A 57,671-nucleotide genomic window follows, 5' to 3' on the forward strand; every position below is an offset into this window, starting at 1 on the left:
GCGCGGCGATGCCGGAGCCGACGGCGCCGGAGCCGGTGAAGCTCAACCCTTGTATGTCGGCCTTGGCGGCAAGCTCGCGGCCGATCGTCGATCCCGATCCCATCACCAGGTTAAAGAGGCCTTTCGGGATCGCCTGCCGGCTGATGATCTCGGTCAATGCCCAGGCGCTGGCCGGGGTGAGGCTGGCCGGCTTCCAGATCACGGCATTGCCGAATGCCAGCGCCGGCGCGATCTTCCAGGACGCGGTGGCGACGGGGAAATTCCATGGCGATATGATCGCAACGACGCCGAGCGGCTCGCGCTCGATCAGCACATCGACGCCGGCCCTGACGGAGTCGGCCGAGCTGCCCAGATTACGCAGCGCCTCGGCGGCGAAATAAGTGAAGAACTGCCCGGCGCGATAGACCTCGCCGACACCTTCGGGAAGGGTCTTGCCCTCCTCGCGCGAGAGCAGTTCGCCAAGTTCCTTCGAACGCGCCATCAACTCGCGCCCGATGGCGTCGAGAACGGCAGCCCGCGCTTCCAGCCCCGCCGCCGCCCATTCCCGCTGCGCGCCTTGCGCCGCCGCCACGGCGTCATGGATGTCGGACAGCCGCGCCTGCGCGAAGCGTCCGACGATGTCGGTCACGTCGGATGGATTGATGTCCTCGACCCAGCCGGCGCCGTCGCGCCATTCGCCCGCAACGAAGTTCTGACCGTTCAGCATCGTGTTCGACCTGCATCAATTCGGTTGACAACGACCTAACCAATGCTGTGAACTTCAATCAAGCTCAATTTTTGGCACAAATGTTCAGGCAAGCTTAACATTGACCAAAACCATCAGCCTGACCGGCATGCGCAGCTTCGTCGCGGTCTGCGAGACCGGTGGCGTGCGCGCCGCCGCCGACCAGATCGGCCGCACGCCCTCGGCCGTGTCGATGACCCTGAAGCAATTGGAAGACGATATCGGCGCGCCGCTGTTCGAGAGCGAGCGCAAGGGCGCGCTTTCGCCGGTCGGCCGTATCGTGCTCGACGAGGCGCGCGCCATGATCGCGCATTACGACCGCGCCTGCCTGGCGATGACCAGCTATGCGGCGGACCGGCAAGGCCGCTGCGACGTGGCCAGCGTGCCTTCGGTCGCCGTGACCCTGCTGCCGCGCGCGATCGCTAAGCTTCGCGCCGAAGGCAGCCGGTTCGACATCCATGTCCGCGACAGCGATTCCAGCGCCATCGTCGAGGYGGTCGAAAACGGCATGGTGGAGGTGGGCCTGTGCGTGCTCGCCAGCAAGCGGCCGCAGCTCAGCTTCGAGCCGCTGTTCCACGAGCCGCTCGATTTCGTCTGCCCGGCCGATCATCCTTTGGCGAAGTCGAAACGTCCGTTGAGATGGGCTGAGCTCGATGGCGAGAGCTTCATCCGCAACGGCGCGGCCGCGGCGCTCGGGCTTGCCGAGACCGAGGCGCTTGCCGCCGGCTCGAAGCTCACCGCGACCAATGTGAGCTCCAATTTGGCGATGGTGGAGGCCGGGCTCGGCGTCACCATCCTGCCCCGGCTCTGCCGCTGGAAATCGAGCCACGACGTGCGCTTCGTTCCGCTTGCCGACCCGCGCTCGAGCCGCACCGTCGGCTGGATCGCCAAGGCGGGCCGCAACCTGCAGCCGGCGTCGCTGCGGTTCATCGAATGCATTCGCCAGCAAGCGCAAGCCGGCGAGAGAGAATTTGGCTATGCGGCGGCATGATTGGCGGATGATCGGATGACACGACTGACCCAAGCCCGAATCGAGACGCTGGCTTCGGCCGCCCTGCTTCGCCACGGCGCCAGCGAGCGCCAAGCCGGTGCGCTCGCCGCGGCCATCGCGGCGGCCGAACGCGACGGCCTGAAATCGCATGGCCTGATGTATCTGCCGACCTATTGCGAGCATCTGACCTGCGGCAAGGTGCTGGGGCAGGCCGAGCCGCGCCTGACGCAGCCGGCTCCGGCGGTCGTCGCCGTCGATGCCGCAAACGGCTTTGCCCATGCGGCCATCGCCCTCGGCCTGCCGGCGCTTATCGAGGCGGCGCGCTCGCAAGGCGTGGCGGCGCTTGCCATCCGCAATTCCTACAATTGCGGCGCGCTGGGCTATCACACCGAAAACATTGCGCGGAACGGGCTTGTYGGTCTGGGATTCACCAACGCGCCGGCCTCGATCGCGCCCTGGGGTGGCCGCAAGGCGGCGCTGGGCACCAATCCATGGTCGCTGGCGGTCCCGGACGGGCGAGGCGGTGCGCGCTTCGTCATCGACCAGAGCGCCAGCGTCGTCGCCAAGAGCGAGGTCATCAAGCGCGCCCGCGCCGGCGAGCCGATCCCTGCCGGCTGGGCCTTCGACGCAAGCGGCGAGACGACCACCGATGCCGGCGAAGCCTTGAAGGGCACGATGGCGCCGGCCGGCGGCTACAAGGGCGTCGGCTCGGCATTGCTGGTGGAGATCTTCGCCGCATGCCTGACCGGAGCCAATCCCGGGCTTGTCGCCAGCCCCTTCTCCGGCACCGCCGGTGGCCCGCCTGGAACCGGCCAGTTCTTCTTGGCGGTCTCGCCCGATACGACGTCGACCGGAGCGTTCGCGGGGAATCTGGAAACCGTTGCCGGCGCTTTTGCCGGCGAAGCAAGGCTGCCGGGCGTGAAGCGTTTTGGCGCGCGAGAGCGGAATGYAACCGAAGGCATCGAGGTGGCGGCGGAGACGCTCGCCACGCTCGAAAAGCTGGCCGGGACCGCCGCATGACGGCGATCGCGCTGCGCCCGCCGGAGGTCGTCATGCGGCTGCAGCGGCTTGGCGCCGCGCATCCGACGCGTCTCAGCTTCCTGCGCCAGCTGATCCGCCGCGCCACCAGGGAAAAATGGCGCGTGCGCAAGCACCTGTTCGACCTGGACGACAATGGGTTCGGGCGCGCGGTCTATGCGGTCGAGACGCCGGCAAGGACCTACAGCCTGGTCGCCTTCTCGACGCCGCTCGACGACGAGGAGCGCTCCGACCGGGTGATCGCGCAGGCCTGGGACACCAGCTACGTGCTTTACGACGGATTGCCGGACGCCGCCGAGATCGCGCGGCTGGAGGCAAATGCGCCGCTGCAGGAGGCGGGCCGCTACACCAATCGCGAGCTCGTGCTGGCGCGCGCCAACAAGAGCGTGCGGCTGTTCGAGGACGTGGTTTCGGCGCTGGCGCGGGGGCGGCAGCCGGACGAGGAGCAGCTGCTCGGCGTCGGCTATCTGCTGCGCACCACGGCCGTCTACGGCAACGGCAAGTTCGGCATCGCCGACCGCGACGAGATCGCCGGGCGCCCGGAACTTGCCGGATCCTTCCAGGCGGAGATGCTCACCGTCTGGCTGATCCGGTCCTTCACGCTCGACCTTGTCGATCACATCGCCTGTCGCCGCAACCCGGCCGGCGCGGCAAGGCTGGCGTCGGACTTGCGCCGGGCGCTCGGGGTCGGCAATGCGACGGGGCTCGGCATGGCGCCCTTCCTCGTGCGCCATCCGCTGTTGACGCATAGCTGGTTCCTGGCCCGTGAAACCGCGCTGGCGCGGGTGCGGGCAGAGCCGCATGCCGGCGCGGCGGAACGGATGATTTTTGCGCAAGCGCTCGCCGATTTGTCGCGACGCGTCGCCCGCTGGCACAGCGACGATGATCGCCAGGCCGCCGCGACCATGTCGCTGGCCGCCGATCTCGATGCGCTGACCGAAAACCTCGACCGGCTCCTGGCGAAACCCCGGCCCTGGGACGCGGTCTATCGCTTCGCGGAAGACAATTTTTCGCTGGAAGGGCAGGAAGCCTGCGTCTCGCTGATCCTCGAGCCGCATGGCGCGCTGGTCGACGAACTCGGCGACACGATGAAGGCCGACGAGACGCCTGGACATGCGATCGACGGCAGCGTCACCTGCGCTTCGCTTCGCCAGGCGCTTCTCGACGCCTATTCCTGGGCGGCTGATGTCGATTTCGCCGACCCGGCTGCCAGTGCGCGCTTCTGGTATGTATCGGCGGAGAAGCTCGAGCCCCGGCTCGGCGAGCGGTTCGAGGAGGACGGCGCCGAGCTCGAACAGCCTTTGGCCACCGCGCGCGATGCGCTCAGCCTGGCGGCCGCGCTGGCGCAGGAACCACAATCGGCCAGTGTCGCCGACTTCCTGCTGCGTCGGCCGGAATGGCGCCATGCGGTGCGGCGCGCCCAGATCGTCGCCAGGTTTCCCTACGCCGAGATCCACGACAATCTGATCGGCGCCGACTTGCGGCCCGTCGACATATTGCGCGCCAAGCTGGCGTTCTTCGGCGCGCGCAGTTTCGATCCGCGCTCCGACCGCTGGCTGCGGATCGCGCTGTTCAGCGGCGAGCCGCTGATCGAGGATGTCGCCGCCATGGCGACCGCAGGAGAGGCCGCGTGATCGAGCTCTCGCTCAACGAAGTGGAGACGCTGGGCGCCAAGGCGGCCCGGGGCGCCGGATTTTCATGGGGACTGGCCGAGGATATCGGTCGCGCGGCGCGCCGGATCGCGGTTGAGGACGACGATTGGGGCGTGGCCATGCTGAGCCTCGCCGAAAACGCGCAATCCCTCGACCCGCCTGATCCTGCCCGCGCGGCGCGCTGGCGAAAGGGCGAGCCCGACAGGCCTGCCGAAAGGCCGCTCTGTCCGATCCGAACAGCGGCCTTGCTGCTCGACGATCCGCTTCCGGCAAGCGCGCTGCCGCTGACAATCATCAATGTCGGCCTGCCAATGTGGCTCGACGCCATGCTGCGCCGCTCGGCCATGCGCGTGGCGCGGCCGGTCGGGCTGGTGGCGCGCGCCGATGTCGTCGTCGAACACCGCGCCGACATCGATCAGTCGGCCACGGGCCGGCGCGGCGCGATCGACGAGCGGACGCTTGCGGCGCTCAATTCCTTCGCCGCCAGAACCTATGTGCCGGAAAGCGAAAGGTCGCGCGTGCGCGGAGCCGGCGGCGGCCGGGTGGACGATGAATAACAAGGGGAGAACCAAATGAGCGCAGCCGACGGCCAGAAGATCGCCATGCGTGGAGCGGGCTATTACTCGGCCAACACGGTCGGCGCCAAATATGTCATCGACAAGGTCGGCGATCTCGTCGTCAAGGCCGTCGCCGGAATGCCCCGGCTGGCCGATGGCCAGCCTTTCGCCGTCGCCGATTTCGGCGCGGCCGACGGCGGCACCTCGATGGACATGATGCGGCGGCTGGTCGGCGCCGTTCGGGAGAGGGAACCGAACCGGGCGATATCGATCACCTATACCGACCTGCCGCACAACGATTTCTCGACCCTATTCCGGTTGAGCCAGGGACTGCTTGGCACCTCGACGGAGGTTCCGCTGGCCGAGACGCCCGGGCTCTACATTTTCGGCAGCGGCACCAGCTTCTACCGCCAGATCCTTCCCGACAATTCGCTATCGTTCGGCTTTTCCGCCACCGCGATGCACTGGATCAGCACGCGGCCCTGCATGATCGCCGACCATGTCCAGGCGGTCGGCGCGACCGAGGCCGAGCGCGCGCAGTTTCGCGCCCAGGGGCTGCGCGACTGGGAGACGATCCTGCTGGCCAGGGCCCGTGAGCTGAGGTCCGGCGGCCGGCTGGCGCTGGCCAATTTCTGCGTCGACGAGGAAGGCCGCTATCTCGGGCACACGACCGGGGTCGACATGTTCGACAGCTTCGCGCGCCATTGGCGCGATTTGCTTGCGGCGGGGCGGATCGGCGAGGCGGAATATGTCAACGCGACGTTCCAGCAGTTCTACAAGACGCCGGACGAGTTCGCGGCGCCCTTCCGCGATCCCGCTTCGCCGGTGTCGCGGTCAGGGCTGAGGCTCGAGAATATCTTCACCATGGTGACGCCATGCCCCTATGCCGAGGCCTTCCGGGTCCATGGCAACGCACAGGCCTTCGCCAAGGCCTATGTGCCGACGCTCCGCTCCTGGTCGGAAACCGTCTTTGCGAACGCGCTCGATCCCTCGCGTCCCTCCGGTGACCGTGCCGCAATCGTCGACAATCTCTACGGCGCCTACGAAGCCGATGTCGCGCGCGCCCCCGAAGGCCACCGGATGGACTACGTCCATTGCGTGACGGAGATCGTCAAAGAGTAGGGATACCGCCATCGCGAACTTCGCGCGGCTCAGTATCAGGTGCTTATCTGAAATCCCGGGTTAAAGGGTTTCAAGCCGCTGGTTCGGCAGTGAGCTCCTGGATTTTCCCGAGAAGATTTTTGACGAGCAGCTGGTAGGTGYGGGTGAGTTCGTCCGGCGACAGTTCAACTCTGATGTCGTACTTGCCGGAATAGTTCACCTGGAGATCRACGGTTCCGAACAGCGTCGTTGCGCCATCGCGAATGTCGGTCGCCACGATCATGTTCGCCAATGGCTGATCCAGCAGAATGACGCCTGGTTCTCCGGGATGATTGTGCGTTGTCGTGCGTATTTTCACAACGTAACCCTCCTGTCAGGTGAGAGCCCGCCTCGCTACATCAGCATCGGGCCCTGTCCAAAATAGAAGCCATCCCCTCGAAACGCGAGGAACAAAAATGGATGGTATCGGCGCGGCCACGAATCTGTGTTATGCACCGCCCGATCAAGCGAAGGACGACACACGTGAACGAACTGACCGTGGCCGAGGCGACCGAAAATATCTATGCCTCACTCCGAGCGGACAATGCCGACCTCGATGCGCATATCGCGACGCTCAAGGCAGCGCTGGCACGGGAGGGGAAGAAACAGGCGGTGTTCGATCCGGCCAAGTTGGCGCAGAACAACCGCGCCGGCCGCAAGTTGATGCAGGCCTATTTTCGGYAGCGCGGCATCAGCGTGAGCTTTTCGGAGTAGATCGGCTCCCGACCTGCGCTTCCGCGCTCGTGCCRTCGCAGCTCAACTGCAATTCCATGTCTCTATGGGCCGATGCGTGCCGTCGGCCTGATCCGCCAGTCAATTGCGGCTGTTGAGATGCCGGACCTGCCGCAGCGCGGGGAACAGATATGCCCACAGGCCGGCGACGGCGACGGCGCCGATGCCGCCGATCACCACGGCGGGAACCGTGCCGATCAGCGCCGCCATGGTGCCGGCGCGGAATTCGCCGACCTCGTTGGAGGCGCCGACGAAGACCTGGTTGACGGCGTTGACGCGGCCGCGCACCTCGTCGGGCGTCCAGAGCTGGATCAGCGTCTCGCGGATATAGACGCTGAACATGTCGGTGGCGCCGAGCAGCGCGAGCGCCGCGATCGACAGCCAGGTGACGGTCGAGACGCCGAACAGCACGGTGAAGGCGCCGAACAGGGCGACGAAGCCCAGCATGATCTTGCCGGCGTGGTCGCGGATCGGGTGGCCGGCTAGCCAGACGGCGACGCAGATGGCGCCGATGCCCGGTGYCGAGCGCAGCAGGCCGAGACCCCAGGGGCCAAGCTCGAGGATGTCGCGCGCATAGACCGGCAGCAGCGCCGAGGCGCCGGACAGGAGCACGGCGAAGAGGTCGAGCGAGATCGCGCCGAGCACGATCTTCTCGCCCCAGATATAGCCGAAGCCGGCAAACAGCGTCTGCATCGTCGGCTTGTCGGTGGCCGTCTGCTGGGCGGGCTTGGGGATGGTGAAGACGAGCAGCGCCGCGACCAGCATCAGTATGGCGGCGGTGGCATAGGCGACTTCAGCCGAAACGCCGTAGAGCAGGCCGCCGGCGACCGGGCCGACGATGGTCGCGGTCTGCCAAGCCGAGGAGTTCCAGGCGATGGCGTTGGCGAAATCCTCCTGCGGCACCAGATTGGCGACCAGCGAGGACGATGCCGGTCCGTAGAAGGCGCGGGCGATACCGAATATGGCGAGCACGACGAAGATTGGCAGCGGGCTGCCAGGGCCGCGCAGCGTCAACACCAGGAGAGCGAGCGCGCAGCCGGCCTCGATGAGCGACGACAAAGTCATGATCAGGCGGCGGCCAAAACGGTCGGCGACGACGCCGGTGACCAGCACCAGGAGCAGCGAAGGCAGGAACTGGACGATGCCGACAATCCCGAGGTCGAAAGGATTGCGCGTCAGATCGTAGATCTGCCAGCCGACGGCGACCGACACGATCTGGGTGGCGAACGTCGTGAGGAAGCGCGCCGTCCAGTAGCTGAGATACGGTCGGTGCCGGAACGCGGCGTAGCGCTGGTCTGGTGACGTTGCTTCGACGGTCATGGTTCGAGGGCCCCGTTGCGACAACGGCCGGCGGGGCACTTCCACGGTGGGCRCTGGTCCGGCCGCAATCCTTTAGCCCAGTTCGCCAAGCCATGCGCGCAAAAAATCCGCGCCGGATCAAAGAAAATCGAATTTTTTGCCCGGATGGCGGCTCAGTCCCGCAACGCGGCGGATATGGCGTCGAGCCCGCCGCGCAATTCCGTTTCCGTCGGCCAGCCGAAACCAAGGCGGAAGAAGCGTTTCGGCATCTCGAACCAGTGGCCGGGACCGACATAGGTGCCGTGCTGCTCCAGCAGCCTCGCGTAGAATTTGTCGAGGTCGAAGCCGGCATCGACGTTGAGCCGCGGAAAGCCGACGACGCCACCCTGCGGCCGCACCCAGTCGACCAGTGTCTCGCCGTCGATCCAGGCTTGCACGATGTCGCGGCGCCTGGCCATGTCCGGCAGCAGCGAGGCCAGGAAGGCGTCACGGCGTTCGAGCGTGGCGCGGGCGATCGCCTCGTCGATGACGCTGCCGCAGATGCCGATCTGCTCCTTGGCGGCGAGGAAGGTTTCCTGCAGTTCCGGATCCCGGGTCACCAGCCAGCCGATGCGGATGCCCGGAATGCCGAAGGCCTTGGACAGCGAGCAGACGCTGATGGCGCTGGGGCTGAGCGACGCCGCCGCGGGCAATCGTGTCCCAAAGGAAAGGTCGCGATAGGTCTCGTCGACCAGCAGCCGGCATTTGCGGCTCTCGGCAAGCGCGACCAGCGCATCGAGATCGGCGCGTGCCATCATCGTGCCGGTCGGGTTGTGCGGGCAGGTTACGCTGATCAGCCTGGTGTTCGGACGGATCTCTGCCTTCACGCGCTCGATGTCGACGGCAAAGCCCTGGTCGAAGTCGACATCGACATAGGAGATGGCGCAGCCGATCGCCTTCGGCGTCTCGATGTTGGTGGCGTAATTCGGCCGCACGACGACGAGATGGTCGTTGGCCGACAGCAGCGACGTGGCGATGATGAACAACGCGCCTGCGGCACCCGCCGTCACCAGCACATCGTCCGGGGAAAGGCCTCTGTCTTGCCCGGCGATCAGCGCGCGCAACTCCCTGTCGCCGCGATGCTCGCCATAGAACAGGGTGAGGTCCGGAAGCGTCAGACCGATGTCGGAGAGCTTCTGGTCGGCGATCGAGCTTTCGGAGAGGTTGTAGCGGATGCGGTCGTAGCCGTATTCCTCCGGCGCTTCCTTCTCGATCACCATCCTGGCGTAGTTCATGGCCGGCTCCCCCATTGGAGCGCCTCGCCGTCTCGCGGAAACGGTAAATCGCTCCATTTCTTGTTTTTACGCAATTCCGGACGGAAAACCGTTTTTGCACTTTTCCTGGAATTGCTCGCCTTATCCAAGCCACAAAAGCACGAAGCCTGCCAAGGCGGATTCCTCGGCAGGCTTGCTTAAACCATTGGTGCAGGCGCGTTATTTCAGGCGGGCGCCTTGGCCTTCCGGCCCTTGGCGGGCTTCGCCGGCTCCGGTTCCGCCTTGCGTCCGAGGCCGATCGACTTGGCGAGCTGCGAGCGCGAGGCCGCATAGTTGGGAGCGACCATCGGGTAGTCGACGGGCAAGCCCCATTTGGTGCGGTAAGCTTCGGGCGTCAGGCCGAAATGCACGCCGATATGGCGCTTCAGCGATTTGAACTTCTTCCCGTCCTCGAGGCAGATGATGTAGTCCGGCGTCACCGAGCGCCTGGGATTGACGGCGGGGACCGGCGGGGGCGCCGCGGGCTCCGCCGGCTGGCTGATCCCGCCGATCGAGGAGGCGACGCTGGCGATCAGTCCGCCCAGGTCCGAAGCGGGCAGGCGGTTCTTCGCGACATAGGCCGATACGATGTGAGCGGTGAGTTCGAGCAGGTCGACTTCCTTGGCTGTGCTGGTGTCCTCGTTCACGTAATCCCTCCATTTCTGCCGCAAGGCCGCGAAACCGATCCGGTTGTCGCGGTGTACAATATCAAGGCGCTGCGAGCGTTGTTGGCGAATTCTGAAAAGCCGCAGGGGCCGCAGGCCGGCGAATTCCTAGTCGGCAAATCTGCGTGGCGCAACGTTTTGTCGCGTCAATACACGCTGTTTTGAACAATTATACTGAAATGTAACAATATCAGACGACCAGCGCCTTGTCGCGCCATAGACGAAATCCACCCTCGAAAGCGCGAGTGTTGTCGCCGCGCCGGGATTTTTCAGGCAATTCATCGAGCTTGTCGACATTGCCGCCGCCGATCACGACATAGTCCGGCTGCAAGGCGGCGCGAAGCCTGCCGACCACGTCGAAAACGTATTTGCGCCATTTCTTCTTCCCGTGTTTCACAAGGCCGCGCTCGCCGACATAATCCTCGAAAGTCGCTCCCTTCTTGTAGGGCAGATGGGCAAGCTCCATGGGCTGGCCGACATTCTTGATGATCATGGCGGCGCCCAGGCCTGTGCCGAGGCCGAGGAACAGCATGCGGCCGCCGTCATAGCTGCCGATCGCCTGCATCAGCGCGTCGTTGACGAGCTTCACCGGCATGCCGAAGGCGGCGGTGAAATCATAGCCGTTCCAGCCCTTGCCGAGATTGAAGGGATCGAGCGAGRGCTTGTTGTCCTGCACGGGGCCGGGATAGCCCATCGAGATGACGTCATAGTCCAGCCCCTCGGCCAGTTTCTTGACCGAAGCGACGACCTGGTCCGGGGTCAGGCTTGGCCCCGAGGGGGTGCGGCGCATCTCGCCACCCACGCTGGTGAGGATCTTCACATGCGAGCCGCCGACGTCGATGGTGAGCACGATCGGATCGCCGCTCGCCGCGGCTTTCTTTGCTGCCTTGGCCATTTTGTCCTCCCCGGAAATTACTTGGTCGGATTGATCCAGCCGTCGGGCGGGCCGAAGCCGTGCATGGCATCGGCCGGCCCCCAGGTCTTGGGCGCATAGATTGCCGGCGCCGTGGTGTCGCCGAGCACCGGCCCGACGATGCGCCAGGCAAGCTCGGCCGCATCCTGGCGCGTGAAGAGCTGGCCGTTGCCGTTCATGGCGTCGCCGATCAGCCGCTCATAGGGCGGCATGTCGCCCTTGGAGTCGTCGAGCGCGGTCAGCTCCACCTGCTCGCCGACCATGTCGTCGCCGRCTCTCTTGCGCTGGGCGCCGATCGAGATCGCCACCTGAGGATCGATGCGGAAGCGGACATAATTGGCGTCGGACGGCTTGATCGGATCGAAGACGTCGAGCGGCGGCCGCTTCAGCCGGACGATCACCTCGGTGGCGTGCACCGGCATGTTCTTGCCGGCACGGATGAAGAAGGGCACGTCCTGCCAGCGCCAGGTGTCGACGAAGAAGCGCACCGCGGCGAAAGTCTCGACCGGCGAGTTTGGCCGCACGCCCGGCTCGGCCAGATAGCCGTCGAACTGGCCGCGCACGACATCGTCCTTGTTGAGCGTGCGGATGGCGCGCAGCACCTGCACCTTCTCGTCGATCAGGTCGTCGGCCGAGCGGCCGACCGGCGGCTCCATGGCCAGAAGCAGCAGGATGTTGAGCAGGTGGTTCTCGATGACGTCGCGGATGCAGCCGACATCGTCATAGAATTTGCCGCGCCCCTCGACGCCGAAATCCTCGGCCATGGTGATCTGCACGCTTTCGACGAAGTTGCGGTTCCAGATCGGCTCGAGGAAGGCGTTGGCGAAACGGAAATAGAGCAGGTTCTGGATCGCTTCCTTACCGAGATAATGGTCGATGCGGAAGATCGACTGCTCGTCGAAGACCAGATGCAGCACCCGGTTCAGCCAGCGCGCCGACTGCAGATCGTGGCCGAAGGGCTTTTCCACCATCAGCCGCGCGCCGCGCGCGGTGCCGGACTGCTCCAGGCCCTGCACGACCGTTTCGAACATGGTCGGCGGCACCGCCATGTAGTGCAGCGGCCGCTGCGCGGAACCCAGCGCCGTCTTCAGCTTCTCGAAGGTCGCCGGGTCACGGTAGTCGCCGCTGACATAGCGCAGCAGCGAGGCGAGCTTGGAAAAGACCTTGTCGTCGACCGCGCCCAGCGCATTGACGATGCCGTCGCGGGCGCGGTCCACCAGCTTGGGGAGTTCCCAAGGCTCGAAGGCGACGCCGATCACCGRCTCGCTCAGCGTCCCCTTGGCGACCATGTGGTAGAGCGCCGGGAAAATCTTCTTATGCGCAAGGTCGCCGGTCGCTCCGAAAAGCACCAGCGTGTCGGACCTCTCCTGGCTCATGCGGACTCTCCCCTCACGCGCCGGTCTTCGGCTTTTCGACATGGCCGCCGAAGGCATAGCGCATGGCGGACAGAAGCTTGTCGGCGAATTGCGATTCGCCCTGCGAGGAGAAGCGGTCGAACAGCGCCGAGGACAGCACGGGCGCCGGAACGCCGGTGTCGATCGCCGCCTTCAGCGTCCAGCGGCCCTCGCCGGAATCGGAGACGCGGCCGCCGTACTGGGCAAGCGTCGGATCGCTCTTCAGCGCGCCGGCGGTGAGATCGAGCAGCCAGGAGCCGATGACGCTGCCATGCCGCCAGACCTCGGCGACCTGCGGCAGGTCGATGTCGAACTGGTAGTATTGCGGGCTCTCAAGCGGGCTGGTCTCGGCGTCGGCGGTGCGCTGCCTTTTGCCGGCATTGGCCGATTTGAGGATGTTCATGCCTTCGGCATAGGCGGCCATGACGCCGTATTCGATGCCGTTATGCACCATCTTGACGAAGTGGCCGGCGCCGCTCGGGCCGCAATGGAGATAGCCGAAGGGCGCCGTGCCGGCATCCTTGGGCGGATTGGCGCCCGCATCGGCGCCCGGCGCCAGCGTGGCGAAGACCGAATCGAGATGTTTCACGGCGTCATCGGGCCCGCCGATCATCAGGCAATAGCCGCGCTCCAGCCCCCAGACGCCGCCGCTGGTGCCGACGTCGACGAAGTTGATGCCTTTCACCGCCAGCTTGGCCGCCTGGTCGACGGCGTCGTGGTAATAGGAATTGCCGCCGTCGATGATGATGTCGCCCGGCTCCATMAGCGCCGCGACCTGGTCGACGATCCTGCCGGTGATCGCGGCCGGCAGCATCAGCCAGGCRCAGCGCGGCTTGGCGAGCTTGCCGACGAACTCCTCCAGCGAGGCCGCACCGATGGCGCCATCCTTGACCATGCCGGCGACGCTTGCCGAATTGATGTCGTAGACGACGCATTCATGGCCGTCGCGCATCAGGCGCCGCACCATGTTGGCGCCCATCCTGCCTAGTCCCATCATTCCGATCTGCATGGTTTCATCCCGATTGCTTGAGGAAAGAAGAAATCTATTGGCCCTGTTGCGTCGATTTATGACGCATCGATGCCGACGCTGAAGTCGACATTCTCCCAACGCATCGCTTCGGGCCAGAAAAAAGTGAAGACGATGGTGGTTCCCGGCCGCAGGCGGTCAACGGGCAAATCCACCAGATGGATGCCGAACGCATTCTCGACCGTCCTGCTGTCCTGCACGGTCAGCCACTTGTCGCTGCTCCAATGGACGACGCCGGGCGCCGACAATTCGACGCGCAGCGTCTTGCCGGCTGGAATGGAGCGAATCTTGTTGTTGAAGCGCCAGATCCGTAACGGCGAGACCGTCTTGTCCCGGATGTAGCGTTCGACGCCCTGCGGCGGCAGGTCGAAGACGGCGCCGTCGCGGAGCGAGCGCAACAGCTTGATGTGCTCGGCATGCGCCCAGACCAGCGGCATGGCGCTGCCGGAAGGGGCGCCCAGCCGCAATTCGCGGTCCGGCATGTCGGGGCGGTCCCAGACCTGCTCGGGCAGAAGGCCGCCCACGCCGGCCGAGCGTTCGAACGTCTCAAGCAGCTGTGCCGACCTGTCCTTGCGGCCGGCGGCCAGCTCGTAATGGGCGCGCTCGCCGGCAAGCAGTGGCCACGGCCGCCCCTGGCCGGTGCCGTCGAAAGGCGCGCCGTCCTCGTGCTCGCCATAGCCGTCGCCACTGTAGCGATACCAGAGCGGCCCCTGCGGCAGGTCGCAGCGCAGCTCGGCGTCGATCGCCTTGACCGTGTTCAGGATGCGCGGGTCGTCCGCGGCTCTGAGGCCGAAGCGGACCAGCGCCAGGGCGTCCGGGCTGATGATCGCTTCCGCCGGCCTGTCGCTGTCGCCCGGCGGCCGGTTCTTGATCGGCACGAAGCCGTCCTTCGGCGAGGCCGCGCCGCCATCGTCGGGCGGGGCTATGCGGACATAATAGCCTTCGATTCCCGCCCGGGCGCAGAGCTCGGTGCCGGTGACATAGGCCCAGCGCTCCACCTGGTCGTTCCAGCAATCGGCGATCTCACGCAGATAGTTTGCCGGCTCATTCTTGCCGCAGGCGTCGAGCATGTCGGCCGCGGCAAGCAGCCCCGCGATCTCCACGGCCAGCGTGAACGGGCTGTAGCCGGCATCTTCTTCCCAGCGGTCCTCGCCGGTCACGGGGYCGTTGCGCACGACATAGGCGGCCGCGTTCTCGATCATGGCCAGGAAGTCGGCGAGCTTCGACTTGGGCAGATGGCCGGCGCGGYGCAGAGCATCGGCAAGCAGCAGCGGAAAGGCGCATTCGTCCATCTGGATACCGGGCCAATAGGCCGTGCCGTCGGACCAGCAGTTCTGCGGCCAGTGGCCGTCCGGCTGTTGGATCGAGCGCAGATAGGCGAGGATCTGCAGCGCCTGCCTGCCATCGCCGGCGGCGAGGAAGCCGCCCGCCGTCTCGACCAGGTCGCGCGGCCAGACGAGGTGATAGCCGCCGAGGTCGTCGTCGCCCTTGTTGAAACCCCAGGGGATCGACAGGCTGGCGACCGCGGCGCCGGGCCTGGCGATCGACAGATGCGTTGCCAGCACCGCCGTGCTGGCGCGGTAGGTGTTCAGACCGGAGCCGGCGCGGCGGTCGAGTTTTTCCAACCCTGCCTGGAATTTCCGCCAGTTCTCGACATAGGTTTTCGCGGCCGGCTCGAAGCCCTGTTTCAGGCTTGCCAGCGCAAGATCGGCGGCTTCCTCCGGCGAAGCGCCAAAGCCGAGCGCCAGCAGAGCAACCGTCTTGCCGGCCGAAAAGCCGATCTCGCCGGTGAGCGCGACATTGCCGTTTTCGGCTGTGTGACAGGAAGGATCGAGCGCGCCGCTGTCGCGCAGTTGCTGCCAGCCGTCGGAGACGCCGACATAGCCTGCCGAACAGGCGCCCCAGGGCAAGGAGGAGGCAAGCGCCAGCGAGACGCCGCGTCCGGTGGCGAAGAGAAGGCGCTGCCCCTTGTGCTCGCCGATCCAGGCCGTGTTGCCCATGCCGGCGTTGACGAGATGCGGTGCAAGCAGCGCGTAGACGCGATAGTCGGCCGCCTGGCCCTTGAGCGCGGTGAAGCTGGTTTCCTGCAGCAGCACGGGTCGTTTCGAATCCGTAACGATACGCTTCTCGACCTGGTAAGCGCCGTCGGAGGCGGTGTTGGTCAGCCTGTAGCCAGGCACCCCATCTTCGAAAGGCTCGACGGTGTGGGCGGCATCGCGCTTCTCTTCGGAAAAATAACCGCCGGGGCCGGTGACGATCAGCCCCAGGTCGCGCGTGCAGGCGCTGTCGAGGCGCGGATAGTAGATCTCGTTCAGGATGCCGTGGCTGGTGGTGAACCAGAGCGGGCTTCTTGCCGAAAGGGCGGTTCCGACGCCGCTCTTGGCGCTCGACGTCCAGCGCGCGGGAATTCCGGGCGCGCCTTTGGCAACGGTCGGCGTCACTGCCATGCATTGGCCTCCTGCCGCGTTCCTAGACCAGGAGTCGCCGTCTTTTCAATCGCCGCACCGCAAGTTGATCGGTGGCCCATCAGGCTTTGCAGTTGATAGCTTGCAGTTCCTCCAAATTTGTCTGACAATAGATAAAAAACAGGCAATTCGCGTTACGACCATCCGTCAAGACCAGCAACCTCGGGAGGAAAGACATGAAGAAAGTGCTCGTATTGGGTRCATTCGCGGCGATGCTCGCCTCGGGCACCGCACTTGCCGACACCAGCGGCAAGAAGATCGCCTTTTCCAACAATTATRCCGGCAATTCGTGGCGCCAGGCGATGCTCGACAGCTACGGCATCGTCACCAAGAAAGCGGTCGACGACAAGATCGTCGCCGCGGCGGATGTCTTCACTACGGCCGACAAGGAAGTGCCGACCCAGGCCGCGCAGGTGCAGAACCTGATCCTGCAGGGCTATGACGCCATCGTCATCAACGCCGCCTCGCCCGATGCGCTGAATGGCGCCATCAAGCAGGCCTGCGATGCCGGCATCACCGTCGTCTCCTTCGACGGCACCGTGACCGAGCCCTGCGCCTATCGCGTCGTCRTCGACTTCAAGGACATGGGCAAGCAGGAAGTCGAGCAGATGGCCAAGTTCCAGCCGAAGGGCGGCAATCTGCTGGAAATCCGCGGTCTCGCCGGCACCTCGATCGACGATGCCATCCATGCCGGCATCCTCGAAGGCGTCGCGGCCCATCCCGAGTTCAAGATCGTCGGTTCGGTGACAGGCGATTGGGATCAGACCACGGCGCAGAAGGCTGTTGCGACCATCCTGCCATCGCTGCCGGACATCGTCGGCATCGTCGACCAGGGCGGYGACGGCTATGGCGCCGCGCAAGCCTTCGCCGCCGCCGGCAAGCCGCGCCCGACCATCATCATGGGCAACCGGCAGGACGAGCTGAAGTGGTGGAAGGAGCAGAAGGAGAAGGACGGCTACAAGACTTGGTCGGCCTCGATCGCGCCCGGCGTCTCGACGCTGGCCTTCTGGGTGGCCCAGCAGGTGCTCGATGGCCGCAAGGACATACCTCACGACCTGCTGGTGCCGTATCTCGCCTTCACCCAGGACGATTTTGAGGCCGCATTGCCGAAGATCAAGGAAGGCGGCGTCGCCACGCACGAATACACGCAGGAAGACGCCATCGCTGCCATCAAGVCCAACATCAAGCAATAGCGGCATTTGYCAGCCGCATCRCCAACCGGATAAAGTTGAGGATGCTCCAGGCTATTGCGGATATCGTCAGGCTCAACGGCGCCGAAAAGCATTTCGGCGCCGTTCGGGCGCTTAACGGCGTCGACTTCCATGTCGGCGCCGGCGAATGCGTCGGGTTGGTCGGGCATAACGGCGCCGGCAAGTCGACGCTCATGCATATGGTGGCCGRCACGCTGCGGCCGGATGGCGGGCAGATCGCGGTGCGCGGCAATCAGGAGGCGAGCTATTCGGTGGCGCGCGCGCTCGAGCTCGGCATACGCTGCGTGTTCCAGGAGCTGTCGCTCTGCCCCAATCTCAGCGTCGCCGAGAACACCCGCATCAACCATCCCTCGCTCGCCGGCATCGGCTGGCGGCGCAGGGCCGCCGACCTCATCCGCGCCAAGCTCGACGAGATCTTCCCGGACCACGGCATTTCGGCCGACGACATCGCCGGCGACCTTTCGATCGGAAGGCGGCAGATGGTCGAGGTGGCGCGCGCCTTCACRCTGACCCGCGAGCCGCTGCATCTGGTCATCCTCGACGAGCCGACCTCCTCGCTCGACGCGCACACGGCGGGGCAGTTGCTGTCCTTCGTGCGCCGCTTCGTGGCGGCCGGCGGCAGCTGCATCCTGATCTCGCATGTGCTGGGCGAGGTGCTGCAGAACGCCGATCGCATCGTGGTGATGCGCGACGGCAAGGTGGTCGCGGCGGATGCCGCGAGCGCTTTCGACCGCGACAAGCTTGTCGCGGCCATGGGCGGCGCCGAAGGACATCAGAAGGCCGCCGCCGAAGCCCGGAAAATCGAGGCCGGCGCGCTCAGGGTTCGCGCACGTCCGGCCAGGCAGCAGGACGACAAGGAGCTTGTCGCCCGCGCCGGCGAGATCATAGGCCTCGCAGGCCTTGCCGGGCATGGCCAAACCGACCTTTTGCTGGCGATCTTCTCGGCCGCCTCCCGCGCCAAAGCCGGCGTCGAGGTCACCGCGCCGGTGGCGCTGGTCGCCGGCGACCGCCAGTCGGACGGCATCTTTTCGCAATGGTCGATCGCGCAGAATATCGGCATCCGCTCGCTGGCCCGGCTGCGCAGCGGGCTGCTGATCTCGCCGCAGCGTGAGGCCGAGCTTGCCGAATTCTGGAAGAAGAAGATCGGCATCCGCACGCCGGACATGAACAACAACATCTATTCGCYGTCGGGCGGCAATCAGCAGAAGGCGCTGTTTGCCCGCGCGCTCGGCTCCGACGCCGAGATCGTGCTGATGGACGATCCGATGCGCGGCGTCGACATCGGCACCAAGCTGGAAGTCTACGACCTCGTGCGCGAGGAGGCCGCCAAGGGCCGAACCTTCCTCTGGTACACCACCGAGACCGAGGAGCTCGATAATTGCGACCATGTCTATGTCTTCAAGAACGGCCGCATCGTCGCCAATCTTGGGCGTGACGAGCTGACGGAGGAAAAGATCATCCAGTCCTCGTTCGGTGATGCGGCCTGACATGACGGCGATCGCTCCCGGCACGCTTCCGAAATCCTCGCCGCGCGGCAGCGCCGCCCGGGCGCGCCTGCTGCGCGGTCTCTTGCCGGCGCTGTCGCTGGCGCTGGTGCTGATCGCGATCGCCTGGCTCAACCCGCGCGCCATCAGCTATTTCGGCTTCAACCTGATGCTCAACCTGGCGATCCCGATCGCGCTGGCGACGATCGCGCAGATGTTCGTCATCGCCGGCAACGAGCTCGACCTGTCGATCGGCACCTTCGTCGGCTTCGTCGGCTGCGTCACCGCGACCTGGCTGAGGGACGCGCCGCTGCTGGGCATTCTCGTGCTCATCGGCTCGATCGGCGTCTACGCGCTGCTCGGCGCGCTGATCCACCTGCGCAACCTGCCGTCCATCGTGGTGACGCTCGGCATGAGCTTCGTCTGGCAAGGGCTTGCCATCCTCGTCCTGCCGAAGCCCGGCGGCAAGGCGCCGGACTGGCTGCTGGCGATCATGTCCTTCAAGCCGCCCTATATCCCGTTCCCGATCCTTGCCGCGTTGCTGATTGCCGCCGTTGTGCATTTCGGCCTGATGCGCACCTCCTACGGCGTCATCCTGCGCGGTTCCGGCGGCAACGCCGCGGCGCTCAGGCGCGCCGGCTGGTCGCTGCTTCGCACCAAGATCGTGCTGTTCGCGCTGACCGGCCTGTTCGGCGTTCTGTCGGGCATGGCGCTGATCGGCATCACCACGTCGGCCGACGCCAATATCGGTAACGGCTACACGCTCTTGTCGATCGCCGGCGTCATCCTCGGCGGAGGCGAGTTCGTGGGCGGGCGCGTGTCGCCGATCGGCGCGGTGCTCGGCGCGCTGACGCTGGCTCTGGCCGCCTCGCCGCTCTTGACCTTCATGCACATCCCGCCCGACTGGCAGGTCGCCGCCAATGGCGCGATCCTGATCATCGTGCTGGCGGCGCGCGTGCTCATCAGCCGCAGGGAGCGATAAGCCATGGCCTCGCTGCGTATGGTGCTCGAAAAGCCCTGGATCTGGTCTTTCGCCGGTGCGCTCGTCGTCTGGCTGGCAACCGTTGCCTTCACGGGCGGTTACGGCGCCGGCGGCATGGTCACGGCGGCGCTTTCGCTTGCTGTCTTCACGGTCATCGTCGGCATCGGCCAGATGTTCGTCATCACGCTGGGGCCTGGCAATGTCGATTTGTCGCTGCCGGCCAATATCGGGCTCGCCAGCGCGGTCGCCATGAAGGTGATGGGCGGCAGCGATTCCATGATCCTCGTCGGCCTGCTCGCAGCACTCGCCTGCGGCGCGGCGATCGGCGCCGTCAACTATCTCTTGATCTGGGCGCTGCGCATCCCGCCGATCATCGCCACGCTGTCGGCGAGCTTCATCATCCAGTCGGTCGATATCAGCTACGGCCGCGGCCTGCAGATCAAGCCGCCGCCGGGCTTCGCCGACTTCACCAACTGGCAGGTGCTGGGCATCCCCGTGCTGGCGATGCTGACGGTGATCTTCACCATCGGCGCGGCGCTTGCGCTGCAGCGCATGATCTATGGCCGCTCGGTGCTGGCGATCGGCCAGAACATCCGCGCCGCCTGGCTTGCCGGCGTCCATGTCGGCCGCATCCGCTTCCTCACCTACACCCTGTGCGGGGCGCTCGGCGGCATCGACGGAGCGCTGCTTGCCGGCTATTTCCGCGGCGCCAATGTCGATATCGGCAACGAATATCTGCTCGCCTCGATCGCGGTCGTGGTCATCGGCGGCACCTCGGTCGCCGGCGGCAAGGCCAACGTGCCCGGCGTCTGGGGCGCCGGCCTGTTCCTGGTGCTGTTGCTCACCATGCTCAACACCTTCGGCGTCAGCGCTGGCGTGCGGCTGGTGCTGACCGGCCTGATCATCGTCGGGGTGATCACGGCAGCCGGCGGCGAGAAGGCGGTGCGGTAGGGGCCTCCGCCTACTTAGCCGCCTTGGCCCGCGCGATCGCGTCGACGATCATCTTCTTGGCGTATTTGGAATCGTGCCAGCCTTCGATCTTGACCCATTTGCCGGGCTCGAGATCCTTGTAGTGCTCGAAGAAGTGCTGCACCTGCTGACGGGTGATCTCCGGCAGATGCGTGTATTCGGTGACGTTCTCATAGCGTAGCGTCAGCTTGGGCGAGGGGACGGCGATCACCTTCTCGTCCTGGYCGGCATTGTCTTCCATGATCAGGACGCCAATCGGCCGCACATTGATGACGCAGCCCGGCACCAGCGCGCGCGTGTTGCAGACCAGGACGTCGATAGGGTCGCCGTCGCCCGACAGCGTGTGCGGCACGAAGCCGTAATTGCCGGGATAGCGCATGGAAGTGTGCAGGAAGCGGTCGACGAACAGCGTGCCGGCCTCCTTGTCCATCTCGTATTTGATCGGCTCGCCGCCGATCGGCACCTCGATGATGACGTTAACGTCCTCAGGCGGGTTCTTCCCGGTGGCAATCGCTTCGATACGCATGGCTAAAATCCCTCTCTCGATTGCAAGACCGATAGCGGGCGAAGCGTCATGGTGCAATGCGGCGAATAGCACTGAGYGCTAATGGAAGCGCACAGTTTGTGATGGATTGTAACCTAAAGCGCGTCGCGATCTTTCAGATTCGCTCCCTGCGCTTTAGGCTTTTAATTTTGCGCATGTCTTTGCCCCTAAACCGGTTCCCACTTTCGGGAGACATGCTTTTGGCGAGGTTAGTCATTCCAGACGAAAGCCACTTTCTTCAGCGCCTTCTGCTCGAAGACCTCGACGCCTTCTGCGATATCGCGGCCGCCATTGCCGGCATAGAAGGCCAAGGCGTTGTGATTGTCTTCCAGCGCCCAGACCACAAGACCGCGCAGGCCGTGGTCGGCGAGACGGGCCTTGGCCGCCTTGAACAGCCGGCTGCCGAGCCCGATGCCCTGATATTCCGGACGCAGATAAAGCTCGTAGATCTCACCCTGCTGGCGGAGCTCGCGGGCGCGGTTCTTGCCGATCGTGGCGTAGCCGGCCACCGTTCCGCCGATCTCGATCACCAGCACGGTGGCGGCGCGGCGAATCGCGTTGGCCCACCAGTCGACGCCGCGGCGGTTGATCATCGAGGTCAGCGTGCGGTGCGGGATGATGCCCGAATAGGCGCCGCGCCAGGCCTGCTGATGCACCTCGGCGATGGCGCTCGCGTCGCGCGGTTCTGCCTTCCGGATGTCGATCGTCAGCGTGTTCATGATTGGTTAACCATAAACCCGCCTCGCCCGATTGCAAAGAGTCCCCCAACACGCCTCGACGCTTTCGCACAGGCGAAAGGCGGCGACGGAGAAGGCGCCTTGTCAGATTTCGACGAGATGATCGTCGAGCTCGTTGGTGTCGCCTTCGGTGACCGGGAAATGCTCGGCGAGCACCGCGCCGACCGATTCGATCGCCGTCACGAAACCGTGGGCCAACCGGTCGTCGCCGGYATGTTTCGTCAGGTCGCGCACCACGCCGTCCCAGACATGCTGGCCGACCTTGGCATCGATGCCGGAGTCGGCGACGACCTCGGCATAGCGCTCGGCGATGGAGACGAAGATGAGCACGCCGGTGCGCGCGCTGGTGCGGTGGACGTTGCGGGCCAGGAACTGCTTCATCRCATTGGCGTGCGCCGCCTGATAGCGCAGCCTTCGCGGCACGAAATGAATGCGCAAGGTGGGCAGGAACCAGAGCAGGGCGAACACCGAAGCCAACGCCAGCAGCTGCGCCAGCACGAAATGGGGGAGCCGGATGGTCAGCCACAAGCCTTCCAGCCCGTAGGCGACGGCGAGGCTGGCGATGAACAGGCCGATCGTGGCGGTGAAGGCGGCCGGAAAGAAGTAGCCGTCGCTCGCTCTCGCAACGACGCAATAGATTTCGCCGTCGGTCTTCAGCTCGGCCGTCCGGATCGCCTCGGCAATGCGGTTATGGTCCTCGGCGCTGATCGGTCGCGTTGCCATGGTGCCTCACCAGCTTCCCGAAGAGCCGCCGCCGCCCGACGAGCCRCCGCCGCCGGAAAAACCGCCACCGCCCGAGGACCAGCCTCCACCACCCGACGACCAGCCGCCGCCCCCGGACGACCATCCGCCCGAGGAAGAGCGCCGGTTCTGATCGAAAGTCATGCCCAGCCAGCGGTAGCGGCCCGGTCCGATCTTCTGGYCGAAGATCGGCGGCAGGATCGTCATCGCGATGCCGCCGAAGAAGATCAGCGCCCAGATGGTGATGAAGATGGCGAAGAACAGGTCGTCGGAGTTGAACGGCGCCTGCTCGTTGCGTTTGCCGCGCGCCTCCAACTCCTCCGGATTGCCTTCCAGCACCATGATCATGTCGTCGACGGCCTTGGTGATGCCGCCGGAGAAGTCGCCGGCGCGGAAGGCCGGCACCATGTCGTTCTCGATGATCAGCTTGGTGTGCAGGTCGGTCAGCGTGCCTTCCAATCCGTAGCCGACCTCGATGCGCATCTTGCGGTCGTTCGGCGCGACCAAGAGCAGCACGCCGTTGTTTTCCTTGGCCTGGCCGAGCTTCCAGAAGCGGAACAGCCGGTTGGCATAAGGCTCGATCTCCTCGCCGCCGAGGCTGGGTATCGTGGCGACAACGATTTGGTCGGAGCCTTTTGTCTCGAAATCGGCGAGCTTCTGGGTCAGCGCCGCGCGCGTGCCCGCATCGATGATGCCGGCATTGTCGACGACGCGGCCGGTCAGCGCGGGGAGGTCGGCGGCGAGGGCGGCGATGGGGAGGAGGAGGCAAAAAAGCAGGCCAAGAAAGGCGATGCCGGTGTTCTGTCGCGCCCCCCTCTGTCCTGCCGGACATCTCCCCCACGAGGGGGGAGATTGGCGGTTCGGCCGCCGGCTCTCCCTTTCAAACGTTGGAGATTGGCGAAAGCCAATGTGACGTCCAATCTCCCCCCTTGTGGGGGAGATGGCCGGCAGGCCAGAGGGGGGCGCGAAGGAACGCAAAGCTGACAGGCTCGATTAAATCGCCGCTCACCCGCCCTGCTTGTTCGTGCTCGTGCCGAAATCGACCTTCGGCACCTGCATCTTGTCCTCCTCGACGGTGAAGTTGGCGAAGGGCTGGTTGCCGCGGAACCAGAAGGTCGCCCACAGCACGGACGGGAAGGTCTTCAGCGTCAGATTATARTCCCTGACCGCCTGGATGTAGTCGCGCCGCGCCACCGCGATGCGGTTCTCGGTGCCTTCGAGCTGCGCCTGCAGCGCGAGGAAATTCTGGTTCGCCTTGAGGTCGGGGTAGGCTTCCGACACGGCGATCAGCCGCGACAGCGCGCTGGTCAGCCCGGCCTGGGCATCCTGGAACTTCTTCAGCGCTTCGGGATCCTTCAGCGTGTCCGGCGTCACCGTGATCTGCGTCGCCTTGGCGCGCGCCTCGACCACCGCGTCGAGCGTGTCCTTTTCATGCGAGGCATAGCCCTTCACCGTCTCGAYCAGGTTGGGAATCAGGTCGGAACGGCGCTGATACTGGTTGAGCACCTCGCTCCAGGCCGCATGGGCATTCTCCTCGGCCGTCGGAATGGTGTTGTAGCCGCAGCCGGCAAGCAGYGGCAGCACGAAAGCCATCATCAGGAAGGCGGGCAGGCTGYGGAAGCGGGAAGGTGGTGAGAGGCGCTCGGTGATCATGATTGGTCCCTCGTCAGAAGTTGCATGCGAAGCATTACCACAATCCACGCGTAAGAAAATGTCCGGCGCATGGCGTCAATCCGGCTCGWCCGGAAGCCACTGTGAATAGCAATGCGAACAAGCTAAGGTCCGGGCCGGAAAGGACAATTGCCATGGCAGAGCRCCGGGACGACGAGGCCGAGTCGCGCCGCATCCTCGAACGCGTGCAACAGGAGACGTCGCCAGGCGGCGCGTCGTTCGTAACCCGCATGGCGAAGGACGCGCGCGACCGTGTAACCGCGGCTGACGCCAACCGCGCCGATCCTATCGAATATTGGGGAACCCGCATTGGCCGAACGCTCGGCTTCGTCATCGCCATTGGGCTATTGGTCTGGTTGGTGTATGCCGCCACACGTGGCGGCTAGGATTCAGATTCCATGAATGCAGAAAAAACCGACGCGCCGCGCGCGGTCATCGTCATCTCCAGCCATGTCGCCCGCGGCTCGGTCGGCAACCGCGCGGCGGTGTTCGCGCTGGAGACGCTGGGTTTCCCGGTCTGGGCGGTGCCGACCGTCATCCTGCCCTGGCATCCGGGTCACAGCCGCGCGACCCGCATCGTGCCGCCGCTCGACCAGTTCAAGGCGCTGATGGCCGATCTCGAGCGGGCGCCCTGGCTGGGCGAGGTGCGGGCCGTGCTGTCGGGCTATCTCGGCGAGGCGGGCCAGGCCGAGGCGGTCGCTTCGCTGGTCGCCGCCGTCAAGGAAAGGACGCCGAACGCGCTTTACATCTGCGATCMGGTGATGGGCGATTCCGGCGGGCTCTACGTGCCCGAGCCGACGGCCGCCGCGATGCGCGACAAATTGATGCCGATCGCGGATATCGCGACGCCGAACCGCTATGAGCTGGCATGGATGGCGGGCGCGCCGCTGCCCGACATCAAGGCGGTGACCGCCGCCGCGCTTCATGCCGGGCCTTCGACCATGCTGGTGACCTCGGCGCCGGCGATGATGGCGGGCGGCACCGGCAATTTCCTGCTCGACGGCAGCCAGGCGTTGCTTGCCRAGCACCGCGTGATTGAGAAGCCGCCGAACGGGCTTGGCGACCTGACGGCCGCCGTCTATCTGGCGCGCGTTCTCTCCGGCCAGGCGCCGGTCAAGGCGCTGYAATCGACGACCGCGGCCGTCTACGAGATCCTCGCCCGCACAGCCAAGCGCGGCGGCGACGAGCTGCAGCTCGAAACCGACGCGCAGAGCCTGGCGCATCCGATGGCCATGGTGCAGCTGCGCCATCTGCTCCATCCTGGGCGGGACAAGCGGGCGTGAAGCCGGCCGGCCATCCGTTGGCCGGCGTCGACGGCTGCAAGGCCGGCTGGATCGCCGTCCATCGCGAAGCGGACGCCGCGCCATCGGTCTCGGTCTTTCCGAGCTTCCAGGCGCTGCTCGACGCGCTGCCCGATGCCACCATCGCCGTCGACATGCCGATCGGCCTGCCGGATTTTTCGGGCAAGGGCGGGCGCGGACCGGAAGCGCTGGTGCGGCCGCTGCTCGGGGCAAGGCAATCCAGCGTCTTTGCCATCCCCTCGCGCGCTGYGCTTTATGCCGACACCAGCGACTTCACCACCGTCGAGGCCTGGTATGCCGCGCACCGGCGGGCAAGCGCGGTGGCGATGAGGACCTCCGACCCGCCGCGCGGTGTTTCCATCCAGGCCTTCGGCATCTTTTCGAAAATCCGCGAGATCGACGCTTTGCTGATCGCAAAGCCGGATTTGCGCGGCCGTGTCTTCGAATCGCACCCGGAAGTGGCGTTCTGCCGGCTGAACGGCGGCGCGGCGATGGCGCTGCCGAAGAAGATCAAGGGCGCGGTCAACCCGGCCGGCATGGAGGAGCGCAAGGCGCTGCTTTGCCGGCATGGCTACGAGAAGCGCTTCCTCGACCGGGCGCCGCCACGGGGTGCTGCGAACGACGATTTCCTCGACGCGGCGGCGATGATGCTGGTTGCCGGGCGTATCGCCGGCGGCGAGGCGCGGCCTTCGCCCGATCCGCCACTGGTGGACCGTTTCGGCATCCCGGTCGCCATCTGGGCTTGAGGCAAAATCGGCTCGCTGCTTTTGGCCGCATGCGATTGCGACGCTGCCATCCGCAATTCGGCATTGCCCACGACCTGCATTTGCCGCTAGAGGCTTTTTCGATCGCAACGAGCTGCCGCCTCCAAACCCCGGAAAGGCTCTAGCCGCCCATGCCTCATCTCCCCGAGCACCTCCTCGCCGGCTACCGCAACTTCATGAGTGGCCGCTATCCGACGGAAAGCGACCGCTATCGCTCGTTGGCGCGCGACGGCCAGGCGCCCGAGACGATGATCGTCGCCTGCTGCGATTCGCGCTCGGCGCCGGAAGCGATCTTCGATGCCGGCCCCGGCGAGCTCTTCGTGCTGCGCAATGTCGCCAATCTGGTGCCGCCCTACGAGCCGGATGGCGAGTATCACTCGACCTCGGCCGCGCTCGAATTCGCCGTGCAGAGCTTGAAGGTGAAGAACATCGTGGTGATGGGCCACGGCCGCTGCGGTGGCATCCGCGCCGCGCTCGACACCAATTCGGCGCCGCTGTCGCCCGGCGATTTCATCGGCAAATGGATGAGCCTGATCGCGCCGGCCGCCGAAACGGTCGCCTCAAGCACGATGATGACGACAACCGAGCGCCAGACGGCGCTGGAGCGTATTTCCGTCCGCTACTCAATCGCCAATCTCAGGACCTTTCCCTGCGTTTCGATCCTCGAGGGCAAGGGCAAGCTCTCGCTTTACGGCGCGTGGTTCGACATCTCGACCGGGGAGCTGTGGGTGATGAACAAGGAAACCGGCGATTTCGAGCGGCCCGAGCTGTAAGGGGGACGTGATGCGGCAGAGCTGGTGGCGGATATTTCTTGCGGCGGGGCTGCTCCTGTCTTCGCTCGCCCGCGCCAGCGCCGACGACGGCGCCATCATCGACCGCTGGTACTCGGCGCTGCTGGTCGCCGACCGCACCGAATTGTCCGACCTGCTTGCCGACGACGTGCGCATGAAGCTCGACGACATCGGCGTCGTCCAGTCCAAAGAGGATTTCATCGCCTCGATCGACGAATGGCAGGGCGCGGTCGCGGGCGCGGCGATCCGCCATCGCATCGAAAAGAGCGAGAACGGCCGGACCACGGTGCTCGCCTGCTATGATTTTCCCAGCAATGACACGCTGATGCGCGAGACCTTCACCGTCGCCGGCGGTCGCATCGTCGCCAGCACCCAGACGGCGGTGGCACAGGACTGCAGCGGCTACTGAAACGTATTCGGGGGGGCGACCCGAGTTGCGCGATCTGTGGCATCGCCCTACATCCGGGATTGCCCGCCCGCTCTCCATTCACCGAACTCCCCAGTTGGATCCGCTCATGTCAAAAGCCGTCGACCTCGCCGCCCATCCGCTGACCCTTTGGCAAGGTCCGCTCGGCCTGCCGGATTTCTCGCGCATCGGCGACGATGATTTCGGGCCTGTTTTCGACGCGGCGCTGGCGGCGCACCAGGCCGAGATCGACGCGATCGCCGGCAACAGCGAGACGCCGACGATCGAGAACACGCTTGCCGCGCTGGAGCTTGCCGGCGAGCCGCTCGACCATGTCTCCTCGATCTTCTGGTGCCGGGCCGGCGCCCATACCAACGACGCGATCCAGGCGATGGAGCGCGAGGTTTCGCCGAAGATGTCCAGGCATTTCTCGGCGATCTCGATGAACGAGAAGCTGTTTGCCCGCATCGACGACCTCTACCAGCGGCGCGACAGCCTGAAGCTCGATCCCGAGACGCTGCGCGTCCTGGAAAAGACCTGGAAAGGCTTTGTCCGGTCGGGCGCCAAGCTCGATGCCGAGGGCAAGAAGCGGCTCGCCGCAATCAACGAGGAGCTCTCCTCGCTCGGCACCAACTTCGGCCAGAATGTGCTCGCCGACGAGCGCGACTGGGCGCTGTTCCTCGACGAAGCCGATCTCGCCGGCCTGCCCGACTTCTTGAAGAGCGCCATGGCCGAAGCGGCCGAGATGCGCGGCCAGAAAGGCCGCTATGCGGTGACGCTGTCGCGCTCGATCTACGAGCCGTTCTCGACCTTCTCGGAGCGCCGCGACCTGCGCGAGATCGCGTTCAAAGCCTTCATCATGCGCGGCCAGAACGGCGGCGCCTCCGACAACACTGATGTCGTGCGCGACATGCTGAAGCTGCGCGCCGAGAAGGCGAAGCTTCTGGGCTACGGCTCCTTCGCGGCGCTGAAGCTCGACGACACGATGGCGAAGACGCCGAAGGCCGTGCACGAGCTGCTCGATCCGGTCTGGGAGAAAGCCCTGGAAAAGGCCGCCGCCGACCAGAAGGAACTGGAGCGGCTTGCGGCGGAAGCCGGCAGCAACGAGAAATTCGCGGCCTGGGACTGGCGCTTTTATCAGGAAAAACTGCGCGCCGAGAAATTCGCCTTCGACGAGGCGGAGCTGAAGCCATACCTGCAGCTCGAACGCGTCATCGAAGCCTGCTTCGATGTGGCGACACGCCTGTTCGGCATCAGTTTCGAGGAGAAGAAGGGCATCACGGTTTGGCATCCCGACGCTCGCGTCTTCGTGGTGAAGAATGCCAACGGCAGCGAGCGCGGCCTGTTCCTGGCGGACTATTTCGCTCGGCCCTCCAAGCGCTCGGGTGCCTGGATGAGCGCGCTGCAATCGGGCTACAGGCTCGGCCATGGTGCCAAGCCGGTGATCTACAATGTCATGAACTTCGCCAAGCCGCCGGCCGGCGAAGCAGCACTTCTTTCCGTCGACGAGGCGAAGACGTTGTTCCACGAGTTCGGCCATGCGCTGCACGGCATGCTGACCGACGTGACCTGGCCGTCGGTTTCGGGCACCTCGGTCAGCCGCGACTTCGTCGAGTTGCCCTCGCAGCTCTACGAGCATTGGCTGACGGTGCCGGCGGTGYTGGAAAAGCATGCGCTGCACGTCAAGACCGGCAAGCCGATGCCGAAGGACCTGCTCGACAAGATRCTCGCCGCCCGCACCTTCGGCGCCGGCTTCGCGACGGTCGAGTTCACCGCCTCGGCGCTGATCGACATGGCCTATCACGCGCGACCGGRCGCGCCGGCCGAGCCGCTTCGCTACGAGGCCGAAACGCTCGAAAAGCTGCATATGCCCGACACGATCGCGATGCGGCATCGCACCCCGCATTTCGGCCACGTCTTCGCCGGCGACGGATATTCAGCCGGCTATTATTCCTACATGTGGTCGGAAGTGCTCGACGCCGACGCCTTCTCGGCCTTCGAGGAGACGGGCGACGCCTTCAATCCCGAATTGGCCGAGCGGCTGCGCAAGAACATCTATGCCGCGGGCGGGTCGAAGGATCCCGAAGAATTGTACACGGCGTTCCGGGGGAAAATGCCTTCGCCCGAGGCGATGATGGTGAAGCGAGGGCTGGTGTGATTGGCTAATCTCCCCCCTTGTGGGGGAGATGGCCGGCAGGCCAGAGGGGGGCGCTGTCCCGCCGACGTTGCAGTCCATCATAGTGGCCGCCGACATTCCGCTTGGGGTCTTGTTACCCAAGCTAAGCGAGGTCGCGATCCTTCGCGCCCCCCTCTGCCCTGCCGGGCATCTCCCCCACAAGGGGGGAGATTGGCTGTTTCCACGGATCCGCCACCCGCGGCCATATCGCCCGGTTGAGCTTCCTGTAATCCGTCTTCGCCGGATTGCTGGGGTAAGAACTCGGCGCCGCGACATAGATGATCTCGGCGGCGATCGGCGCGAAGCCGGCGTAGAAATGGTTGGTCGACTTGATCAGCAGGACGTCCTTCGCCAGCGGATCGATGCCGATGTTGGAGAAGACATCCGGCTCGAAGGTCTGGGTGCGGTTGGTGTTCAATATGACGTCGACCTCGGTACCCTCGATGCGCACCACCGCCGATGGCCCCAATGTCACCCGACTCGGGCCGAAACTTTGCCAACCCTCGTTGGTCGTCTTCAGCACCGTGACGCGCGCGTCGATCGGCTCGCCGGCCTGAGGGCCGGCCTTGCCGCCGAAGCGCAGGTCGATGACCGCGCCTTCGCCGGCCGCGTGGCAGAAGGTCACCGCGATCGGGTCCCAGATCGTCGCCACGCCCACCTTGGTCACGCCGCGCGCCAAGAGCTCGCGCAGCACGATGGTGCCGTCGCCCGGCACGCCGCCGCCGGGATTGTCCCAGATGTCGGCGATCACCACCGGCTTGTCCTGGCGCGTCGCGCGGACGCCAAGCGCCTGATCGATGCCCGCCTGGGCGGAAAGCATCGTCATCGCCGTCTGTTCGCGCAGCCCATAGAGCTCTCGCCCGAGCTTTTCCGCCAGCGCATCGCCCTTTGCCTTGTCGTTGTCGGTGACGACCAGGATGCGCGTGCCCATCTCCGGTACATCGGCGGCCATGAAGCCGTGGATGACCGAGACCGACAGCACGCCGTCCTTGCCGTGCAGCGCCTTGATCCTGTCGACGAAGGAGCGCATCGGCTCGCGGCTGGTCGGCAGCACCTGGATCATGCGGCAGTCGAAGGTCGAGATCACCGGCTTGATCTCGCCGCGCGCCGCGGCAAGGCCGAGCTCGACGACATGCTCGCCGCGCTCGTAGAAATCGGTGTGCGGGAATTCGAGGAAATAGGCCATGATATCGCAAGCCGTGACGCGCTTCGGCGTCAGATGGCTGTGCGGATCGAATTCGGAGGCGATCACCACGTTCGGGCCGACGATCGCGCGGACACGCTCGAGCAGATCGCCTTCGCAATCGTCATAGCCTTGCGCCACCATGGCGCCGTGCAGGCCGAGGATCACCGCATCGACCGGCAACGCTTCTCCTAGCTGTCCAAGAATCTCGTCGCGGAGCGCCTCATAGGTCTGGCGCTGCACCAGGCCGCCGGGCTCGGCCCAGGTGGCGGTGCCTTCGATGACGGTGAGCCCTTCCTTCGCGGCGCGCTTGCGCAACGCCACGATCGGCGAGGAGCACAGCGTCGGCGTCTCCGGATGTTTTCCCGGGGCGGCGTAAAACGCCATCTCGAACGAGGCCCGGTCGGTCGGGACCGGCGAGAAGGTGTTGGTTTCCGTCGCCAGCGAGGCGGTGAAGATGCGCATGAATTTTTCCTAGGTGGATGCTATTTGACCGCCCCGAGCGCGAGGCCCCGGACGAGGTAGCGCTGCAGCCAGATGAAGAGGATCGCCACCGGCAGCGTCGCCAGGAGCGTGGCCGCCATGACATGGTGCCATTCGATCGTATAGCGGCCGGCGACCAGCGAGAAAACCTGGATCGGCAGCGTGTAGCTTTCCTGGCTGCGCAGCATGGTGAGCGCCACCACGAACTCGTTCCAGGCGTTGATGAAGGTGAAGATCGCCGTCACGGCGATCRCCGGCAGGCAGAGCGRCAGGAAGACCTTGCGCAGCGTCAGCCAGCGGCCGGCGCCTTCCATCCAGGCCGCCTCCTCGAGGTCGCGCGGGATGGTGTCGAAATAGCTCTGCAGCATCCACACCGTGAAGGCGACGTTGAAGGCCATGTAGATGAAGCCGAGCGCAGTGGTCGATTCGACCAGGCCCCAGGYGGCCATCAGCCTGAACAGGCCGAGCACCAGCACGATCGGCGATATCATTTGCGAGATCAGAAGGAACTGGCGGAACGCRCCATAGCCGGCAAAGCGGAAGCGCGACATCGCATAGGCCGYCGGCACCGAAATGAGGATGGCGCCGATCGTCGCCAGCGCCGAGACATAGAGCGAATTCAGCAGCGCCTGGCCGAAGYCGGTCGCGACCCACATGTCGGCGAAATTCGACCAGCGGAATTCGCTCGGCCACCAGGTCGGCGTCAGCACCTCTGTCCGCGGCTTGACGGCGGTGAGGAACATCACGGCGAAGGGGAAGATCGTCACCACGATCAAAGGGGCCAGCAGCAGCCAGGCGATGACGGTGCGTCTCAGTTTCGGCGTCATGCGCGCTGCTCCCGCATGGCGAGCCGCACATAGATCATGGTGAAGACGAGCAGGATCGCGAACATCACCAGCGACACGGCGGAAGCCTCGCCCAGCTTGCCGATGCGGAAGGCGAGCTTGTAGAGATGCGTGACCAGAATGTCGGTCGAGTTCGCCGGCCCGCCTTGCGTCATCACCCAGATGATCGGGAAGGAGTTGAAGACATAGATGGTGTTCAGCACGATCGCGATGTTGATGAAAGGCTTCAAAAGCGGAAAGGTGATCTCGCGGAACTGCTGGAACGGCGTCGCGCCCTCGAGCGCTGCCGCCTCATAGAGATCGTCGGGGATCGAGGACAGGCCGCCGAGGAAGATCGTGGTGGTGAAGGGTACCGTCACCAATATGCCGATCAGCACCTGCATCGGGAAGGCGGTCTCGGCGCTCGCCAGCCACTGGATGTTCTGACTGATCAGGCCGAGCTTCATCAGCGCCGAATTCAGCATGCCGCTTTCGCCGTTGAGCGCCCAGCGCCAGACCACCGCGGTCATGGTCAGCGACACCRCCCAGGGCAGCATGATGATGACGCGGGCCAGCCCGCGGCCATAAAAATCCATGTTGAGGATCATAGCCACCGGGATCGATAGCAGCAGCGCGCCCGCCACCACCAGCACGGTCCACAGCCCGGTGCGCCAGAGTGCTGCGACGAAATCCGGATCGGCGAACAGTTCGGTGAAGTTGGCAAGGCCACTGAACTCGCGCAACTGGCCGAAGCGGTTGACATCATGCGTCGAGATCTGGATCAGGTCCCAGACCGGCCAGAAGATCACCACCGCCGCGAGCAGCAGGCTGGGCAGCGTCAGCAGGTAAGGCAGGAAACGATTTTGCATCGGCTGGTTTGTACCGCGTTGCGAGCCATCCGGGCGCTGGCTTGCCAGTTAGCCTAATCTCGACCTGTTCGTTCAGGGGCTCAGTTTAAATTCTTTCCCGGCGTCTGCGCTGCCCCTCACCTGCCTGCCGGCATCCTCTCCCCGTATAGTGACGGGGAGAGGGGCGCCGTCGCGGCCGCTTTCGCCAATCACCGACGTTGCAGGTATGGGGCCGAGGTTGCGGCCAGCTTCTTTCTCCCCGTCACTATACGGGGAGAAATGCCCGGCACGGCAATGAGGGGCAGCGCCAACTTTGATAATTTATCCTCTGGTCCGAGGGTGAATGACCGTCGGTTCAGCTATTTCCGCGGCCGTTGCAGCCTCTTCTAAGAGATGTGGCGCGCCCCGCGGGGGTAGGGCGCGCCACGGGCGCAGGGAGATACGCCCTTATTTCTTCTTCAGCACGGCGTCGGCCTTGGCCGCCGCATCCTTCAAACCAGCCTCGGGGTCGCCGCCAAGATAGATTTTCTGCATGGCGTCCGACGTGATCTGGGCGATCTCTTCCCAGCCGGGGATGACCGGCGCGAAGCGGGCATCGGGCAGAAGCGCGGTGAAGGCGGCCAGATCGGCGTTGTTGACGTAATAGTCCATCTTCGCCTCTTCCTTGTTCACCGGCAGGAAGCCTTCGCCCTGCGTGAACTTGGCGCGCTGCTCCTTGGTGAAGAGGAAGTCGAGCAGCTTCCAGGCCTCGTCCTTGTTCTTGGAGTTCTTGAACATGATGATGGAATCGGTGACGCCATAGGTGCCGCGCGCGCCGGTCGGGCCGGCGGGGATGGCGGCGACGCCGTATTTCAGGTTCGGCGCCTCTTCCTTGATCTGGTTGGACAGGAAGGGCGCGGTGATCATCATRCCGACCTTGCCCTGCTTGAACAGGTTCTGCACGTCCTCGCGGTTGTTRGAGGTGACGCCAGGCTCCGTGAGKCCTTCATCGATCATMGATTTGTAGAGCTTGGCGGCTTCGAGCGCGCCCGGCGTGCTCAGGCCGGACGTGCCGTCCTTGTTGAGGATCTCGGTGCCCTGCGACCACATCGCATAGTAGTAATAGACGTCGGTCTCGATCTCCTTGCCCTGTAAGCCGAAGCCGAAGGCGCCGATCGCCTTGATCTTGCGGGCGTCTTCCTGCAGCTCGGTCCAGGTCGCCGGCGGCTTGGCGATGCCGGCCTTCTCGAACAGCTCCTTGTTGTAATACATGGCGCGCGCGGAAGCCGCGATCGGCAGGCCGTAAGTGTGGCCGTCCATGATCGAGGGCTTCAGGAAGGTTTCGATGAAGCGGTCCTTGAACTCGGGCGTGATGTAGCTGTCGAGCGGCTCGGCGACATCCTGCTGGACGAAGTCGATCAGCCAGCGGGTGCCGATGATCGAGAGATCGGCATTGGTGCCGGCGGTGATGTCGGTGGTGAGCTTCTGCAGGAGCACGTCCCACGGCACCACTTCATACTTGATGGTGATGCCGGGATTGGCCGCCTCGAATTCCTTCTTCACTTCCTCGAAATAAGGGCCGGTCTTGGCGCTGTATTCGGCGACGGTGACGCGCACCTCGCCGGCATCGGCCGGCGCGGCCAAAGCCAGCATGCTCATTCCGGCCAACAGGCCGACAGTCCATTTCGCAAGGCTCATCTGATCTCTCCCATTGATGYGCATTGGCGCCTGGCCCTTATGGACGCAGGATTTATGTGACTTTCCTACATTATCCATCATTCCACGCCATGCAAGCGGATTATCATGTTGCTTAATTACATTTGCTTGGCTAGCCTGCCGGCTTAAAATGAGGGATGGAGGAGCGGGCAAGGTGGGTTGGAAAGCCGAGTTCGAAGGCAAGACAATTGTCGTCACCGGCGCCGGCGGCGGCCTCGGCTCGGCGATCGTGGAGCTCATGGCCGGGCGCGGCGCGCGTATCGTCGGCTGCGACCAGTCGATGGAGGCGCTGGCCAGCCCGCATATCGCCTCGCGCCACGTCTTCAACCTGCTGGATCGGGTCTCGATCGAAGCGGCGATCCCCGCGCTGCTCGACAAAGACGGCGTTCCCGACATCCTGATCAACAATGCCGGCTGGACGCGCGCCGAAACGATCGATGCGCTGACGGCGGACAGAATAGAGCAGGAGCTCGACCTCAATCTGACCGGCGTCATGACGTTCGCCGATCCGCTGATCAAGGCGATGTCCAAGCGCGGCTCGGGCAGCGTCGTCTTCATCTCMTCGGTCAACGYCATCGCRCATTTCGGCAACCCGGCCTATGCCGCCGCCAAGGCCGGCATCAACGCCTATGCCAAATCGGTCGCCGTCGAGCTCGGCCGCAGCGGGCTGCGCGCCAATGTCGTGTGCCCAGGGTCGATCCGCACCGCCGCCTGGGATCATCGCCTGGCCAAGGATCCGGAAATCCTCGGCCGGCTGAAGCGGCTCTATCCGCTCGGCCGCATCGTCAATGCTTCCGAAGTGGCCGAGGCAATAGCCTTCCTTGCCTCCGACCGGGCTTCCGGCATAACTGGCGCGGTGGTGCCGGTGGACGCCGGCCTGACGGCCGGCTACCTGCCTTTCATCGACGACATATTGGGAGCRTGACCATGACCGACGTCCAGTTCCGCAACCTGTCGAAATCCTTCGGCCARCACAAAATCCTCGAGGACATAAACCTCGACATCAAAACCGGCGAGTTCGTGGTGCTGGTCGGTCCGTCCGGCTGCGGCAAGTCCACGCTTTTGCGCATGCTGGCCGGTCTGGAGACGATCACCTCCGGCGATCTCGTCATCGGCGGTACGCGCGCCAACGACCTGCCGCCGCAGAAGCGCAACATCGCCATGGTGTTCCAGTCCTATGCGCTGTTCCCGCATCTGAGGGCGTCGGAGAACATCGGCTTCGGCCCGAAGATCCGCGGCGAGGCGCGCGCCGCGATCGACGACAAGGTGAAGAAGGCGTCGGGCGTGCTCAACCTCTTCTCCTATCTCGACCGTTATCCGCGGCAGCTTTCGGGCGGCCAGCGCCAGCGCGTCGCCATGGGCCGCGCCATCGTGCGCCAGCCTTCGGTGTTCCTGTTCGACGAGCCGCTGTCCAATCTCGACGCGCAGCTGCGCGTGCAGATGCGCACCGAGATCAAGGCGCTGCATCAGCGGCTGAAATCGACCATCGTCTATGTCACCCATGACCAGATCGAGGCGATGACCATGGCCGACCGCATCGTGGTGATGGATCGCGGCCGCATCCAGCAGGTCGGGCAGCCGCTGGAGCTCTACGACCGGCCGGCCAACAAATTCGTCGCCGGCTTCATCGGCTCGCCGTCGATGAGTTTCGTGTCKGGCGCGCTGAAGACGGCCGGAGCCAAGTCCTGGTTCGAGACCACGGGCGGCGGCCGGCTGGCGCTTTCCGGCGGCGCGGCTTCCGGCAGCGACACCGTCGAGGCCGGCATCAGGCCAGAGCATTTCGTGGTTGGCGCCGGCGACGATGCCATCGCCATCAAGGTGGATGTCGTCGAGCCGACGGGCTCGGAAACCCATGTCTACGGCTCGGTCGGCGACGACACGGTGCGCGCCGTGTTCCGCGACCGGCTGCAGGTGAAGCCGGGCGACCGGCTGCCGGTAAGCGTCGATCCGCGCCACATCCACCTCTTCGACAAGGCGACCGGCCTGCCGCTGTGAGATGACGATGAAGAGCCCGGCCGACATCATCACCCGCCTGCAACTAATGTCGCAGGACGGCACCAAATCGGACCGTCGGCTGGCCGGGCTCGTCCTTTCCGATCTCGATTTCGCCTCCAAGGCGGCGATCTCGGAGATCGCCGCGCGTGTCGGCGTCAGCGAGCCGACCGTCACCCGCTTCTGCCGCAATCTCGGCTGCGAGGGCCTTCGCGACTTCAAGTTCTACCTCGCCCAGGCGATCGCCATCGGCGGCCAGTATCTGTCGCCCGAGCCGCTCAGCCGAGACGCGCGCGAGCAGCGCATCGCTTCCGCCATCACCGAAGCGGCGATCGCCRCCATCCAGCGCGCCAGCGAAAACCTCGACATGACGACGCTGATGGATGTCGCCGCGCGCATCGCCGCTTCCGGCAATGTGCTCTGCCTCGGCTCCGGCGGCATCTCCTCGATGATGGCGACCGAGATGCAGAACCGGTTGTTCCGGCTGGGTCTCTCGGCGCTTGCCCAGACCGACGGGCAGCTGCAGCGAATGTATGCCGCCGTCGCGACGCCGGAGACGACGCTGCTTGCCTTCTCCGTCTCGGGCTATGCGCGCTCGGTGATCGAGGCGGTCGAGGTCGCGCAGCAGTATGGCGCCGCCACCGTCGCCATCACCGCGCCGGATTCGGCCCTTGCCAAGGTCGCCGACACGGTGATCTTCTTGCAGCCCGTCGAGGACGGCAACATCTACAAGCCGACCTCGTCGCGCTACGCGCTTTTGGCCATCGTCGACATGATCGCCACCACGGTGGCGGAATCGCGCGGGCCGAAGGTGCTGGAGAATTTGCGCCGCATCAAGCAGAGCGTGAACACGCTGAAGGTCGACGATCCGAAGCTGCCGCTGGGGGATTGAGTGATTGCAGCGGCTTGCGCCGTCGAGGTTGGCGATCCTTCGCGCCCCCCTCTGGCCTACCGGCCATCTCCCCCACAAGGGGGGAGATCGATGCCACGCCGGCTTTCGCCAATCACGACCGTTGAAGGATGAGTGCCGGCGCCCGAGCTGCCAATCTCCACCCTTGTGGGGGAGATGTCCGGCAGGACAGAGGGGGGGGCGCTGTCCCGCCTGCGTCTCGAATTTGGATTACCCGATCATAGCCTCGACGCTTTTCGCTAACTCAGCCGCATCCCCCACCACCCGCAGCGTCTTCAGCCGCGCCGTCCCTCCGGCAATCACCGAAACCGCCGACCCCGGCACGCCAAGCGCCTTGGCCATCATCCGCTCCAGCGCGGCGTTGGCCGCCCCGTTCTCCGGCACGGCGCGCACGCGCGCCTTGCGATGGCTGCGTCCGTCGGCGGCGGTCTCGATACCATCGATCCGGTCGAGCGCGGCTTTCGGCGTCAGCCGCACGAAGAGGTCGATGCCGTTGTCGCGCTGYCGAAACGGCGAGCTCATCAGCCGCCGGCCACCACCCAGGACCAGACGGTGGTGACCAGGAATTGCCGGATGAAGAAGATGATCAGAAGCAGGATGATCGGCGAAATGTCGATGCCGCCGAGATCGGGCATGAAGCGGCGAATCGGACGCAAGGCGGGCTCCGTCAGCCGATAGAGCATGTTGCCGACGGAACTGACGAACTGGTTGCGCGAGTTGACGACATTGAAGGCATAGAGCCAGGAAAAGATCGCCGAGGCGATGATGATCCACCAGTAGATATCAAGCGCCATGACGATGGTCTGAATAAGGGCGATCATGCCGGTCTCCAAATTGTCGCCGACATGTAGCCATTGCTTGGCGTGCGGGCAAGGCCCGCGGGCTTGGCGTGCGGGCAAGGCCCGCGGGCTTGGCGTGCGGGCAAGGCCCGCGGGCTTGGCGTGCGGGCAAGGCGCGCGGGCTTGGCGAGTGGGCGAGGCCCGCGGGCTTAGCGAGTGGGCGAGGCCCGCCCGACCAGTGCTTGTGGCCGGCCCGGTCTTTCACCTTGACATGAAACGGCCGCGACCGATACAAGCCCATCCGCTGGAACGGGGCTGTAGCTCAGCTGGGAGAGCGCATCGTTCGCAATGATGAGGTCAGGGGTTCGATCCCCCTCAGCTCCACCAGCCAGCACAAGCATATGCTTGACATCGCTTTGCCTTCCCCGCTCGCCATTTTGTGACCACCGGATTTCGGCCCTCGCCCTTGGAACCAATGGCGGGGCAAGACGGTTCAGCTATAGTTTTGAAGCTGATATGCCCCGGCCGGCTGGGTAAGCGGCGATGCTCGAGGAGGTCACCATCATGCTGCAGATTTCGTCCAGATTCCGTTCCGTCGCGGTTGCGGCAATCGCCGCCGCAGGCGTGAGCATGGCCAGCGCCGCGCATGCCGACAGCGGCACGATCCGCTTTTCGGTCTACAAGGCAGCCTTCTTCATCGGCGGCTCCGGCGGCGAGGGCACGCTGACCTTCCACGGCAAACGCTATCCGATCTCGGTTGGCGGCGTCTCGGGCGGCTTCGCCTTCGGCGCGTCCAAGACCTATTTCCAGGGCAGGGTGCGCCATATCCGCCGCGCCAGCGATGTGACGGGCGTCTATGGCGCTGCCGGCGGCGGCGGCGCGCTGGGCAGAGGCGCACAGGTGATCGTTATGACCAACGACAAGGGCGCCCAGCTCGAGCTCACCGGCCGGCAGGTCGGCCTGCAGGTCAACGCCGATCTCAGCGGAATGAGCATCGCGCTGAAGCGGTAGAAGGCGCGCAGCTCCCCGCTCTTCGTGGATGGGCCGGCAAAGGCGCTGCCTGGGCGCCGAATGCCGGCCACCGTCGGCCAGGAGGCGTGCAAGCAGGCCTTAGCCCGCGAAGGGCTTCCGGCCTCGGGACGCCTCAATCGTCCCAATCATCCCAATTGTCTTCGTCCCGCGGGTAGTCTGGAACGACCCGGATAATCGGGCGTGGGCGCTGATAGCGCCAATAATACTCGTCCGGCGGCTGCGGCTCGTAGGCGCGGTAGGCAGGCCGGTAGTAGTGGTGGCGCTTCCAGTATTTGTGCTTCTTGTGCGGCCGCACGCAGTAGCCGTCCTCGGTCAGATAAGCGCATGTGACATGCGCCTCCCGCACCAGGCCATTTCTGGCCGGCACGCCAATCATCGGCGCCGCCTGGACCGCGGGCACCACCGCCAGCATGGTCCCGGCAAGGGCAAGAACAGACAATTTCATCAGCCTCTCCAATCTGTGCAGATCAAGGCCGGAAGAACGTCCTGATTGGGGGCTATTTGCGGCGGTCGAAATCACTTTGATTTTCGGCCGCACATATGAGCGTTAGATGATGTATCGAGCCGGCATGCCCGAAGCCTGCCATCACCCCCATGACGCTAGTTGGCCAGCTGATCGAGAAGCGTGTCTATTTCGCCTTTCTTCGGCGTTTCGGGCGAAGCAGGGGCCGCCTGCGCATCGACCGGGGCGGGCTGCTCCGCCGGCGCGGCAGTCTCGGCTTCGGCCTCGCCGGCCGTGTTCGAACTTGGCGTCGGCGCCGCGTTTTCGGTATTGCCGGTGTCCGGCGTCACGGCTGGCTCCGGAGCCGCGGGCGGCGCCTTGGGCCGGGGCGCGGCGTTGCGCAGAAGATCGCCGATCAGATCCGCCGCTCCCTTAGCGGATCCGTTCGAGCCCGTTTGGCCCGGGATCAGCTTGTCGAGCTTCAGTTTTCCGGTTGGCAGCCCAAATCTGCTTAACATGTCCAGCGCGCCCTGCGGATCCTTGGCCAATGCGCTCAGGTCCGGATAGGCGCGGGGCGCGAACAGCGGGCCCTGGACCACGACCGGCACTCCGATGCCGTTCACGGCGACGTCGCCTCCCTGGCCTGAAAGCGAAGCGACGACGCGAGGGTTGAGGCGGATGTCGAGCGTCTGGTCGGCGAGGTCTATCCTGCCCGAGCCGTCCATCCGCACCAGCGGGCCCAGCAGGCTGATGTCCGTCGTCTGCGCGACGCCGTTCGCGATTGCAAACGAGGCGCCGAGTTCGGTGAACGTCGTCTTCTTGGCCTGATCCTGCTTGAAGCCGCCGGCGAGCAGCCCGACCAGGTTGTTGTAGACCTCTGCTATGTCGATGCCGCTGAAGGCGCCGTCGCTGAATTTTGYCGCCGCCTTGCCACCGAGGGAACGGGCAAGCGATTTCGTGGTCTTCCCCGCGCCTGAAACCGCGACCGTGGCATTGAGCGTGCCTTCGATGCGGTCAAAATCAGCCGCATCACGGAGCAACGGCGCGGCGGCCGCGCCGGCGATCGCCGTGTTCAGGTCCAGGGAAGCGGCGTCGTGGGAGCCGTCGGCCGTCATATCAGCGGCAATCGTGCCGCCGTAGAAGGGGCTTTGCGGCACGCTGAGGTGAGCCTTCCCATCCGCCACCGTCAGGCTGGTCGCCACCGGCCCGGCAAAGACCTTTCCATAGCCGAGCTTGTCGGCCTGGATATCCACCTTGGCATCAAGTCCCTTGAGGAAGGAGAGATCGATCGGCGCGTCGGTTGCCGCGCCCGGTTTCTGTTTGCCGGTGGCCGTCGCTCCGCCGCTGCCGGCGAGCGCCGCAAAATCAAGCTTCGCGAAATTGAGCGACGTCCGGATCGTGAGGGGCTGTCCCAGTTTCACCGAGCCTTGCCCGGACGCCTTGACGCCGTTCAAGGCAATGGCGGCCTTCTGGAAGGAGAATTGCTTCGGCCCGGCATCGAGATCGCCCTTGAAGGCAAAATCCTGCAGACTGGGGGAAGCGCTCTGCCCCAGCCATTGCATCAGCTTGTCTACCGAGGGTGACGTGGCCGAGACTTGGCCCTTGAACGTGCCGCCACCTCCGACAGTGCCGCTTATGCTGCCTTCGAGGTATTTGGAGGAAACCGAAAGGTTGATCGGCCCGGACGCGTCGGCAACGGAGCCGCCGGCCAGAAAGGATGCAGGCGCGACCTGGGACTTGAACGTCACGGCCTGTCCCCGCCAGGCGAGCTTGCCCGTCAAATCGAAAGGCTTGCCGATATCGCGAACCTTCGCGTCAAGAGTGAGCCCGGTGATGTCGTTGGCCGTTCGGTCCTGCGCATCGRCAAGCACTGCAAGCGGGAGCTTGCCCTCTCGAATCCCGACCGTTCCCTGCAGATTTGCGCTGCTCAGTATGCGGTCCGCGGTCAGTCCGCGAAAGGCGAACCCCATATCGGCGGTGAGCTTGCCGGACAACGGCACGGACTGTCCGGCCAGCTTCGCCACCGAGCCGATATCCAGCCCCGAACTCGCAATATTGCCGCGTATGGTCGGGGGTGTTTCGCCGACATCCGTCGAGGCTTTCGCGGTGAGGTTTCCTGCGTCGAGGCCGAAATGCTCCAGCTTTGCCTCGAGATGTCCGTCGCGCAGCGTCGCGGCGAGCTGGACATCGGAAGCCCGTATCTTGCCGCTGACCAGTTCATCGATCGCAACGCTGATGTCTGCGTCGAAGGCGGACAGCATGGCAAGGTCGGGCTCACCGGAACCGGCCGGTTTGCCGCCGCTGGAGCCACCCTTGCCAATATCGCTCAAGGCGTCGATATCGACGCGCTTGGCTGCCAGGTCGGCGAAGAAGCGGTGCCGAGCGCCAGGCTGAAAGAGCGCGTCCATCTGGAAGGCCTGGTCGCCGATCTCGAACTTTCCACCCCTGATCTGGTAACTGCCGTTGCCGTTGAGCTGGATCTCGCCGCTTGCCTGCAAGGAAGAGAGCTTCGGAACCGGCGCCGGGTCCAGCCGCGCCTCGACGGCGATCTGGGCCGGCTGCCGCTTCAGGATCGGCCTCAAGGCGGAAAGGCTGCCGCTCATTTCGACGCGGCGGCCGCCGCTGGTGCCGGCCAATGAAAACGAGACCTCCCGGTCAAGGTCTGGAACCCTCAGATCGGCGTCGATCGCCGTCACCTTAGCGGCGCCGCCGGGCGACGCGCTCGAGGTAAAGGTGCCATTCGTTATCGTCAGCTGGTTGATCGCCAGCCGCTCGAGCGTATCGACAATCGCCGCGAACGGATCAGCCTGGACATCCTTCGGTTCCGGGGGCGACGCCGCATTCGCCGAAGCCTTGAGCGCAATTGTCGGATCCGCCAGCGCGACGGACTGGATTTCGAGCTTTTTCGACCATAGCGACGACAGCGTTACCGACGTCGAGAACCGCGGCGYGGATATCGCGATGTCGCCCGTGCTGGTCAAGAGCGAGATATGGTCAGCGACCACCGCCAGCTTGGGCAGCAGCGACAGCCTGACAGGTCCGTCCAGCCGGATGGTCATTCCGGTCGCGGATGACAGTTGCCGGCTCAGTTCGGCACGAACCCAGTCGGTTGAAACAAGAGCGGGCACAAGGAAGAGCAGCCCGACGACAAGAACAACAGCGACGGTGAGTGCAGCGACGATTTTTCTCACATCGACCAGCCAAAACGATCGGAAGAATCAGTATCGTCAAACATACATGCTTCGGGCGTCCGACTGAATCCTGCCGAAGCACGGGCTTCGCGCCGGACGAATTTCGGACTGCTCCCCGGAGCTCTTTCGCCGAGGGCCATCGCGATCGAGGCCATATGCGCGCAAATGTTTCCAGAACCCATGGGTTTGGAAACGATCAGCCGTTTTCCGAGCCATTCCCGTGAAACAGACCAAGAGCACTGTCCGGCGCCCGCCACCGACATATCAGCAATCCAATGGAGGACGTGCCAATGTCAGTGCTCGGGATTTTACTTCATTTCGGTCGCGCGGTGATCCAGGCTCACAACAATGCCAAGGTCAAAAACCTGATGGATGTCCCGCCGCCCGAAACAAGCAGAAACCGGGCCCGGCGCGTTTCGCCCGACGCCTCCGAAAAGGAGCCCGGCGCCATTCACCCCGGAGGTCGCTGAGCCTCGGCCTGGTCCCGTTCACCTCGAGACCGCCRTCGTTTGTGATTGCGTTGCCGCGCATAGGCCACGCAGGCGTCCACCGTGCTGACGCAGAGCGCATCGATGCTGTTCGGCAGATTGTTGTCACCGGCATAGGCAACCTCGGCGACATGGCCGCCGACCATGCGGATCTGCGTGTTGCAATAGCCGCCGGGAGCGACGTTGACCGACCCTCCAACCGCGGGGATCGCGCCCACGGCCATGGTCGGCACAGCAATACTGAGGTTGCCGCGTTGGACGGTGCGTTGATAGGTCCAAATCTGGCCGGATGATCCCACATCGGCCGTCGCKGTCGGAAAGCCGGCGCACATGCGGACATCGGCCTCGCTGAGACCGACCATCTCCTTGCGGGCAGCGGCCGTAGTGGCGTCGACCTTGGCGATGCCCGACGTGTCGTCAGGGATGACGCAGGACGACAGGATGGAGATGCCTGCCGCAACGAAGGCAAGTTTTCGAATATGCAAGGATGTCATGCCGTCGGTCGGAGTTGCGTGCCRCCCCAGCGCCCTCCTGCCTACCTAGGCAATCGGCCAAACGCGTCAACCCGAGATAGACGCGGAATGCCGCACGTTAGAGCGGTTCATYGTTTCACGGAAACGGTGAACCGCTCTATCTCTTTGGTTTTGCGCAATTCCGGACGGAAAACCGCTCACACTTTTCCTGGAATTGCTCTAGCGCGCCGATGCGCTCACACCACCCGCAGATAGCTCGTCATGCCGGTTTTCTGGTGCTCGATGATGTGGCAATGCAGCAGCCAGTCGCCGGGATTGTCGGCGACGAAGCCTAGCTGCACCTTCTCGTCGGGCTGGATCAGATAGGTGTCGGAGACGAGCGGCTGGACCGCCCTGGTCGATGACGACAGCACCTTGAAGCTCATGCCGTGCAGATGGATCGGGTGCGCGTGCGGGGTGAGGTTCTCCATATCGATGACGTAGCTCTGGCCGAGCTTCAGCTCGGCGAGCGGCGCGGTCGGGTCCGGCGTGTCGCCCGGCCACGGCACCTTGTTGATCGCCCAGAAACTGTAGCCGAGCGAGCCGCAAATGCTGTCGACCGCGACGTTTTCCGCCGTAGCGCTCAACGCCAGCGGAATGCGTTTGGCGCTGGTCAGGTCCACCTCCRCCACGGGATTGGCTTCGAGCGGGCCGAGATCGCGCAGGTCATGCTTCAGCGATTTGCCGACCGAGCGCAGCGTCGCCAGGATTTTCGGCTTGGTGCCCCTGACATCGCGCAGGCTGACGATCGCGCCCTCCTCGTCGGGCATGCGGATGGCAAGCTCCAGCCGCTGGCCGRGTCCCAGTTGCAAGGCGTCCGGCGCAAAACGCTGCGGCACCGGGTTGSCGTCGAGCGCGATGACCGTCGCCTCGGCGCCGTCGACACGGAAGGCATAGATGCGGGTGACGTCGGTGATGGCGGCGCRAAGCCGCACCAGCCCGCCAGCCGGCGCGTCGAATTGCGGCTGCTCGAGCCAATTGGCGGTGCGTACCGTGCCGAAAGTGCCGGCCCTGGCCGCGTCGCGCGGCCTGAACGGCTCGATGAACTGGCCGTCGTCGCCGAGCCGCCAGTCGCGCAGGTTGACAACCATCTCGACATCGAAGACCGGATCGTTCGGGTTCTCGACGACGATCACACCGGTCAGCCCGTGACCCATCTGGATCAGCGTGTTGCAATGCGGATGATACCAGAAGGTGCCGGCGTCTGGCGGCGAGAACGCATAGTCGAAATGGTCGCCCTGATAGACATAGGGCTGCACCATGAACGGCACGCCGTCCATCTTGTTGGGAACGCGGACGCCATGCCAGTGGATGGTCGTCGGATCGTCGATGCCGTTGATCAAACGGGCGGCGAAAGGCTCGCCCTTCCTCATCCTGACGACCGGCGGCGGGCCTGCGTCACCATAGGTCAGCACGTTCTTCGTCGGCGCGCCCTCCATCAGTTGCGCCTGAACGCTTGCGGTCTTCAGAATCAGCGATTCGGGCTTCTGCGCCRCCCAGCCGGCAAATTTGCCGGCGGCGGAGAGGCCGATACCGGCCGCGCCGGCCGCCGCGGCGCCTTGCAGGAGTTTGCGGCGCGTGAGGGCCGACATTCGAATCCCTAAATAGGTGAGTGGCTGCGTCAGCTTTACCACCATTCGCGCGGTTCCCAAAACGGACAGATCGCCGCTCCGGATGCCTGTCAATCCGTGACCGCGGCGAGGTGTCCTCCGCCGAAATCCTTGAGCAGCAGTTTCGGCACGGTTTCGCCGATCCGCCGGGTCGCGCTTGGAATTTCGCGGTCGAGACGGGCAAAGCGTGTGYGGCGCCGTGACGGATCGGGAACCGGCACCGCCTCGATGAGCCGCCGCGTGTAGGGATGGYGGGGGTTGGAAAAGACCTGGTCGCGGCTGCCGATCTCGACGATCTGGCCAAGGTACATGACCGCGACGCGGTCGGAGATGTTCTCGACCACCGCCATGTCATGCGAGATGAAGAGATAGGCGACGCCGAACTCGCGCTGCAGCTCCTTCAAAAGATCGAGCACGCGCGCCTGCACCGAGACATCGAGCGCCGACACGCTCTCGTCGGCGATGATCAGCTTCGGCCTGAGCGCCAGCGCGCGGGCGATGCAGATGCGCTGGCGCTGGCCGCCCGAGAATTCATGCGGATAAAGCTCCATCTGCGCTGCGGACAGGCCGACCCGCTCGAACAAGGCGGCCACGCGTTCGCGGCGTTCCTGCCTTGAGCCGATGCCGTGGATGAGCAGCGGCTCGGCCACCAGGTCACCGACGCGCATGCGTGGGTCGAGCGAGGCGTAAGGATCCTGGAACACCATCTGCACGTCGCGGCGCACGGCCTTGCGCGCGTCGCCGCCAAGTCCGGAGAGCTCTCGACCGCCGATCGTGACGCCACCCGTATATGGCACGAGGCCGGCGAGAGCCTTGGCGGTGGTGGATTTGCCGCAGCCGGATTCGCCGACCAGCRCCAGCGTTTCGTTCGGCGCGATCGAAAAGGAGACGCCCTCGACGGCGTGCACCCGCCGGGTGACGCGGCCGAAGAAACCACCATGCAGGTCAAAGCGGACATGGAGGTCGTTCACAACCGCCACCTTGTCCTTCCCGGCCATCTCGTCCGGCTCGCCGGAAGCGCGGCGCCCTGCTCCCGAGCCGATGCGCGGAACGGCGGCGAGGAGCTCCTGCGTGTAGGCGGCCCGCGGCCTGGCGAAAATATCGGCGGTGGCGCCCTCCTCGACCATGCGGCCATTGCGCATGACGATAACGCGGTCGGCCATTTCGGCGACGACGCCCATGTCGTGGGTGATCAGGATGACGCTGGTGCCGTGCTGGCGCTGCAGGTCGCGCAGCAGCTCCAGCACTTCGCCCTGGACCGTCACGTCCAGCGCCGTCGTCGGCTCGTCGGCGATCAGCACGTCGGGCTCGAGCGCCAGCGCCATGGCGATCATCACCCGCTGGCGCATGCCACCCGACAATTCGTGCGGAAACTGCTTCAGCCGGCTTTCGGCTTCGGAAATTCGAACCGCCTTCAGCGCCTCGACGGCGCGCCGTTGCGCCTCGGCATGGGAGAGGCCGGTATGCGCCTCGATCGATTCGGTGAGCTGCCGGCCGATCGACAGCACCGGATTGAGCGAGGTCATCGGCTCCTGGAAGATCATGGCGATGCGGTCGCCGCGAATGTCGCGCATGCGGCGTTCGTCGAGCGCCGTCAGTTCGACGGCACTGCCGTCCTTGTCGAAGAGCCGGATCGTGCCTGCGGCGATGCGGCCGGCGGGCTGCGGCAGGAGCCGCATGATCGCCAGCGCCGTCATCGACTTGCCGGAACCGGACTCGCCGGCGATGCACAGCGTCTCGCCGCGTCTGAGCGACAGCGACAGGCCGGACACCACTTCACGCTCGCCATCCTCGCCGCGCACGCCGATGGAGAGGCCGGTGATTTCGAGCACCGGCCCCGCGGCCGCCCCTGCGGCGGCGTCAGCGTGTTCGTCGACCACGCCTGCGCTCATTCGAACACGCAGCGCGGGAAGTAGAACGACACCACCCAGTTCGGCATGTCGACGATCTCGCTGATCCGGAGATCGCCGCAGACCGAGACCAGCATATAGGCATCGACCGGGTCGAGCTTGTAGCGGGCGGACAGCAAGTCGACCATCTGGCTGACGGCCTCCCTGGCCCCGGTCATCAGGTCGGGTCCGATGCCCGTCGTCACCTCATAGCCCTTGGCGTCGAGGTGGCGCGTCACCGGGCCGGGCGTGGTGAAGCGCGGCGTCTTCAGCCGCGCGTCCTTCACGAGGTCGAGCTTGAGCACGACGTCCATCGGGCTCTCGATCGCCGTGCCGCACACCTCGCCGTCGCCCTGCGCGGCATGCGTGTCGCCGACCGAGAACAGCGCGCCCGCCACTTCCACCGGCAGATAGAGCGTGGTGCCGGCGGCAAGGTCGCGGATGTCGAGATTGCCGCCGACACGCCGCGGCGGCACCACCGAGTGGAGACCCTTTTCGGCCAGTGCATTGCCGATGGTGCCGGCGAACGGCTTCAGCGGCACACGTGCATTCTTGCCGAACAGCGCCGGCTCGAGCGAGGCGGCGTCGTATTTCCAGATGTTGAGCGCCGGTTCCTTGAAGTCGTCGGCGAGCAGGCCGAAGCCCGGGATGTTCGCCGTCCAGCCGAAGCCGGACGGTTTGAACATCTCGATCGTCACCTTCAGCGCATCGCCGGGCTCGGCGCCGTCGACGAAGATCGGCCCAGTTACCGGATTGACCTTGGCGAAGTCGAGCTTGGCAGCGTCGGCGACCGTGCTGTCCGCCTTGARCTGCCCGCCGGACGAATCCAGGCACTGGAACTCGATCGTCGAGCCGGGCGCCACCCGCTCGACCGGAGCAAAGGAATTGTCCCAGCCGAAATGGTGATGGCGCCCGTGGATGGTGTAGTCGCAGTTACTGCACATCTTTCACATACACATTGTCGTAGTTGATCGGGATATGGACCGGGTCGACATAGAGATTGTCGGCGCCGCCCATGCGGGCTGACTTCAGCGTGAAGCGCTGCTCGTTGAAGACCGGCGCCCAGGGGGCGTCCTCCATGATCTTGTCGTAGATCGCGCTCCACATCTTCTCGCGATCGGCTGACTTGGCCGGGTCGACGACAGAATCGGCCTCGGCCGCCTTGGCGTCGAGATCCTTGTTGCAATACCACGACCAGTTCCAGCCGCCGGGCACGGCGCCGGCGCAGCCGAGGATCGGGCCGTAGAAATTCGAGGGATCCGGGAAGTCGGCGATCCAGGCCATGCCGCCCGACCAGATCATCGGCGCGCCGGCCTTGTCGCCGCCGGCGGCGATCACATTGGCCTGGGCGAGCGACTGGATGCTGGCCTTGATGCCGATTGCCGCCAGGTCCTGCTGGATCGCCTGGGCGATGCGCGGATTGGGATCGGTGTTCATGGCGAAGAGCTGCGTCTCGAAGCCATCCGGGTGGCCGGCCTCGGCCAGCAGCGCCTTGGCCTTGGCGACGTCATAGGCGTAGCCCTTGAAGGCCTTGTCGTAGCCGGGCATCGAGGGCGGCAGCGGCTGGTTGGCCGRCACCGCGCGGTTGTTGATCATCTGGACGATGCGGTCCTTGTTGATCGCCATGTTGACGGCCTGGCGCACCTTGACGTTGTCGAAGGGCGCCATGGTGGTGTTCATGGTGATGTAGCCGGTGTGCAGCTGCCCGCCCACGACGACGCGCGCCTTCTGTTCGGGGTCGCTCATCACCTCCTGGAACTTGGCCGGCGGGATGCCGTCGCCGGGCACGTCGATCTCGCCCTTCTGCAGGCGCAGCAGCGCCACGATCGGCTCCTGGCCGATCTCGAAGGTGATCTTGTCGAGATGCGGCAGGCCCTTGTGCCAGTAGTCGGGATTGCGCTCGAAGACGATGCGCTGGCCGAGCGTCCATTCGGCGAGCTTGAAGGCGCCGGTGCCGACCGGATGCTTGCCGAAGTCGGCGCCGTATTTCTCGACCTCCTCCTTCGGCACGACATGCGAGAAGTTGATCGCCATGACATGCAGGAAGGTGGCGTCCGGCCGGACAAGCTCGAACTTGATCGTGTAGGGATCGACCACGGTGACGCCGGAGAGGCTGTCGGCCTTGCCGGCGGCGACATCGTCATAGCCCTTGATCGAGCCGAAGAAGCCGGCGCCCGGGCTCTGCGTCTTCGGATTGGTGACGCGGTCGAGCGAGTATTTGACGTCTTCGGCGGTCATCTCGCGACCGTTGTGGAATTTCACGCCGTGGCGCAGCTTGAAGGTGAAGGTCTTGCCGTCCGGCGAGATCTCGTAGCTCTCGGCGAGGTCGGGCTTGAGCTTGGTGGTGCCCGGCTCATAGTCCATCAATCCGTCGAACAGGCTCTTGATCATCGACCAGTTCTGCCAGTCGTAGCCGATCGCCGGATCGAGCGTGGCGACGTCGTCCTTGTAGGTGATGGTGATGGCGCCGCCCTGCTTGATGTTGGGGTCGACGGCGTCGTCGGCGCGCGCGCTTGCCATGCCGAGCATCAGCGCGAGCGCCGACGCCGCCACGGTGGATGCCAGAAATCGTCTCATGTCACTGTTCCCTTTCTCTGGTTGTTGTCGTTGTCATCTCAATTTGATGCTCATCTCAGTTTGATTCTGGGGTCGATGAAGGGCGCGATGATGTCGGCGAGAAGGTTGCCGAGCACGATGGCGAAGGCCGAGACCAGGGTGACGCCCATGATGATCGGGATGTCGACGCGCTGGATGGCCTGYCAGGCAAGCTGGCCGATGCCGGGCCAGCCGAACACGCTTTCGACCACGACGATGCCGCCCATGAAGACGCCGATGTCGATGCCGATCATGGCCACGACCGRCAGGATGGCGTTAGGCAGGGCATGGCGAAACAGGATGGCGCCGCGCGCCAGGCCCTTGGCGCGGGCGGTGCGCATATAGTCTTGGCGCAGCACGTCGATCATCGACGAGCGCATCATGCGCGCGTACCAGCCGGCGCCGAGTATGCCCATGGTCAGCGAGGGCAGCACGAGGTGGCGCCAGGAGCCGTAACCGCCGATCGGGAACCAGCCGAGCCTGACGGCGAAGACGTAGAGCAGGAGCAGGCCAACGACGAATTGCGGCGCCGAGACGCCGACGAAGGAGGCGACCATCAAGGTCTGGTCGGTGGCGGTGCCGCGCTTGACGGCGGCGACCAGTCCCATGGTGAGGCCGATCGCGAGCTCGCACAGGATGGCGCCGACCATCAGAAGCAGGCTCGCCGGCAGCCGCGAGACGATCAGCTCGGTGACTTCGGAGCGCTGGATGTAGGAGCGGCCGAGATCGCCGCCGATAAGCCTGGTGAGATAATGCCAGTACTGGACGACGAAGGGCTGGTCGAGGCCGAGCTGGCGGCGGATGTTCTCCACCGTTTCGGGCGTGGCGCTGCGCCCGGCGATCTGGCGCACCGGGTCGGCCGGCAAAAGATAGAGCAGCGCGAAGGTGATCAGCGAGACGCCGAGCAGGATGAGCAGCGACTGGATGAGCCGGCGGCCGAGATAGGCGATCATGACCGGCCTCTCATTATTCCCGCCCTCTCTGCGTTGGGTCGAGGATGTCGCGCAGCGCGTCGCCGATCAGGTTGAAGGCCAGCGCCAGCGCCAGGATGGCGGCGCCGGGGAAGAACACCAGCCAGGGCGCCGCCTGGAAATAGGTCTGGTTCTCGAAGATGATGTTGCCCCAGGAGGCCGTCGGCGGCTGCACGCCGATGCCGAGATAGCTGAGCGTGGCTTCGAGCAGCACCGTGGTCGAGATGCCGAGCGTGCCCCAGACGATGATGGTCGGCAGGAGATGCGGCAGGATGTGGCGGATGAGAATCCGCGGCGCGCTCGCCCCGATCGTGCGCTCGGCATCGATGAACTCGCGCTCGGAGAGCGAGGAGGTTTCGGTGTAGACGACGCGCGCGGTCTGCACCCAGTTGACCAGCGCGATCACCATGGCGACGATCCAGAGGCTCGGCTCGAACACCGCGGCCAGGCAGATCGCTAAGAGYAGCGCCGGGAAGGCCATCATTAGGTCGGTGAAGCGCATCAGCGCGCTGCCGATCCAGCCGCGGAAATAACCCGCCGAGACGCCGACCAGCGTGCCGATCAGAAGCGCCACGCCATTGGCGACGATGCCGATGATCAGCGACGTGCGGGCGCCGAACAGGATGCGGGTCAAGAGGTCGCGGCCGAGCAGGTCTGTGCCCAGCCAGAACTTGGCGTTCGGCGGCAGGGGCGAGCCTTCGAGCGTCAGGCCGTCGAACATCTGCTCGTTGGGATCGTAGCCGGTCAGCCATGGCGCGAGGATGGCGCCGGCGACGACGATAGCGACGATGAGGAGCCCGAGCAGCGCCAGCGGCCGCTTGACCAGCCGGCGCCAGACGCCGGCGCGCGGCTTTGCCGGCATGTGGCCAGCCGACGGCAGGTCAGGCGCGATGGGATTGGTCATCGCCGTCCTCTTCTTCCGTCATCGCCACGATGCGCCGCGCCGCTTCCTCGACGCTGATCTGCCAGCTCATCGCCAGCGACCTGAGTTGCGCGTAGGCGCGGTCGTCGTCGCCGCCTTTCGACAGGGCCGCGACCGCGCGCACGATGGTCTGGCGCTCGCCAACCCGCTGGCGCAGCGACGCGATCTCGCCGGCGAGCCGTTTTCGCGCCTCGAAACTCTGCCGGGCGATGAGCAGCGCGCTGTAGACGCCGGCGGTGCCCACCGGTTTCAGCAATTGCGCATCGGCGTTGTGCGACAGCGCCCATTCGATGCGGCCCGGCRCCTCCGAGCCGATCAGCGCCACAAGCGGCATCGGCGCCTCGCCGGGCTTCCACGGGAACTGCTCGTCGAAGCCGAGATCGGCGTCGAAGAAGACGAAATCCGCGGCAAGCGCCTCCGCCGGCAGCTGCGGCCAGCACTCGATCGCTTCGAGGCCGATCGCCGACAATTGCCTGGTGATCGCCTGCACCGTCGTGTGCGGACGATGCAGCACGAAGGCCTTGGCTCCGCCGAGATTGGGGATGCGCGCGGCGCGGCTCACGACACCACCCTGAGACGCGGACGGCCGAAGACCTTGGCCGGATCGTAGCGCGACAGATAGGGATCGGGCGCCACCTCTTCCTCGCGGCTCACCACCTCGAAGAAGCCGTCGGCAATGCGCCCGATGAGCACCGGCAAGGTTGCATGCTGAGTGTTCGGATCGATGGCGATCGGCCCCAGCCGCGTCGCGAAGCGGCGTTCGGCGAAGGCTTTCGAGAATTCCGCCGGGCCGGCGTCGGGATTGCCGGAAAGCACGTCCGCCATCGCCTGCACCGAGRCATAGGCGGAGGCCTCGAAGGACGAGGCGAAGGCAGCCGGGCGCGGCGCGAAATAGGGCCCGGCCGACAGATGGCCCTTGCCGGTCTCGCCGATYGCCGGCAGTTCGGCCTCGGTGAGATTGCACGAGACCACCGGGCAGGCGTCAGGCTTGAAGGCGGCATCGTCGCGTCCCAGCTCGCGATAGGCGGCGAGGAAAGCGTAGGACGAGGTGCCGATCAGGTTGTTCAGGATGAAGTTCGGCCGCGTGACGCGGATCTCCTCGATCAGGCGCGAAACATCGGTCTCGCCGATGCGCAGATAGCGTTCGCCGAGCACCTTGCCGCCGGCGTCGGCGATCAGGTCGCGGGCGACGCGGTTCATCTCCCAGCCCCAGATGTAGTTGGAGCCGAGCAGGAAGCCGTTGGCGCCGAAGCGCGGCGCGACATGGGCCATCAGCGGCACCAGATGCTGGTTGGGGCAGGCATGCATGTAGACGACATGCTCGTTGGCCTCGAAGCCTTCATACGGGCAGGCATACCAGAGCATGCCGCCCGCCTTCTCCAGCACGGGTATCGTCTCCTTGCGGCTCCAGGAGGTGATGCAGCCGACGACATGGCGGGCGCTGCTGGTGCGGAAAATGTCCTCGCAGAGCGTCGCGTAGCGGTCGGCATTGCTTTGCGGATCGCGCTCGACCGGAACGAGCTCGATCGTCTGCGCGCGATCGGCGTTGATGTCGGCGATCGCCCGCATCGCGCCCAGCCGGCAGGCATCGGAGACGAGCTGATAGCTGCCTGACCGGGAATAAAGGACGCCGATCTCGATACGTCGCTTCAAGCGAGGCTCCAAAAATGAAAAAGCCCCGCAGCCAGCGCCGGATGGGCGAGGCATACGAGGCATTCTTGCCGCCCGGCGACCAAGGCCGGTATTTTCGCGGGCTACCCTATTCCGTACCGTCCATCAGTCAAGCCTGAAAGTTTGAGTGGCCTGCGGGGCCATTCAGCAAAATTCTCACTGCTCATTTCGGTGAAATCAGCGCAACGCTGGCGATTGGCTGGAGCCTCCCCAACCTCGTCATTCCAGGGCGGAGCAGCCGCGAAGCGGCGTCGCGGAGACCCTGGAATCCATTCCGTGACCCTGATCGTAGAACGCAGCGGAGCAGAAATCTGCACCGCCGCGGGGCTCATACGTCACGGAATGGATCCTCGGGTCTGCGCGCGTCGCTTCGCTCCTTGCTCCGCCCGTGGATGACGATCGCGATGGGGTGTTTCGGCCAATCTCCAACGCATGCCACCTCCCAATGCAAACAGAGCCGACGGTCAAAATCCCAATGCGGGAACTAGTCCCGCACACTGAAGGCGAAGGGGGCTGTGCGGCTCGGGCGCGAACCCAGTTCCGGCGGTGGAGCAGGCAGAGTTGCTCCTTGAAGAATAGCAAGCGCCGCTCGGTCCAGATCGGCATCACCGGACGACTGGGCTAGCCTTGCAGAAAGGACTCGCCCGGAAGCATCGACAGTGAAGGTCACCAAGACATTCCCTTCCGCCCGGCGCGCCCTTGCTGCGCTTGGGTATCGCTTATGCCGATTGAGCCAGGCTCTGAGCTTTGCGTCCCAATTCCTGGAATTACCAGATCCCCCCTGTGTTGCAGACGATTTGGGCGCCGCTGCCTTCGCCGCTGCCTTGGCATCGATGCTGGCGGTGGTCGTCGCCCTGGGCGGTGGCGCCTTTTCCTTCCTGACCCGTTCCTTCGGCTTTTCGACCGGCTTCTTCTCGGCCTTCTTCCCGGGTTCGGCCGGCTTCTGCGTCTTCGCCTTGGTTTCCACCGGTTTCGGTTCCGGCAGCGGAATGACGACATCGGGCGCGATCGCCTCGACAGGGTCGGGCACGACCTCATCCAGCTGTGGCTGCTCGCTCAGCGCGGCAACCGCCGCTGGAGGGGCCTGCTCAGCCTCTTGCATGTCGTTGGCATCGGATGGCCGTTCGGTGACGGGCTCCGCCTGTTCCACTGCCGGCGCCGGATCGATCACCGGTTTTGCCTCGACGGGCTTTTCCGCCTCCTCCGCCGCATCGGGTGGCTCCGGTGTCACCGTGTCCAGCATCGCCGTCTCTTGCGGCGCGGCGGGCGCGACGACCAGCGGCGCCATCTCGACCGCCAGCGCCGGCGGCGGACCACCGTCGGGCATGTCGGCGAAACTCAAATTCTGCACCGCATAGGCGACGGCCACATGCGCGGCCAGGATGATCGCGGCCGCGCTCGTCCACAGGCCGGCCTCACGCGCGCCGAAGCGCGGCTGGGAAACGCGGGAAAGAGCGGCGACCGTCATGGCGCCGCGCTTCCGCCCAGCGCGGAGGAGGGGTTGGCGCCGGCGGCGGGCGTTCCAGGCACGGCCTGCCCGCCGCGGCCGGTGGTTTCGAGGCCGACGAGCGCGACCTTGAGGTAGCCGGCGGCGCGCAAAAGGTTCATCACCTCCATCAGGTCGCCATAGCCGACCGTCTTGTCGGCGCGCAGGAAGATGCGCGTCTGCCTGTCGCCCTTGGTGCGGTTGTCGAGCACGCCGGCGAAGGCCGGACGCGGCACGCTGTCATTGCCGATCGCCAGCGAGAGGTCGCTTTTCAGCGTCAGGAACAAAGGCGTCTCGGGTCGCGGCGCCGGCGTCGCCGTCGATCCGGGCAGGTCGACATTGACATCGACGGTCGCGAGCGGCGCCGCGACCATGAAGATGATCAGAAGCACCAGAATGACGTCGATGAACGGCGTGACATTGATGTCGTGGCTTACCTCGAGATCGTCGCCGGAGGTCTCGCGAATGCGCGCCGCCATGACCGCTACTCCGCCGCCATCGCCGTCGCCGGCGGCACCGTGCGGAAATCGAGGTCGCGGCTGACCAGCCGCTCGACGCCGGCGGAAGCGTCGGCGAGGATCTGCCGATAGCCGGCTATCGAGCGCGCGAAGACGTTGTAAATGACGACCGCCGGAATGGCCGCGACCAGGCCCATCGCGGTCGCAAGCAGCGCCTCGGCGATGCCGGGCGCCACGACGGCGAGGTTGGTGGTCTGCGCCTGCGAGATGCCGATGAAGGCGTTCATGATGCCCCAAACGGTCCCGAACAGGCCGACGAAGGGCGCCGTCGAGCCGATGGTGGCGAGCAGGCCGGTGCCGCGCGACATGCGCCGGGAAGCGGCCGCCTCGATGCGCGAAAGCCTGGAGGCGACGCGCTCCTTCAGTCCGTCGCCGGAGGCGTGATCGAGCGCGCCGGCCGAAAGCGCCCGTTCTTCTTCCGCCGCCCGCACCAGCAGCGCGCCCGGGCCGCCGCTGTGGCCGAGTTCCCGGCGAGCCTGCATCAGCGTCGCGGCATTGCCGATCGCATCGGCGGCGCGGCGCGCCCTCAGCTTGCCGCCGAAGACTTCCAGCGATTTGGCGAGCCAGATCGTCCAGGTGACGAGGGACGCGAAGGCCAGCCCGACCATCACCGCCTTCACGACGATATCGGCATTCATGAACATGCCCCAGGGCGACAGGTCATGCGGCAGCGCCAGCGCGATGGAAGGCTCCTCGCTCGTGGCGGCGGGCGCTTGCGCCGCTGGCGTTTGCGGGGCTGGGACGGCCGGTACCTGCGGTGCCGGGGCCTGCTCGACCGGAGCCTGCATGGCGGGTGCCACCGGCTGCCGCGCTGGCTGCTCCTGCGCCTTGGCGATGCCGGCCGAAAGAATGAGGGACGCGGCCAGCGCCGCGAAAAGATCGTTCCGGGACAAGGCTCGTCCTCGCTTCATCATCGCAATGCGGTGGCCGCCGTGCATACCATACAGACGCCAAGCGGCCATGCCGGTTGACTATGAAACATGACATTACGAGTCAACTATAAAGATGACTATGGGTCTCAACAATTCACGATGCGCCGATGCCCGCCTGGCTACGCTGCGGRCCTGGACCGCAGGTCGGTTGCCGGGCACGATGCGCATGGAGCAACCAATTTTGGTTTGTGCGCCATCGCGGACGGAAAAACCGCTATGCACTTTTCCTGGAATTGCTTGAAAGCAGGCGGCCGATGATCAAGGCGATACCCTTCGACTTTCCCTATTACGGCAGGCTGGAACCGCAGCATACGGCGCTGCTGGCGATCGACCTACAGGAGGATTTCCTGTCGCCGACCGGGTACTTCGCCAGGAAAGGCTACGATCCTTCGCCGCTGCGAGCCATCCTGCCGGCGGTCAACCGGCTGATCGGCGCGGCGCGAGCCGCCGGGCTCACCATCATCCACACCAGGCAGGGCTACCGCGCYGACATGGCCGACATGACGCCTTACGAAAAATGGCGCCGCAAGCGGGCCGGCCTCGACGGCACCGATGTCCTGTTGCGCTCCGGCCCGGGCTTCCAGATCTCCGCCGACATCGACGTGGCGCCGCAGGACATCATCATCGACAAGACCTGCAACAGCGCCTTCACCTATACGGATCTGGAGCTCGTTCTGCGGGCCAGGGGCATCACGCATCTGATGTTCACCGGCTGCACGACGGATGTGTGCGTGCACACCACGTTGCGCGAGGCCTGCGACCGCAACTTCCAGTGCCTGACGATTTCGGACGCCTGCGCCAGCGGCGACCGATATGCGCATGAAGCCGCGCTGCATATGGTCACGGTCGAGGACGGCGTCTTCGGCGCGCTGGCGGACTCGGAGGCGGTCATCGCCGCGTTGCGGCAGCTCGCGGGTGCGGCGCGCTGAAGATATCGGCGTCACCCGGGTCACCGAGTTCCGGCCAGCCGATATCCTTGCGGATGTCGAGCGGCAGTAGATAAAGCGTCCGTGCCGCCCGGTAGCGGGCACG

58 protein-coding genes, 1 tRNA gene and 1 pseudogene (1 of these 60 running past the window's edge) are annotated in these 57,671 nt (G+C 65.3%); 24 read left to right on the top strand and 36 right to left on the bottom strand.

Features of this window, described 5'->3' with window-relative positions; translation table 11 throughout:
• On the bottom strand, positions 1–706 hold a 706-nt coding region (locus LCM4576_RS06125), incomplete at its 3' end, for an aldehyde dehydrogenase family protein (RefSeq protein ID WP_116397889.1).
• A 100-nt stretch (positions 707–806) separates the two neighbouring features.
• Here LCM4576_RS06125 and LCM4576_RS06130 point away from each other — a divergent pair.
• Genes LCM4576_RS06130 through LCM4576_RS06150 form a run of 5 tightly spaced genes read left to right on the top strand, consistent with a single transcriptional unit; the run spans position 807 to position 6,084 of the window.
• The gene (locus LCM4576_RS06130) at positions 807–1,715 is read left to right on the top strand and encodes a LysR family transcriptional regulator (protein ID WP_071031027.1); all 909 of its coding nucleotides are present in this window, start codon (positions 807–809) and stop codon (positions 1,713–1,715) included.
• Between the two features lie 15 nt (positions 1,716–1,730).
• Positions 1,731–2,735 (top strand): Ldh family oxidoreductase, encoded by a 1,005-nt coding sequence (locus LCM4576_RS06135; protein WP_071031028.1) that lies wholly within the window; start codon positions 1,731–1,733, stop codon positions 2,733–2,735.
• A complete protein-coding gene (locus LCM4576_RS35615; protein ID WP_116390044.1) occupies positions 2,732–4,387 on the top strand; it encodes a hypothetical protein in 1,656 nt (551 codons plus the stop codon). The genes LCM4576_RS06135 and LCM4576_RS35615 overlap by 4 nt, the downstream gene beginning before the upstream one ends.
• The gene (locus LCM4576_RS06145; RefSeq protein WP_071031029.1) at positions 4,384–4,962 is read left to right on the top strand and encodes a DUF3726 domain-containing protein; all 579 of its coding nucleotides are present in this window, start codon (positions 4,384–4,386) and stop codon (positions 4,960–4,962) included. Before LCM4576_RS35615 ends, LCM4576_RS06145 begins: the two co-directional genes overlap by 4 nt.
• A gap of 15 nt (positions 4,963–4,977) precedes the next feature.
• Positions 4,978–6,084: a hypothetical protein gene (locus tag LCM4576_RS06150; RefSeq protein WP_071031030.1), complete on the top strand. Its 1,107-nt coding sequence runs from the start codon at positions 4,978–4,980 to the stop codon at positions 6,082–6,084.
• 70 nt (positions 6,085–6,154) lie between these two features.
• On the opposite strand, the gene LCM4576_RS06155 is transcribed toward LCM4576_RS06150, so the two are convergent.
• A complete protein-coding gene (locus LCM4576_RS06155; protein ID WP_131803224.1) occupies positions 6,155–6,421 on the bottom strand; it encodes a hypothetical protein in 267 nt (88 codons plus the stop codon).
• Positions 6,422–6,552: 131 nt separating this feature from the next.
• On the opposite strand from LCM4576_RS06155, the gene LCM4576_RS06160 reads away from it, so the two are divergent.
• Positions 6,553–6,816 (top strand): hypothetical protein, encoded by a 264-nt coding sequence (locus tag LCM4576_RS06160; RefSeq protein ID WP_071031032.1) that lies wholly within the window; start codon positions 6,553–6,555, stop codon positions 6,814–6,816.
• A gap of 99 nt (positions 6,817–6,915) precedes the next feature.
• Here LCM4576_RS06160 and LCM4576_RS06165 read toward each other — a convergent pair whose 3' ends face one another.
• The 7 genes from LCM4576_RS06165 to LCM4576_RS06195 all read right to left on the bottom strand — a co-directional run bounded on the left by LCM4576_RS06165 (position 6,916) and on the right by LCM4576_RS06195 (position 15,871).
• Complete coding sequence (locus LCM4576_RS06165) at positions 6,916–8,154, bottom strand: MFS transporter (protein ID WP_071031033.1); 1,239 nt, start codon at positions 8,152–8,154, stop codon at positions 6,916–6,918.
• A 152-nt stretch (positions 8,155–8,306) separates the two neighbouring features.
• Positions 8,307–9,407 (bottom strand): aminotransferase class I/II-fold pyridoxal phosphate-dependent enzyme, encoded by a 1,101-nt coding sequence (locus LCM4576_RS06170; protein ID WP_071031124.1) that lies wholly within the window; start codon positions 9,405–9,407, stop codon positions 8,307–8,309.
• A gap of 203 nt (positions 9,408–9,610) precedes the next feature.
• Positions 9,611–10,072: a MucR family transcriptional regulator gene (locus tag LCM4576_RS06175; RefSeq protein ID WP_071031034.1), complete on the bottom strand. Its 462-nt coding sequence runs from the start codon at positions 10,070–10,072 to the stop codon at positions 9,611–9,613.
• Between the two features lie 208 nt (positions 10,073–10,280).
• Complete coding sequence (locus tag LCM4576_RS06180; RefSeq protein ID WP_071031035.1) at positions 10,281–10,985, bottom strand: ROK family protein; 705 nt, start codon at positions 10,983–10,985, stop codon at positions 10,281–10,283.
• A 17-nt stretch (positions 10,986–11,002) separates the two neighbouring features.
• Positions 11,003–12,379 carry a glucose-6-phosphate dehydrogenase gene (gene zwf, locus LCM4576_RS06185; protein WP_071031036.1) on the bottom strand — a complete coding sequence of 459 codons (1,377 nt, stop codon included), beginning with the start codon at positions 12,377–12,379 and terminating at the stop codon, positions 11,003–11,005.
• Between the two features lie 13 nt (positions 12,380–12,392).
• Positions 12,393–13,406, bottom strand: coding sequence for a phosphogluconate dehydrogenase (NAD(+)-dependent, decarboxylating) (gnd, locus tag LCM4576_RS06190; protein ID WP_071031037.1), 1,014 nt, complete (start codon positions 13,404–13,406; stop codon positions 12,393–12,395).
• A gap of 56 nt (positions 13,407–13,462) precedes the next feature.
• Positions 13,463–15,871, bottom strand: coding sequence for a glucan 1,4-alpha-glucosidase (locus LCM4576_RS06195; protein WP_071031038.1), 2,409 nt, complete (start codon positions 15,869–15,871; stop codon positions 13,463–13,465).
• A 194-nt stretch (positions 15,872–16,065) separates the two neighbouring features.
• Between LCM4576_RS06195 and LCM4576_RS06200 the strand changes: the two genes are divergently transcribed.
• The 4 genes from LCM4576_RS06200 to LCM4576_RS06215 are packed head-to-tail and all read left to right on the top strand — an operon-like array spanning position 16,066 to position 20,517.
• Positions 16,066–17,082: an ABC transporter substrate-binding protein gene (locus LCM4576_RS06200; RefSeq protein WP_071031040.1), complete on the top strand. Its 1,017-nt coding sequence runs from the start codon at positions 16,066–16,068 to the stop codon at positions 17,080–17,082.
• Between the two features lie 41 nt (positions 17,083–17,123).
• The gene (locus LCM4576_RS06205) at positions 17,124–18,587 is read left to right on the top strand and encodes a sugar ABC transporter ATP-binding protein (RefSeq protein ID WP_071031043.1); all 1,464 of its coding nucleotides are present in this window, start codon (positions 17,124–17,126) and stop codon (positions 18,585–18,587) included.
• Position 18,588: 1 nt separating this feature from the next.
• Entirely contained in the window at positions 18,589–19,566 is a 978-nt protein-coding gene (locus LCM4576_RS06210) for an ABC transporter permease (protein ID WP_041011050.1), read from the top strand.
• A 3-nt stretch (positions 19,567–19,569) separates the two neighbouring features.
• On the top strand, positions 19,570–20,517 hold the full coding sequence (locus LCM4576_RS06215) for an ABC transporter permease (protein ID WP_071031045.1): 948 nt from the start codon (positions 19,570–19,572) through the stop codon (positions 20,515–20,517).
• A gap of 10 nt (positions 20,518–20,527) precedes the next feature.
• On the opposite strand, the gene ppa is transcribed toward LCM4576_RS06215, so the two are convergent.
• The 5 genes from ppa to LCM4576_RS06240 all read right to left on the bottom strand — a co-directional run bounded on the left by ppa (position 20,528) and on the right by LCM4576_RS06240 (position 24,210).
• Positions 20,528–21,061 (bottom strand): inorganic diphosphatase, encoded by a 534-nt coding sequence (gene ppa, locus LCM4576_RS06220; RefSeq protein WP_071031047.1) that lies wholly within the window; start codon positions 21,059–21,061, stop codon positions 20,528–20,530.
• 227 nt (positions 21,062–21,288) lie between these two features.
• Complete coding sequence (locus LCM4576_RS06225; protein ID WP_071031049.1) at positions 21,289–21,798, bottom strand: GNAT family N-acetyltransferase; 510 nt, start codon at positions 21,796–21,798, stop codon at positions 21,289–21,291.
• 102 nt (positions 21,799–21,900) lie between these two features.
• Positions 21,901–22,539: a TPM domain-containing protein gene (locus tag LCM4576_RS06230; protein WP_071031051.1), complete on the bottom strand. Its 639-nt coding sequence runs from the start codon at positions 22,537–22,539 to the stop codon at positions 21,901–21,903.
• Positions 22,540–22,545: 6 nt separating this feature from the next.
• Positions 22,546–23,349: a YgcG family protein gene (locus LCM4576_RS06235; RefSeq protein ID WP_071031126.1), complete on the bottom strand. Its 804-nt coding sequence runs from the start codon at positions 23,347–23,349 to the stop codon at positions 22,546–22,548.
• 213 nt (positions 23,350–23,562) lie between these two features.
• On the bottom strand, positions 23,563–24,210 hold the full coding sequence (locus LCM4576_RS06240) for a LemA family protein (RefSeq protein WP_071031053.1): 648 nt from the start codon (positions 24,208–24,210) through the stop codon (positions 23,563–23,565).
• A gap of 152 nt (positions 24,211–24,362) precedes the next feature.
• Between LCM4576_RS06240 and LCM4576_RS06245 the strand changes: the two genes are divergently transcribed.
• The 6 genes from LCM4576_RS06245 to LCM4576_RS06270 all read left to right on the top strand — a co-directional run bounded on the left by LCM4576_RS06245 (position 24,363) and on the right by LCM4576_RS06270 (position 29,648).
• On the top strand, positions 24,363–24,614 hold the full coding sequence (locus tag LCM4576_RS06245; RefSeq protein WP_071031054.1) for a hypothetical protein: 252 nt from the start codon (positions 24,363–24,365) through the stop codon (positions 24,612–24,614).
• 12 nt (positions 24,615–24,626) lie between these two features.
• A complete protein-coding gene (gene pdxY / locus LCM4576_RS06250) occupies positions 24,627–25,511 on the top strand; it encodes a pyridoxal kinase PdxY (RefSeq protein ID WP_071031056.1) in 885 nt (294 codons plus the stop codon).
• On the top strand, positions 25,508–26,275 hold the full coding sequence (locus LCM4576_RS06255; protein WP_071031058.1) for a DUF429 domain-containing protein: 768 nt from the start codon (positions 25,508–25,510) through the stop codon (positions 26,273–26,275). Before pdxY ends, LCM4576_RS06255 begins: the two co-directional genes overlap by 4 nt.
• 149 nt (positions 26,276–26,424) lie before the next feature.
• Positions 26,425–27,066 (top strand): carbonic anhydrase, encoded by a 642-nt coding sequence (locus LCM4576_RS06260; RefSeq protein ID WP_040991526.1) that lies wholly within the window; start codon positions 26,425–26,427, stop codon positions 27,064–27,066.
• 10 nt (positions 27,067–27,076) lie between these two features.
• Positions 27,077–27,493: a hypothetical protein gene (locus tag LCM4576_RS06265; RefSeq protein WP_040991527.1), complete on the top strand. Its 417-nt coding sequence runs from the start codon at positions 27,077–27,079 to the stop codon at positions 27,491–27,493.
• Between the two features lie 106 nt (positions 27,494–27,599).
• Positions 27,600–29,648 carry a M3 family metallopeptidase gene (locus LCM4576_RS06270; RefSeq protein ID WP_071031128.1) on the top strand — a complete coding sequence of 683 codons (2,049 nt, stop codon included), beginning with the start codon at positions 27,600–27,602 and terminating at the stop codon, positions 29,646–29,648.
• Between the two features lie 121 nt (positions 29,649–29,769).
• Here the strand turns inward: LCM4576_RS06270 and LCM4576_RS06275 are convergent, their stop codons facing one another.
• The 4 genes from LCM4576_RS06275 to LCM4576_RS06290 all read right to left on the bottom strand — a co-directional run bounded on the left by LCM4576_RS06275 (position 29,770) and on the right by LCM4576_RS06290 (position 34,681).
• Positions 29,770–31,314 (bottom strand): M81 family metallopeptidase, encoded by a 1,545-nt coding sequence (locus LCM4576_RS06275; RefSeq protein WP_071031060.1) that lies wholly within the window; start codon positions 31,312–31,314, stop codon positions 29,770–29,772.
• 20 nt (positions 31,315–31,334) lie between these two features.
• Positions 31,335–32,159, bottom strand: coding sequence for a carbohydrate ABC transporter permease (locus LCM4576_RS06280; RefSeq protein ID WP_071031062.1), 825 nt, complete (start codon positions 32,157–32,159; stop codon positions 31,335–31,337).
• Positions 32,156–33,025 (bottom strand): carbohydrate ABC transporter permease, encoded by an 870-nt coding sequence (locus LCM4576_RS06285; protein WP_071031064.1) that lies wholly within the window; start codon positions 33,023–33,025, stop codon positions 32,156–32,158. Before LCM4576_RS06285 ends, LCM4576_RS06280 begins: the two co-directional genes overlap by 4 nt.
• 426 nt (positions 33,026–33,451) lie before the next feature.
• Positions 33,452–34,681 carry a sugar ABC transporter substrate-binding protein gene (locus LCM4576_RS06290; RefSeq protein WP_071031066.1) on the bottom strand — a complete coding sequence of 410 codons (1,230 nt, stop codon included), beginning with the start codon at positions 34,679–34,681 and terminating at the stop codon, positions 33,452–33,454.
• A gap of 172 nt (positions 34,682–34,853) precedes the next feature.
• On the opposite strand from LCM4576_RS06290, the gene LCM4576_RS06295 reads away from it, so the two are divergent.
• Genes LCM4576_RS06295 through LCM4576_RS06305 form a run of 3 tightly spaced genes read left to right on the top strand, consistent with a single transcriptional unit; the run spans position 34,854 to position 37,583 of the window.
• The gene (locus LCM4576_RS06295) at positions 34,854–35,624 is read left to right on the top strand and encodes an SDR family NAD(P)-dependent oxidoreductase (RefSeq protein WP_407067362.1); all 771 of its coding nucleotides are present in this window, start codon (positions 34,854–34,856) and stop codon (positions 35,622–35,624) included.
• A gap of 2 nt (positions 35,625–35,626) precedes the next feature.
• Positions 35,627–36,694: an ABC transporter ATP-binding protein gene (locus LCM4576_RS06300; protein WP_071031069.1), complete on the top strand. Its 1,068-nt coding sequence runs from the start codon at positions 35,627–35,629 to the stop codon at positions 36,692–36,694.
• 7 nt (positions 36,695–36,701) lie between these two features.
• The gene (locus tag LCM4576_RS06305; protein WP_071031129.1) at positions 36,702–37,583 is read left to right on the top strand and encodes a MurR/RpiR family transcriptional regulator; all 882 of its coding nucleotides are present in this window, start codon (positions 36,702–36,704) and stop codon (positions 37,581–37,583) included.
• Positions 37,584–37,811: 228 nt separating this feature from the next.
• Here the strand turns inward: LCM4576_RS06305 and LCM4576_RS06310 are convergent, their stop codons facing one another.
• Together LCM4576_RS06310 and LCM4576_RS06315 are read right to left on the bottom strand one after the other, a co-directional pair.
• Positions 37,812–38,123 (bottom strand): DUF167 family protein, encoded by a 312-nt coding sequence (locus tag LCM4576_RS06310; protein ID WP_071031071.1) that lies wholly within the window; start codon positions 38,121–38,123, stop codon positions 37,812–37,814.
• Positions 38,123–38,422: a YggT family protein gene (locus LCM4576_RS06315; protein WP_041003033.1), complete on the bottom strand. Its 300-nt coding sequence runs from the start codon at positions 38,420–38,422 to the stop codon at positions 38,123–38,125. The genes LCM4576_RS06310 and LCM4576_RS06315 overlap by 1 nt, the downstream gene beginning before the upstream one ends.
• A gap of 269 nt (positions 38,423–38,691) precedes the next feature.
• On the opposite strand from LCM4576_RS06315, the gene LCM4576_RS06320 reads away from it, so the two are divergent.
• Positions 38,692–38,767, top strand: a tRNA-Ala gene (locus tag LCM4576_RS06320).
• A gap of 180 nt (positions 38,768–38,947) precedes the next feature.
• A complete protein-coding gene (locus LCM4576_RS06325) occupies positions 38,948–39,391 on the top strand; it encodes a hypothetical protein (RefSeq protein ID WP_041003031.1) in 444 nt (147 codons plus the stop codon).
• 133 nt (positions 39,392–39,524) lie between these two features.
• Here LCM4576_RS06325 and LCM4576_RS06330 read toward each other — a convergent pair whose 3' ends face one another.
• Positions 39,525–39,857 carry a hypothetical protein gene (locus LCM4576_RS06330; RefSeq protein WP_131803225.1) on the bottom strand — a complete coding sequence of 111 codons (333 nt, stop codon included), beginning with the start codon at positions 39,855–39,857 and terminating at the stop codon, positions 39,525–39,527.
• Between the two features lie 155 nt (positions 39,858–40,012).
• On the bottom strand, positions 40,013–41,878 hold the full coding sequence (locus tag LCM4576_RS06335; protein ID WP_407067363.1) for an AsmA family protein: 1,866 nt from the start codon (positions 41,876–41,878) through the stop codon (positions 40,013–40,015).
• Positions 41,879–41,986: 108 nt separating this feature from the next.
• Between LCM4576_RS06335 and LCM4576_RS37100 the strand changes: the two genes are divergently transcribed.
• Positions 41,987–42,493 (top strand): hypothetical protein, encoded by a 507-nt coding sequence (locus LCM4576_RS37100; RefSeq protein ID WP_244510674.1) that lies wholly within the window; start codon positions 41,987–41,989, stop codon positions 42,491–42,493.
• A gap of 270 nt (positions 42,494–42,763) precedes the next feature.
• On the opposite strand, the pseudogene LCM4576_RS37700 reads toward LCM4576_RS37100, so the two are convergent.
• A pseudogene (locus LCM4576_RS37700) lies at positions 42,764–43,045 on the bottom strand (hypothetical protein); the annotation flags it as partial.
• Positions 43,046–43,335: 290 nt separating this feature from the next.
• Between LCM4576_RS37700 and LCM4576_RS06340 the strand changes: the two are divergent.
• On the top strand, positions 43,336–43,515 hold the full coding sequence (locus LCM4576_RS06340; protein ID WP_131803226.1) for a hypothetical protein: 180 nt from the start codon (positions 43,336–43,338) through the stop codon (positions 43,513–43,515).
• On the opposite strand, the gene LCM4576_RS06345 is transcribed toward LCM4576_RS06340, so the two are convergent.
• The 12 genes from LCM4576_RS06345 to exbB all read right to left on the bottom strand — a co-directional run bounded on the left by LCM4576_RS06345 (position 43,497) and on the right by exbB (position 56,600).
• A complete protein-coding gene (locus LCM4576_RS06345) occupies positions 43,497–44,027 on the bottom strand; it encodes a hypothetical protein (protein WP_071031077.1) in 531 nt (176 codons plus the stop codon). The two genes, LCM4576_RS06340 and LCM4576_RS06345, sit on opposite strands and share 19 nt — an antisense overlap.
• Before the next feature lie 215 nt (positions 44,028–44,242).
• A complete protein-coding gene (locus tag LCM4576_RS06350; RefSeq protein WP_071031079.1) occupies positions 44,243–45,637 on the bottom strand; it encodes a multicopper oxidase family protein in 1,395 nt (464 codons plus the stop codon).
• A gap of 89 nt (positions 45,638–45,726) precedes the next feature.
• Positions 45,727–47,547, bottom strand: a complete 1,821-nt coding sequence (locus tag LCM4576_RS06355) for an ABC transporter ATP-binding protein (protein WP_071031081.1) — start codon at positions 47,545–47,547, stop codon at positions 45,727–45,729.
• The gene (locus tag LCM4576_RS06360) at positions 47,544–48,488 is read right to left on the bottom strand and encodes an acetamidase/formamidase family protein (protein ID WP_071031083.1); all 945 of its coding nucleotides are present in this window, start codon (positions 48,486–48,488) and stop codon (positions 47,544–47,546) included. Before LCM4576_RS06360 ends, LCM4576_RS06355 begins: the two co-directional genes overlap by 4 nt.
• Positions 48,478–50,121: an ABC transporter substrate-binding protein gene (locus tag LCM4576_RS06365; RefSeq protein WP_071031084.1), complete on the bottom strand. Its 1,644-nt coding sequence runs from the start codon at positions 50,119–50,121 to the stop codon at positions 48,478–48,480. Before LCM4576_RS06365 ends, LCM4576_RS06360 begins: the two co-directional genes overlap by 11 nt.
• Positions 50,122–50,171: 50 nt before the next feature.
• On the bottom strand, positions 50,172–51,092 hold the full coding sequence (locus LCM4576_RS06370) for an ABC transporter permease (protein ID WP_071031086.1): 921 nt from the start codon (positions 51,090–51,092) through the stop codon (positions 50,172–50,174).
• A 13-nt stretch (positions 51,093–51,105) separates the two neighbouring features.
• On the bottom strand, positions 51,106–51,972 hold the full coding sequence (locus tag LCM4576_RS06375; RefSeq protein ID WP_198540214.1) for an ABC transporter permease: 867 nt from the start codon (positions 51,970–51,972) through the stop codon (positions 51,106–51,108).
• A 19-nt stretch (positions 51,973–51,991) separates the two neighbouring features.
• The gene (locus tag LCM4576_RS06380) at positions 51,992–52,594 is read right to left on the bottom strand and encodes an ANTAR domain-containing response regulator (protein WP_071031088.1); all 603 of its coding nucleotides are present in this window, start codon (positions 52,592–52,594) and stop codon (positions 51,992–51,994) included.
• Entirely contained in the window at positions 52,591–53,685 is a 1,095-nt protein-coding gene (locus tag LCM4576_RS06385) for a transporter substrate-binding protein (protein WP_071031090.1), read from the bottom strand. Before LCM4576_RS06385 ends, LCM4576_RS06380 begins: the two co-directional genes overlap by 4 nt.
• Positions 53,686–54,187: 502 nt before the next feature.
• The gene (locus tag LCM4576_RS06390) at positions 54,188–55,072 is read right to left on the bottom strand and encodes a TonB family protein (protein ID WP_320411841.1); all 885 of its coding nucleotides are present in this window, start codon (positions 55,070–55,072) and stop codon (positions 54,188–54,190) included.
• A 95-nt stretch (positions 55,073–55,167) separates the two neighbouring features.
• Complete coding sequence (exbD, locus tag LCM4576_RS06395; RefSeq protein ID WP_071031092.1) at positions 55,168–55,668, bottom strand: TonB system transport protein ExbD; 501 nt, start codon at positions 55,666–55,668, stop codon at positions 55,168–55,170.
• A gap of 5 nt (positions 55,669–55,673) precedes the next feature.
• Positions 55,674–56,600, bottom strand: coding sequence for a tonB-system energizer ExbB (exbB, locus tag LCM4576_RS06400; RefSeq protein ID WP_071031131.1), 927 nt, complete (start codon positions 56,598–56,600; stop codon positions 55,674–55,676).
• Positions 56,601–56,893: 293 nt separating this feature from the next.
• On the opposite strand from exbB, the gene LCM4576_RS06405 reads away from it, so the two are divergent.
• Complete coding sequence (locus LCM4576_RS06405; protein ID WP_071031132.1) at positions 56,894–57,568, top strand: cysteine hydrolase family protein; 675 nt, start codon at positions 56,894–56,896, stop codon at positions 57,566–57,568.
• On the opposite strand, the gene LCM4576_RS34520 is transcribed toward LCM4576_RS06405, so the two are convergent.
• Positions 57,528–57,671 carry the 3' portion of a hypothetical protein gene (locus LCM4576_RS34520; protein WP_071071449.1) on the bottom strand. It continues 51 nt past the right edge of the window, so the window shows 144 of its 195 coding nt (coding positions 52–195); the start codon falls outside the window, past its right edge; its stop codon occupies positions 57,528–57,530. The genes LCM4576_RS06405 and LCM4576_RS34520 overlap by 41 nt on opposite strands.

The sequence above is a fragment of the Mesorhizobium sp. LCM 4576 genome, assembly GCF_001854815.1.
Lineage (GTDB): Bacteria > Pseudomonadota > Alphaproteobacteria > Rhizobiales > Rhizobiaceae > Mesorhizobium > Mesorhizobium plurifarium.

Excerpts from the sequence above, each read along its gene's own strand:
- LCM4576_RS06260 (WP_040991526.1), top strand. The coding sequence starts at position 26,425 with ATGCCTCATCTCCCCGAGCACCTCCTCGCCGGCTACCGCAACTTCATG.
- LCM4576_RS06150 (WP_071031030.1), top strand. The coding sequence starts at position 4,978 with ATGAGCGCAGCCGACGGCCAGAAGATCGCCATGCGTGGAGCGGGCTAT.
- LCM4576_RS06265 (WP_040991527.1), top strand. The coding sequence starts at position 27,077 with ATGCGGCAGAGCTGGTGGCGGATATTTCTTGCGGCGGGGCTGCTCCTG.
- LCM4576_RS06275 (WP_071031060.1), bottom strand. The coding sequence starts at position 31,314 with ATGCGCATCTTCACCGCCTCGCTGGCGACGGAAACCAACACCTTCTCG.
- LCM4576_RS06215 (WP_071031045.1), top strand. The coding sequence starts at position 19,570 with ATGGCCTCGCTGCGTATGGTGCTCGAAAAGCCCTGGATCTGGTCTTTC.
- LCM4576_RS06225 (WP_071031049.1), bottom strand. The coding sequence starts at position 21,798 with ATGAACACGCTGACGATCGACATCCGGAAGGCAGAACCGCGCGACGCG.
- LCM4576_RS06340 (WP_131803226.1), top strand. The coding sequence starts at position 43,336 with ATGTCAGTGCTCGGGATTTTACTTCATTTCGGTCGCGCGGTGATCCAG.
- LCM4576_RS06210 (WP_041011050.1), top strand. The coding sequence starts at position 18,589 with ATGACGGCGATCGCTCCCGGCACGCTTCCGAAATCCTCGCCGCGCGGC.
- LCM4576_RS37100 (WP_244510674.1), top strand. The coding sequence starts at position 41,987 with ATGCTCCAGCTTTGCCTCGAGATGTCCGTCGCGCAGCGTCGCGGCGAG.
- LCM4576_RS06330 (WP_131803225.1), bottom strand. The coding sequence starts at position 39,857 with ATGAAATTGTCTGTTCTTGCCCTTGCCGGGACCATGCTGGCGGTGGTG.
- exbD (WP_071031092.1), bottom strand. The coding sequence starts at position 55,668 with ATGGCGGCGCGCATTCGCGAGACCTCCGGCGACGATCTCGAGGTAAGC.
- LCM4576_RS06170 (WP_071031124.1), bottom strand. The coding sequence starts at position 9,407 with ATGAACTACGCCAGGATGGTGATCGAGAAGGAAGCGCCGGAGGAATAC.
- LCM4576_RS35615 (WP_116390044.1), top strand. The coding sequence starts at position 2,732 with ATGACGGCGATCGCGCTGCGCCCGCCGGAGGTCGTCATGCGGCTGCAG.
- LCM4576_RS06315 (WP_041003033.1), bottom strand. The coding sequence starts at position 38,422 with ATGATCGCCCTTATTCAGACCATCGTCATGGCGCTTGATATCTACTGG.